Here is a 57,671-nt window from a genome sequence, read left to right on the forward strand (position 1 = left end):
CCGAGATCCGCGTGCTTGACCCGTCTGTTGTTGACTCCGATGGGGTGTGGGCATCCACTGTCCTGGACGCCTGCCCTCCCCTTCACGACGTCAATGCCTACGCCGTGGACGACGAAGACACCGGCGCTGAAGGCAACGACTTCTGGCTGGTGGCCACGGGCTTCACCACGCCGACGACGTTGACCCGGGGGACGCTCCTTGCGTCCACTTCCGGGGACTCCGGGGTGGGTAGCCGCCACGCCGAGGTGAAGCGGTCGCCGTCGTTCTTCAACGAATCCGACTACGAAGTCCAGCAGCACTTCGCCGTGTCCGCCGACGGGACCAAGGTTCCCTACTTCCAGGTGGCGTCCAAGGACTTGGTGTTGGACGGCCAGAACCCCACCCAACTGTCCGGCTATGGCGGCTTCGAGATTTCCCGGACACCCGCATACAGCGGAACCATCGGGCGGGCCTGGCTCGAGCGCCGGACCTCGGGCGCAGCGTCCGACGACGGAGCTGCCGCCCACTCGCGTGGCGGCGTTTACGTGGTTGCCAACATCCGCGGAGGCGGCGAATACGGTCCCTCCTGGCACCGCGCGGCCCTTCAGGAAAACCGACACCGCGCCTACGAGGACTTCGCCGCCGTAGCGAAGGACCTCATCTCGCGTGGCGTCACCAGCCGGCGCCGGCTCGGTTGCGTCGGTGGTTCCAACGGCGGGCTCCTGGTGGGCAACATGCTGACCCAGTACCCCGAATTGTTCGGCGCCGTGTCCTGCGGAGTGCCGCTCCTGGACATGCGCCGCTACACCAAGCTCTCCGCCGGTTACTCCTGGATTGCCGAATACGGCGACCCGGATGTCCCGGCGCAATGGGAGTTCATCCGCACCTTCTCGCCGTACCACTTGCTTCACGACGGCGTGGAATACCCGGAAACCTTCATCTGGACTGCCACCTCGGATGACCGGGTGGGTCCTGTCCAAGCCCGCAAAATGGCAGCGCGCATGCAGGCAATGGGCATCCCGAACGTCTGGTTCCATGAAGCCCTGGAAGGCGGCCACGCGGGAGCCTCCGACAACAGGCAGGCTGCAGCGCTTCAGGCCCGGAGCAACCACTTCCTGTGGCGCTCGCTGGCTGGGAGCCACTGACACCCCGGGCCCCCGGCGCCGGCCCTCGGCCCCGGCCCCCGCTTCGATGGTTCCCTGCTGAGAGTGCCGCGCGCACGGCATGTCTGGCAGGGAACCATCGAAATGGACGGCTTGGCCGGGACGTTTTGCGCTGAACGGCTCGTTCTGCGTATCCTTGGTGGGCTAGCAATAGCAAAGGGAGACGTGCCAGAGCGGCCGAATGGGCTTCACTGCTAATGAAGTGTGGGGCACAACTCCACCGGGGGTTCAAATCCCCCCGTCTCCGCGAATTGGTCCCGGTTTTCGAACCGGGACCTTTTGCGTTTAATTGCGCTTTGCTCCGCCGCTGACCTCGGCCCCGGCGTGACGATGGAGGGTCAGGCTGTCCACTGTGCTGATCAGCATCAGGACCGCCATGGCAATGAACGCCCCCTTGTAGGCCGCCACGTGATCGGCCCCGAACACCTGCGTGGTTTCGAACAGACGCAGAAACAGGGCGCCCACCGCGATGCCTGCTGCCGCCGCCAACTGAACAAGCGTTGCGGAGATGGCATTGGCTGAGGGCAACTGACCGGGGATGATGTCCGCGTACTGCACCGAAGCGTAGGCGGAGAAGCCTATGGAACGGAACGCACCGCTGAACAGCAGCAGCGTGAATATCAACGGCTCGGGTGTTTGGGCATCCAGGAAGGCGCACAACGCGAAGGTCACCGCGGAGGCAAAGGATGCGAAAACGAGTACTGGTTTGAACCCGAAGCGCCTGATCAGAGGCGTGGTGGCCGGTTTGATCCCGATGTTGCCCACGAAAACCGCCGCCACCATCACCCCTGCCTTCAGCGGGTCCCAGCCAAATCCGTCCTGGAACATCAAGGGCAACAAGAACGGGACCGAGCTGATGGTCAGCCGGTAGATAAACCCACCCGTGGAGGTAGCCCTGAAAGTCCTGGTGCCAAAGACGCTGAGGTTGAACAAGGGAACGCTGGCTTTCCTCATCCACCAGACTGCCCCCGCCAAGGACAGCACCCCAGCGGCGACCACCACCACAGCAAGCACATTGGACGCGTGCCCTCCCAAGGTCTCCAGCCCCACCACCAGGGCGCCCACGCCAAGTGTGGTGAGGAGAAGCCCGAACCAGTCGAGGCGGCGCTTGGCGTCAAACGTTGTTCGCGGCACCAACCTGAGTGCTGCAAGGAAGGCGGCAAGGCCCAAAGGGACATTGATGATGAAGATCCAGTGCCATGACAGGAACGTGGTCAGTGCGCCGCCCACCATCGGTGCCAGGACCGGAGCCAGCAGGCCAGGCCAAACCAGATATGCGGTGGCGCGGAGGAGCTCCGATTTGGGGGTGCCCCTCAGGACCACCAGAGTTCCCACGGGAACCATCATGGCTCCGCCCATGCCCTGGGCAACGCGGCTAAGAGTCAGCATGGTCAAGTCCGAGCTGATGGCGCAGAGCAAGGAGGCAACGGTGAATACCGATATCGCCAGACAGAAGATCCTGCGGGCGCCGAACCGCTCGGCAAGCCAACTGCTCAAAGGGATGCCCATGGCCACGGTCACTAAATAGGCGGTCATGGTGATGTTGATGTCCGCTGGCGCCACCCTGAAGTCCGAGGCGATGCTGGGGATAGCAGTGGTAAGGATGGTGCCGTCGAGGAACTCCATGAAGAACGTTGCCGCAACCAACAGGGCCAGGCGCGGCCGCCAGCTGGTTTCGTTTGCCGCTCCGACGTCGGTGTTGGGTTTTGTGCTCATGGCTCCGGTCCAAGATCTGGCTGGTGACCTGCGACGGGGAAGCAGGCGTGTTTGCTCGATCCTATAGACGCAGAGTGGGAGCGATCACAACATGACGTAGTTCTACAGGTGGGGCGAACCCTAGCTGTACTAGCCCGCCTGAGCCAGAGCCAGCGGGAGCACGGCGCTCACGCCGGCTTGGCGCAAGGCACGGGCCGATACGGTCATGGTCCAGCGGCTGTCAACGATGTCGTCTACCAGCAACACGGGCTGCCCTCCCGTACCAGCCAACGCCTGGGCGAGTTCGGGACCCACAACGAGGCGGTCCCACACACCGGCCAACCTGTAGGCGCTGTTGCCGCCACGCGCACCGGTTGGGCCTCCCTGGTGCGGCTGCAACTGGCCCAGGTAAGGCATCCGTCCTATCCCGGCAATTCCCTGTGCCAAGGACTCAACCAGCAGGGGCTTGCTCCTGGACGGGATGCTGACCACTGCCGCGGGCCGCCCGACGCCGCTCCACGGAGTTCCGCCTTCGGCGCCCGACCACTCGCGCAGGACGTGGACGCAGGCCTGCAGCATGGCAGGATCCACGGCGCGGTCCGGAGCCCCAGCGGCGAACAACTCCCTCAACGCACCGCCCCAACCAAGGTCGGTAAGCCTGGCAAGAATCCGCCCCTCGGAGACGCTCTCATCCGGCTTGATCTTTCCCTTGACCGCCACGCCCAGCCGGTCCATTCCGCTGGGCCATTGAAGGCGCGGCTCAACGGCTATGCCCGCGCGCCGAAGAGTTTGACCTGCTGCATCGGCCGCCGAATCCGCCACATCCACGGGGAACCAACGCCCGGCGCAGTTGTCGCAGCGGCCGCAAGCGGCAGCTGTTTCGTCATCCAGGACGGAGGTGATGAACTCCATGCGGCAGCCGGCTGTGTCCTGGTAGATCACCATGGAATCCTGCTCGTCCACCCGGGCCTCGGCGATACGCGCATAGCGCTCGGCGTCGTAGTTCCACGGCATGCCGGTGGATCGCCAACCACCCCCAACACGTTCCACGGCGCCATCAACCGCCAGGACTTTGAGGAGCAACTCCAATGGTGTTCGGCGGAGGTCTACACGGGCTTCCAGGGCGACCGTGGAAAGGGCGGACCCGGCCTCCCCCAGTACGCTCAGCACGGCGCCGGCTTTCTCGGCCGACGGCATGGACGCTGTAGCGAAATACTGCCAGATTTCGCGGTCTTCGGACCCCGGCAGTAGCAGGACATCCGCGTTGGCTGCGCCACGGCCTGCGCGGCCCACCTGTTGGTAATAGGCAACCGGAGAAGACGGAGCACCCAGGTGGATCACGAAACCCAGATCAGGTTTGTCGAAGCCCATGCCCAGTGCTGAAGTGGCCACGAGGGCTTTCACTTTGTTGTCCTTGAGCAGTTGCTCGGCGCGCTCCCGGTCTGAGGGGTCCGTTCGTCCCGTATAGGACAGGACGTTGTGTCCGGCCTCGGCAAGGAGCCGCGCAGTGTCCTCTGCTGCCGAGACAGTGAGCGTGTAGATAATGCCGCTTCCGGGCATGTCAGCAAGATGTGTCAGGAGCCATCCGAGACGGTCCCGGGAGTCGGGCAGCGTCAGGACACCGAGTCGCAGTGATTCGCGGCCCAGCGCGCCACGGATGGTAAGCACCCCCGCTCCCAACTGTTCCTCTATGTCATGAACCACCCTGGAATTGGCGGTGGCCGTGGTGGCCAGGACTGGAACAGAGTCCGGCAATTGGGCAATGAGGTCTGCAATGCGCCGGTAATCAGGGCGGAAGTCGTGTCCCCAGTCCGAAATGCAGTGAGCCTCGTCAATCACCAGGAGGCCGGTCCGACGGATGAGCTCCGGTAGCTGGTTCTCCCTGAAGGAAGGGTTGGTGAGCCGTTCCGGGGAGACGAGTAGGACATCTACCTCGTCCGCGGCCAGCTGGGCCAGCACCGTATCCCATTCCAGGGCGTTCGCGGAGTTGATGGCGACGGCCCGCACCCCGGCCCGGGCTGCTGCGGCCACTTGGTCGCGCATCAGGGCAAGCAAGGGCGAGACAATGAGCGTTGGTCCTGCACCGCGCCGACGCAGCAGCAATGACGCCACGAAGTAAACGGCTGACTTACCCCAACCGGTGCGCTGAACCACCAGAGTCCGGCGGCCAGCGTCCACCAAGGCCTCGATGGCTTCATACTGACCGTCATGGAACTGCGCTTCGGGGTGGTCCACCAGCTCACGAAGGCACGCCAGCGCCTGCTGATGAGTAGGGGATTGCACGGAAACGGCAGCGATTGGAGAGTTGTTGGCCATCGACCCAGTATTCCAGCCGACCCTGACAGCCAGAACCCGGTTGCCCTGCTATGTGGACAAACACTATCCACAGGTCCCGTGTGCAGGTTCAACCCGAACTGCGTTGCCACAGTAGGATTGAGCCCGTGACTAGCGAGCAGAACAAGACATTCGACCTCTCGGCTTCCTTCAAGGCGTACGACGTCCGGGGCATCGTGGGGGAAACCATCACGGCTGAAATCGTCGAGGCCGTCGGCGCTGCCTTTATCGACGTCCTGGGCTTGGAAGGTGAAACGGTACTGGTTGGCGGCGACATGCGCCCCTCCTCCCCTGAGTTCAGCCAAGCCTTTGCCAATGGTGCCGCCACTCGTGGCGCGAACGTTCAGTTGCTGGACCTCATCTCAACCGACGAGCTCTACTACGCTTGCGGGGCCTTGAACGCTGCCGGTGCAACGTTTACCGCCAGTCACAACCCCGCCGCGTACAACGGGATCAAGATGTCCAAGGCCGGCGCCCAGCCCATCTCTTCAGAGAGCGGGCTCAAGGAAATTCAGACCCTTGCTGAGCAGTACCTGAATACCGGCATTATCCCGGCGGCAGCCACCCGCGGCGAGATCGGCGTCCACGACGTCCTTAAGGACTACTCCGAGTACCTGCGGAAGCTCGTTGACCTTTCCGGATCCCGTCCCTTGAAGATCGTGGTGGATGCTGGCAACGGCATGGCCGGCCTCACCACCCCGGCAGTACTCGGCGACAAACTCCTCCCGGCGCTGCCCTTCGAAATCGTTCCCCTGTACTTTGAACTCGATGGCTCGTTCCCGAACCACCCGGCCAACCCCTTGGAGCCGGAAAACCTGCGCGACCTGCAGGCCGCTGTCGTCAAGCACGGAGCGGATATCGGCCTCGCGTTCGACGGCGACGCGGACCGCTGCTTTGTCATTGACGAGAAGGGCGAGCCCGTTTCTCCGTCTGCGATCACCGGCATGGTGGCACGCCGTGAGATCGCCCGCGCACAGGCTGCGGGCGAAGAGACTCCGGTGATCATCCACAACCTCCTCACCTCCAAAGCCGTGCCCGAGCTCGTGGCCAAGGATGGAGGCCGTGCCGTGCGGACCCGCGTTGGACACTCCTTCATCAAGGCTGTCATGGCCGAGGAAGGCGCCGTGTTCGGCGGGGAGCACTCCGCACACTTCTACTTCCGGGATTTCTGGAACGCTGACACCGGCATGCTTGCCGCCATGCACGTCCTCGCCGCCTTGGGTGAGCAAGACGGTCCGCTCTCGGAGCTCGGCCGCCAGTACGAGCCCTACGTCTCTTCCGGTGAGATCAACTCCGAGATCGAGGACAAGGCCGGCGCAGTCGAACGTGTTCGCATCGACTTCCAAACCGAAGACATCGACATCGACCACATGGACGGCAGCACGTTCACAGCCAAGGACGGCAGCTGGTGGTTCAACCTCCGCCCGTCCAACACGGAGCCCTTCCTGCGCCTGAATGCAGAAGCCAAGGATCAGGCAACCATGGAAAAGATCCGCGACCGCGTCCTGGCTCTGGTCCGGGCTTAGGCACCAGCATGAGCGAACAGCCCACCAGCGCAGCCGGCGACGACGAGTCGGTCCAGGACCGCGAACTCCGCGAGACGCTGGGCACAGCATTAGGCACAGCACAGGAGCACATCCAGCAGAACGGTGGTTTCTTTCCGTTCGGCGTCACGCTGTCGAATGATGACGAGCTACGGCTAGTGATGATCGCCCCCGGTGAGCCGGACGAAAACGGCGACGTGGATGCCGGTCAGATGTTGGCCGACATCCAGGGATTGCTGCGCCAGGGCCGTGACGAATTCAAGGCCGTGGCTGTTGTGAGTGACGTCAACCTGCCGGATCATGGATCTGATGGCATTCATGGTGCAGCCGAGCACAGGGACGGGGAAGTCCGCGCGGCAATAATTCCGTACGTTCCCACAGTGGACGGTTTTGCTTTTAGCGCCATGGAGCCAGATACCCACGAACCATCCATTTGGGTGGACTAGACCTTACCCGTGAGCTGATCCCATGAAAATCAACGCCTTCGCAGATGTCAGCCTTCGCGCCATCATGGTGTTGGCCGCGGCCCCTGAGGGCACACTGCTGACCACCCAAGCGGTGGCCGATGCCGTGGGAACGCCGTACAACCATGTCAGCAAGGCTATGGTTCGCTTGCGTGCACTGGGTTATATCGACGTTGAACGGGGACGGTTGGGCGGCTCCCGGCTCAATGAATCAGGGCGGAGGGCCACAGTCGGCGAAGTCCTTCGGCATTTGGACAGCCGGCAGGATCCGGCGGAGTGCCAATCCCCCACCAAGAATTGCCCGCTTATCAATGAGTGCGGCCTGCGGCATGCGATGAACCGGGCCAGGGAAGCGTTCTATACGGAGCTGGATTCCGTGGTCATTGCTTCCCTCCCCCATGCCCGCCAGATGATCCCGGTGTTCCAGTCCATCGGATTGCGCCCGGAGTTCAGGACACCGGCGACGCAACCGTAGCTGGTAACGGGGCTCGTAAGCCCCTTTCCCGTAGGTCCCGCTTCGGCCTGCCCGAGCGGTAAGAATCCAGTTTGCACAACTCTTCTACGCAGTGTAGAACTTGAGATATAAATATACGCATTCCAAATGCTTATATACCCTCGGGTTACCGGCCCCTACACCAGGAGAACCATGCTCTCGGAAAAGTCCCGCCCCATCATCGAAGCTACTTTGCCCTTGGTAGGCTCACGGATTGGCACGATCACCGTCGATTTCTACAATCGGCTCTTTGCATCACACCCCCAATTGCTCGATGGACTCTTCAGCCGATCCAACCAGCGCTCAGGAGATCAGCAGCGGGCACTCGCCGGAAGCATCGCGGCCTTCGCGACCCACCTCATCAATAACCCGGACACACTCCCCGAAAAGGTACTTTCCCGGATTGCCCACAAGCACGCGTCCTTGGGGATCACGGAGGATCAGTACGGAGTGGTCTACGAGCACCTCTTCGCAGCCATCGCCGCGGACTTGTCCGAGGTCATCACTCCGGAAATTGCGGAAGCATGGACAGAGGTCTACTGGCTCATGGCAGATGCCCTGATCAAGCTTGAAAAGGATCTCTACGCCGCTCAGGCAAATGACAAAATGTGGATGCCCTGGCGCGTGACCAGCAAGGAGCCTGCGGGCACGGATGCCATGACGTTCACCCTGGAACCGGCCGACCAAACTCCGGCGACGGCGGCAAAACCTGGTCAGTACGTCAGCGTCAAGGTCCAACTTCCCGACGGCCTCCGCCAAGTGCGCCAATATTCACTGTCCGGTGACACAGGCACCCGCAGGGTCTTCACCACCAAGCTGAACGACGGCGGTGAGGTATCCACCGCCCTGCACACCGGCGTCGAACCTGGCGACGTCCTTGAGATCTCCAACCCATACGGCGAAATCACCCTCAAAGAAGGAGATAGCCCGGTCATTCTGGCGTCGGCGGGCATTGGCTGCACCCCCACGGCGTCAATCCTGCGGGCTCTCGCGCAAACAGGCACCGACCGGCAGGTCCTGGTCCTTCATGCTGAGAAAACTATGGAGAACTGGGCACTCAGCGGCCAGATGAAGGCTGACGCCGCCACCATCAACGCTGATCTGAAACTCTGGCTCGAAACACCGCACGCCTCGGCCGCCCAGGGTTTCATGTCACTGCGCGAAGTGGACATGCCCGCCGATGCTTCGCTTTATCTTTGCGGACCGCTCCCCTTCATGAAGAAGATCCGCGACGAAGCGATCGACGCCGGGATTCCGGCCACACGCATTCATTACGAAGTGTTTGGTCCGGACGTTTGGCTCGCCAGCTAAGCCACACGGCCTAAGCTCCAGCACGGCTTTAGCTGACAGCACGACTTTGGCTGACAGCACGACGGCGGCCCGCCACCTTTCATACGAAAGGTGACGGGCCGTCGTCGTTCACTTAAGAACGCCGTTGTTCCTAAGAGGTCTAGCCCAGACGGGTCTTGAGACCGTCCAGCTCGGACTGGAGTGCCGCCGGGAGGGATTCGCCGAAGTTAGCGAACCATTCCTCGATGGACGCCAGCTCGGTTGCCCACTCTTCGGGGTCGACGCGAACAGCAGACTCGACCTCAGCCGGGGTCATGTCCAGGCCCTCGAGATCGATGGATTCGCCGGTCGGCACGAAGCCGATAGGGGTCTCCACGGCGTCGGCCTTACCTTCGAGGCGCTCGATGGCCCACTTGAGCACACGGGCGTTGTCTCCGAAGCCAGGCCAGGCGAAGCCGCCTTCAGCCGTGCGACGGAACCAGTTGACCAGGAAGATCTTGGGCAGCCGCTCCGGGTTAGCCTTGGCAGACAGGTTCACCCAGTGGTTCAGGTAGTCACCTGCGTCGTAGCCGATGAACGGCAGCATGGCCATGGGGTCGCGGCGGACCACACCAACGGCACCCGCGGCAGCAGCCGTGGTTTCGGAGGACAGGGTGGATCCCATGAAAATGCCGTTGGACCAGTTGCGGGCCTCGGTGACTAGCGGAATGGTGGTCTTGCGGCGGCCGCCGAACAGGATCGCGGACAGCTCCACGCCTTCGGGGCTGAAGTACTCTTCGGCCAGCATGTCGATCTGGTCAATCGGCGTGCAGAATCGGGAGTTCGGGTGGGCGGCAGGCTTGTCCGAGTCCGGAGTCCAGGACTCACCGCGCCAGTCGGTCAGGTGTGCCGGAGTTTCCTCGGTCATACCTTCCCACCAGACGCCACCGTCGTCAGTCAGGGCCACGTTGGTGAAGATGCTGTTGCCCTTGGCGATGGCACGCATGGCGTTGGGGTTGGTGCCCCAGCCAGTGCCGGGAGCGACGCCGAACAGGCCGGCCTCGGGGTTGACGGCGCGGAGCTCACCTTCCTTGCCGAAGCGCATCCAGGTGATGTCGTCACCCAGGGTCTCAACCTTCCAGCCCTTGATGGTGGGGTCGAGCAACGCGAGGTTGGTCTTGCCACAAGCGGACGGGAAGGCAGCGGAGATGTAGTAGGTCTTCTGCTCCGGGGAGGTCAGCTTGAGGATGAGCATGTGCTCGGCCAGCCAGCCTTCGTCGCGGGCCATCACCGAGGCGATGCGCAGCGCGTAGCACTTCTTACCCAGCAGGGCGTTTCCGCCGTAGCCCGATCCGAAGGACCAGATGGAGCGCTCTTCCGGGAAGTGCACAATCCACTTGTCGGTGTTGCACGGCCATGCAACGTCTTCCTGGCCGGCTTCCAGCGGGGCGCCCAGTGAGTGGAGGGCAGGTACGAAGAAAGCGTCGGTCTGCGTGATGCGATCCAGGACGTCCGTACCGATTCGGGCCATGATGCGCATGGAGGCAACAACGTAGGCGGAGTCGGTGATCTCGACGCCAAACTTCGGGTCCTCGGCATCCAGGTGGCCCATGACGAACGGAATGACGTACATGGTGCGGCCGCGCATGGAGCCGGCGAACAGTCCGCGCAGCTTCTGCTTCATTTCGGCCGGGGCCATCCAGTTGTTGGTGAAGCCTGCATCGCGCTCGTTCTCGGAGCAGATGAAGGTTTGCTCTTCCACACGGGCAACGTCAGCGGGGTCGGAGAACGCCGCGAAGGAATTCGGGAACGTTTCCGGGTTCAGACGCTTCAGCGTGCCGGCCTCGACCAGTTCGTCGGTGAGCTTCTTGTTTTCTGCTTCGCTGCCATCAACCCAGTGGATGCGGTCCGGCTGAGTCAGCTCGGCAACTTCCTCAACCCAGGCCAGAAGGCGTGCATGCGTAGTAGGTGCCTTCTCAAGCAGCGGCAGTCGCGCCAGATCGCCCATTGCGGTTCCCTTCCTCGGGTTCAGTGGTGTGTCCTAAACGATAGGGGCCGCGGACCAGACCAATCCGCTGTCAGACATCGGACATCCACAGAGGCGTAGGGCGAAAACCGCTAGAAATCAGGGTTTGAGGATCGAGAAGGCTAGAATTAAGTGACGAAGGTCACCTAGACCGGTCTAGTTGCGCAGATTACAGCTTTTCGATTTGGAACTTCACATGAACTTCTGTAAAGTTTATTGAGGTTCGAGGGGGTCAGAGAAACAGACCGCCGAAAATCATACGAAATGCGCCCATAGCTCAGCTGGATAGAGCGTCTGTCTACGGAACAGAAGGTCAGGGGTTCGAATCCCTTTGGGCGCACAGATGAAGACCCGCACCGGTTCGCCTGTGCGGGTCTTTTTTTATGCCCGGCTGACCTCAGTAAGCGGCCGCTGACCCGAACGCAGAAACAGCAAGGGCCGCCGTCGTACTTTTCAAAGAAGTACGACGGCGGCCCTTGCGGTTAAGTCCGTTAGTCGCCCACCGCTTCACTGATGCGGCGACGGATGCCATCGAAGTGGCGATTGAGCAGTTCGGACGCCGAGACTTTGTCCCCGGCTGCGACCGCGGCGTAGATGCTGCGGTGCATGGCGGCAGTTTTCGCCAGGTCCTCATTGCCCGGTCCGATCTCCACGTGGATCTTCCGGTACACCTTCCAGAAGACGCCCATCAGGTTGATCAGGAGCTCGTTGTTGAGGGGTTCAAACAGACGGCGGTGGAACTCAGCGTCCGCGGCAACAAAATTCTCGCCGGCGGCAGCGAGTTCTTCCATCTGCTTCACGGCTTCTTCGATGGAGGCGAGCTGCTCTTTGGTCATGACATCCATGGAGGAGCCAATCAGCCCGGATTCCAGGGCTTGGCGCACGTCCACCAGCTGCAGGGCTTCAAGGCCTTGGTGTCGGAGTGAAAGGCGCCCTCGGAAGGTCAGCCCGTCGGCCAGGGCATCGAAGTTACTCGGCGCCACGAACATGCCGAAGCCATGACGGATTTCAATGACACCAAGCGCCTGAAGAACTTTGAGGGATTCGCGGAGCGTATTACGCCCTACGCCGAGTGCTCCGGAAAGCTCGCTCTCCGTGGGCAATGGATCGCCCGCCTCGAGCTCACGCTCAAGGATCAATTCCATAATGTCCGACTGCAAAGCACGCAGCCGGGCCTGTGCACTGAACCGCGCTTGCGGAACTACACCGGAAGTTGTCATGGCGCTCTCCTTGCCAATGCGCCACCCTATGAGAAGGCGGTGCGGTGTTAATATTGAGGCGAGCTTAGTGCCCACCGCAGAATGACTTACTCGCAGCATACAATATCGGATGTCCCACCTCCCCGATAGCTGTGCTACCGAATTCCTCCCTGAGAATTCCCTTCCGCACCGGCCGCAGCCGGAAATCCCCCACTTGACGTTCCGTTGTGACCGCCCTTACAGTTTCCATACGAGCATCGGACGTCCTACATCCGATAACCCACGAAACGCGAATGGTGAGGCACCCTATGAGCAAGACGATCCACAGCCTGCCGCTGGTCAATGACGCCAGCCGCCGGAACTTCCTGAAGCTAAGCGGCGCAGTTGGTGCAGCAGCCGCCTTCACGGCAACCCTTTCTGCGTGCGGCGGCGCTGCCAGCACCACCACGGGCACCACCACCAACACGGCTGCGGTCAACAAGGACCTCATCATCGAGGCAGGCATCTCCTACGCACTCTCCACGGGTTTTGACCCGCTGAGCTCCTCCGGCGCCACCCCTATGGCCGCCAACCTGCACATCTTCGAAGGCCTCATCGAACTGCACCCCGCCACGCGTCAGCCGTACAACGCTTTGGCTGCCGCAGACCCCAAGAAGGTCAACGACACCACCTACCAGGTGACCATTCGCGAGGGTGCCAAGTTCCACGATGGATCCCCCGTCACCACCGAGGACGTCGCTTTCTCCTTCACCCGCGTGATGGATCCGGCCAACAAGTCCCTGTTCTCGCAGTTCATTCCCTTCATCCAGGACGTCAAGCCGATGGACGAGAAGACGGTTGAGTTCACCCTGAAGTACGCCTTCCCCGGCTTCGGGCCCCGCATCTCGGTAGTCAAGATTGTGCCCAAGGCGCTGGCCACCGACCTGAAAGCCTTCGATGCCAAGCCAGTGGGCTCCGGCCCCTACAAGCTCGTTTCGGCGGTCAAGGACGACAAGATCGTGTTCGAAGCATTCGCTGATTACAACGGCCCCAAGCCGGCATTGGCCAAGGGGATGAACTGGTTGTTGCTCTCAGATGCCGCCGCCCGTGTCACCGCTGTGCAGTCCGGACGCGTCCAGGCGATCGAAGACGTACCCTACCTGGACGTTGACGGGCTGAAGTCCAAGGTCAAGGTGGAGTCCGTCCAGTCCTTCGGCCTGCTGTTCCTCATGTTCAACTGCGCCAAGGCACCGTTCGACAACAAGCTGGTCCGTCAGGCCCTGCACTACGGCATGGACAAGGAAGCCATCATTAAGAAGGCCCTGTTCGGCAACGCCAAGGCTGCCACGTCCTACTTCCAGGAAGGCCATCCGGATTACGTCAAGGCCAAGAACGTCTACGGCTTCGATACGTCCAAGGCTGAGGAACTCCTGAAGCAGGCCGGCGTCACCAGTCTCGAATTCGAACTCCTCACAACGGACACCGCCTGGGTGAAGGATGTTGCGCCGCTGATCCTCGAATCCTGGAACAAGATCCCTGGAGTCAAGGTCACCGTCAAGAGCCTCCAGTCCGGCGCTTTGTACAGCGACCGCGTTGGCAAGGGTGATTTCTCCGTGGTCGCAGCTCCCGGCGATCCCTCCGTTTTCGGTAACGACGCGGACCTCCTCTTGAGCTGGTTCTACTCGGGTGCAACATGGATGGACAAGCGCGCCTTCTGGACCACGCCGGAGCGTACCAAGCTGCAGGAGCTCATGAACAAGGGCTCGCAGGCTTCAGGTGAGGAAGCCAAGAAGATCGTGAGTGAAATCGTGGACATGGTTTCGGACGAAGTTCCCCTGTACCCGGTCTTCCACCGCCAATTGCCCAGCGCATGGGATGAAAAGAAGCTCAACGGCTTCCAGCCCCTGCCCACCACCGGCTTGTCCTTCGTCGACGTCGGACGCACAGCCTAAGCAACCCTTCGCGTTGTGAGGCCCGCTCTGCAGGGTTTAACCCCCAAAAACCCTGCAGAGCGGGCCTCCCAACCAGATCAACCGGAGAATACATTGGTCACCATATTGCGTTTGCTAGGCCGCAGACTTGCAGCATTGCCATTGATGATCCTGGGCATTACGTTGCTCGTCTTCCTCGTCCTGCAGGCCGCTCCCGGCGATCAGGCAAGCTCCGCCCTCGGCGATGGCGCCAGCGAAGAAGCCAAGCAGCAGTACCGCCAGGACAATGGCCTGAACGACCCCCTGGTCCTGCAGTACTTCCGATTCCTCGGCAAGCTCCTGCAGTTCGACCTCGGGGTCACCACACCACCGGCCAAGTCGGTGGCGTCCATGATCGCCTCGGCGTTCCCTCTGACCCTTCAACTCACCTTCCTTGGCGTCCTCATTGCGATCGTGCTCTCCCTGGCCTTCGGCATCATGGGCGCCCTGTACCGCGACAAATGGCAGGACCAGCTGGTCCGCGTCTTCTCCATCGCCGCGATCGCCACGCCGTCATTCTGGCTCGGCATCCTGCTCATCCAGTGGTTCGCTCTGGGCGAGAACCCGATGTTCCCCTCAGGCGGAATTGCGACGCCGGAATCCGGCTTTGGCGGTTGGCTCAACTCGATGGCCCTCCCGGCACTCGCGCTTGGTATTCCTGTGTCAGCGTCCCTGATCCGCGTGGTCCGCACCTCGATGGTTGAAGAACTGGACCGCGACTACGTCCGCACCGCCATCGGCAACGGTGTCCCCTACCGCGAGGTGGTCTCCAAGAACGTCCTCCGCAACGCGCTCGTCACCCCGGTGACCGTGCTGGGACTTCGCGTCGGCTACTTGCTGGGCGGCGCCGTCGTGATTGAAATGATTTTCGCCCTGCCCGGCATGGGCCAACTGATCCTCAACGGCATCACCAACCTGGACGTCAACCTTGTCCAGGGCGTGGTGCTCACCATCTCGGTCACCTTTGTTCTGGTGAACATTGTGGTGGACCTCCTTTACCTGCTCATCAACCCCCGAATCAGGACGGTATAGCTCATGCGCAGCAAGCTCGCAGAACGGCTAAGTGCCCCGGGCATTCGTTTCAAGGCCCTGCCCTGGGGCTCCCGTATCGCCCTGCTCTTCCTCATCATGATTGTCCTGGCAGCAATTTTCGCGCCGGTCATCGCACCGCACGATCCTCTGGAGACGTTCATTCCGGCCACGCCGCCGGGTGTCGAGCACTTCTTCGGCACCGACCGCCTTGGCCGTGACATCTTCTCCCGCCTCCTGTTCGGCGCGCAGTCGTCGCTGATGATCGGCCTCGGCGCGGTTGCCCTGGCCATCCTTGCCGGTGCACTCCTCGGTTCCTTCGCGGCCACCTCCAGCAAGTCCGTGAACGAGATCATCATGCGGCTCATGGACATCCTCATGGCATTCCCCGGCATCGCCCTGGCAGCCGTGCTGTTGGCAGCGTTCGGCAACTCGGTGCCCACCATCATCATCGCGATCGCCATCATCTACACGCCGCAGCTGGCCCGCGTGGTCCGCGCCAACGTCCTGGCCCAGTACGGCGAAGACTACGTCCGCGCCGAGCGCGTGATCGGAGCCGGCCGCTTCTACATCCTGGTCAAGCACATCGTCCGCAACACCGCCGCCCCCGTGCTGGTCTTCGCCACGGTCATGGTGGCCGACGCCATCATCCTCGAAGCCTCGCTGTCCTTCCTGGGCGCCGGCGTACAGGACCCCGCTCCTTCCTGGGGCAACGTGATCTCCTATGGCCGCAACCTGGTCCTGTCCGGCGGCTGGTGGGCCACCACCTTCGCCGGCCTCACCATCCTCTTGACCGTGCTCTCCCTAAACATCCTGGCCGAGGGCCTCACCGACGCCATGGTGAATCCGAAGCTCCGCCGCGCACCGGTAGTAAAGGACGACGACGGATCCTCCGCAGCCGTTGCTGTAGATGCCGAGGTTGCCACCTCCGTTGCCCAGCCCTCCGTGGTTGAGGAACACGAGCTCGACGGCGTCCGTGCGGCTTCCGCTGACGGCGTCACTTCCGGGGCCAGCTCCTCAGCCGTCCTCACCGACGTGAAGCTGGCCGCCGCCAACCCGCACCTCCTGCTGGATCGCGAACTGGAACTCCTGGCAGCCATTGAAGCCAAGCGCACGGACCGTCTTCCCCAGGTATCCCCGGAAGCGCGCAACGTGCTGGAAGTGAAGAACCTGTCCATCCGCTTCCCGGGCCGCTTCGGCGACATCGCGATCGTGGACAACGTCTCCTTCACGGTCCGCGAGGGCGAGACCATGGGCCTGGTAGGCGAGTCCGGCTGTGGCAAGTCCATCACCTCCCTGGCCGTGATGGGACTGCTGCCCAAGACCGCCCAGGTCACCGGCTCCATCATGTTCGACGGCAAGGAACTCCTGGACGCCAAGACCCAACACAGCAATCCCAAAGCCTACGAGGGCCTCCGCGGCGAGCAGATCGCCATGGTGTACCAGGACGCCCTGAGCTCCCTGAATCCGTCCATGAAGATCAAGGACCAGTTGGAACAACTCACCAAACGCGGTGGGCGCAAAACTCCTGCCGAGCTCTTGGAAATGGTGAAACTGGATCCCGTCCGGACCCTCGCCAGCTACCCGCATGAGCTCTCCGGCGGCCAGCGCCAACGCGTGCTGATCGCCATGGCGCTGTCCCGTTCGCCCAAGATCGTTGTTGCCGATGAGCCCACCACCGCCCTGGACGTCACTGTCCAGAAGCAGGTTGTGGACCTTCTCAACGAACTGCGTGAACAACTCGGCTTCGCCATGGTTTTCGTCAGCCACGACCTCGCCCTGGTGGCCTCGCTGGCACACCGCATCACGGTGATGTACGCCGGCCAGGTGGTGGAATCCGCACAGGCTTCCGAGCTTCTTCAGAATCCCAAGCACGAGTACACCCGTGGCCTCCTCGGTGCGGTGCTGTCCATCGAGGCCGACGCTGTTCGCCTCCACCAGATCCCCGGTACTGTTCCGTCCCCGCGGGACTTCGCCACGGGCGACCGCTTCGCGGCCCGCTCACTGCGACCCGACGCCGATCCCCACCAGAAATTGGTCCTCACCGCTGTTTCTTCCGTTGGCTCCGGCAACGGCGGCGATGCCGACCACTACTGGGCGAGCCATTTGAAGGAGGACGCGAAATGAGTGAATCAACCGGCAAACCGGTCATCGAGCTCAAGGACGTCAAGGTCTACCACCACGCACGGACCGGTGGCCTGTTCCGTCCAAACATCGTCAAAGCTGTTGACGGCGTGGACTTCACCATCAGCCGCGGCGAAACCGTAGGCATCGTCGGTGAGTCCGGCTGCGGCAAGTCCACGCTCGCTTCAGTGCTCGTAGGACTCCAGCCGCCGACGTCGGGCAAGGTTTTGTTCCACGGAAAGCCGGCCATCAAGCGGAACGCGGCCATGCGCAAGCAGTTTGGCCGCTCCGTCTCCGTGGTCTTCCAGGACCCGGCGACGGCACTGAACCCCCGCATGACCATCCAGGACATCCTCACTGATCCCCTTCAGATTCATGGGATCGGCAACGCTGCTTCCCGCGCCGCCAAGGTCAAGGAACTCTTGGCCCTGGTTGGCTTGCCGCAATCGGCAGCCGAAGTGACGCCGTCGCAGGTTTCCGGCGGTCAGCGCCAGCGCGTGGCGATCGCCCGCGCGTTGGCTTTGGACCCGGACATCATCGTGGCGGACGAGCCGACGTCGGCGCTGGACGTCTCCGTCCGTGCGCAGGTCCTGAACCTGCTGTCTGATCTGAAAACCCAGCTGAACCTGGGCATGGTGTTCATCTCGCACGACATCCAGACCGTCCGCTATGTCTCGGACCGTATCTGCGTCATGTACTTCGGCAAGATCGTCGAACAAGGCTCAGCCGCGCAGGTCTTCGACAACCCGAGCAACGACTACACCAAGAAGCTGCTGGGCGCAGCGCCCAGCCTGCTTCACATCTAGTTTTTCCCCTCACAAGCTACAAACAACGGAGAATTCTGTGTCCACTCAGTTCCAGGGCGTCATCCCCCCGGTCATCACCCCCCGCCACGCAGACGGCAGCATCGACACCGCGTCGCTGAAAAACGTCACCAAGCACCTGATCGACGGCGGTGTGTCCGGCCTCTTCGTCCTGGGCTCCTCCGGCGAAGTCCCCTACCTCACCAACGATGAGCGTGAGCTGGTGGTCTCCACCATCGCCGACGCCAACGCCGGAGCAGTCCCGCTGATCGTGGGCGCCAACGAGCAGACCACCCACCGCGTGATCGAGGAAGCCCGCAAGGTGGTTGACCTCGGCGCTGACGCGATCGTGGTCACGTCCATGTACTACGCCATCGGCAACGCCGCGGAGACCGAAACGCACTTCCGCAGCATCCACGCCGCCATCGAGAAGCCCATCTTCGCCTACGACGTTCCGGTCCGCACGCACTTCAAACTGCCCACCGACCTTTTGGTCCGCCTCGGCCGCGACGGTGTCATTGCCGGCGTCAAGGACTCCTCCGGCGACGACGTTTCCTTCCGCCAGCTGCTCCTCGCAGCCAAGGACATCCCCAACTTCGACATCTTCACCGGTCACGAGGTTGTGGTGGACGGTGCGCTCCTGGGCGGCGCGCAGGGTGTTGTTCCCGGCCTCGGCAACGTTGATCCGGCCGGGTACCGCCGCCTGTTCGACGCTGCACAAGCCGGCGACTGGGCTGGTGCGGCCCGTGAACAGGACCGCCTGGCCGACGTCTTCGAGATCGTCTACGCCCCCAACGGACGCGTGTCCGGCGGAGCCGCTGGTCTGGGTGCGTTCAAGACCGCGCTGCAGGTGATGGGCGTGATCGAGTCCAACACCATGAGCTCGCCGATGCTGTCCTTGAACGATTCCGAGACTGCCGCGATCCGCGAAATTCTGGAACGCAACGGGCTGGTCTAAGCTTCCATGACGGCTTCCATGACCCACGTGATCGGCGTTGACCTCGGCGGCACCAAAACCGCCGCCGGGGTTGTCTCCTCTTCTGGCGAGGTGTTGATGTCGGACACCATTCCGACGTCGAACCGGGCCGGTGGCGAAGCGATCCTCGATGCCACCGCTGCGCTGATCACGGGTTTGGTGGAGCGCGCTGCCGACGCCGGAATGTCAGTTTCCGGCGTCGGCGTCGGCTCCGCTGGGGTCATTGACGCTGTTGCTGGGACCGTGGTGTCTGCGACCGACGCGATTCAAGGCTGGGCAGGGACTTCGCTTGTTTCGGGGCTTTCATCCCGTCTTTCGCTTCCAGCCACCTCCGTGCGGGCCGTCAATGACGTTCACGCCCATGCCCTCGGTGAGGCCTGGCTGGGCGCCGCCGCCGGATCCTCAAGTTCGCTCATGGTGGCGTTCGGAACCGGCGTGGGCGGGAGCTTCGTGCTGGATGGTTCACCTGTTCTAGGGCACCGCTTTGTGGGCGGGCATGTGGGGCACTTCGCCTCGCCTTTGGCGGTTTCCGACGGTCTTCCGTTGCCTTGTGTTTGCGGTTCGGCCGGGCATGTCGAGGCCATAGCTTCAGGCCCCGCGATGTATGAGGCCTTCCTGCGGTTTGGCGGTTCTTCCAGTGAGGTTTTGGACACTCGTGGCGTGTTCGCTCTGGCCGCTTCAGCTCACGACGGCGGTGCTGGCGCTGCCACCGCTGGTGACCGCACCGCCGCCTTGCGCGCCATTGACGTCGGCGCTTCCGCCGCTGGCCAGGCCGTGGGCGGGCTCATCAACATCCTTGACCCTGAAACCGTGGTGATCTCCGGTGGGTTGGCCGACGCCGGCGAACTCTGGTGGAAGCCCATGGAGACGGCGCTACGCAGAGAACTGCTGACACCACTGGTTTCTGTGCCCGTTGTTCGGGCACGCCTCGGCAACACCGCTGCCATTGTTGGCGCCGCGAAACTCGTTCTTAAGTAGTCCGTAAGTAAAGGCAGACACCATGATTCTCACCCCCGAAAGCCTCGAAGCTCTCCGCTCTCAGTTGATCGTCTCCTGCCAGGCCTACCCCGGCGAGCCCATGCGCGATCCCCGCACCACTGCCCAAGTAGCGGCCTCCGCCGTCATCGGTGGCGCTGCGGCGATCCGCGTCCAAGGTTTGGCCGACGTGCAGTTCGCTCGTGCCGCCGTCGAGGTCCCTGTTATTGGTCTTTGGAAAGACGGCCATGACGGCGTTTTCATCACCCCCACCCTTCGCCATGCCTTGGCCGTTGCCAATGCGGGGGCTCATGTGGTGGCGATCGATGGAACGCGCCGGGCCCGTCCGGATGGGTTGTCCTTGGCCGCCACTGTTGCCGGTATCAATGCAGAATCCCATGCGCTGGTGATGGCCGATTGTGGTTCGTTCGATGACGCAGTGGCGGCGGTCGAAGCGGGTGCGGACCTCATTGGCACCACGTTGTCCGGCTACACCGGCGAGCGCGCCAAGACTGACGGTCCGGACCTGGAGCTTCTGGAGCAGATCGCGTCTGCGGACCTGGGCAAGCCACTCATCGCGGAGGGCCGCATTCACACCCCGGCCCACGCCCGCCAAGCCCTCGACGCGGGTGCCTTTGCCGTGGTTGTTGGTACCGCGATCACCCACCCGGCGTCGATTACGGGCTGGTTCAAGGGCGCGATGCACGCGTAGCCCTGCAAACCCCACGCAAACCCTGCAGAACGGGCCTCACAACGCGCGGGGAGCGGTTGTAGGCTTTCCCCATGACTGCCGAGAGCTCCCGGGAATTCGATGTAATCGTGATCGGCGCGGGCGCCGTTGGAGAAAACGTGGCGGACCGTGTGGTCCGTGGCGGGCTGACGGCGGTGATCATCGAGAGCGAGCTAGTGGGCGGAGAGTGTTCCTACTGGGCTTGCATCCCTTCCAAGGCGCTCCTCCGTCCGGGTAACGTGCTCCACGCCGCCCAAGTGGTGCCCGGAGCCAAAGAGGCGATCACTGGAACCGTGGATGCCGGGGCTGCCCTTAAGCACAGGGACTGGTTCACCAATAATTGGCAGGACGGCAGCCAGGTTGAATGGTTGGACAGCGCCGGGATCGAGTTGATCCGTGGCAGGGGCCGAATTACTGGCCCCCGCGAGGTCCAGGTGGATGGACTCGATGGCAACAGTTACGCGCTCAAAGCCCACCATGCCGTGGTGGTTGCAACGGGGTCAACTCCCACCATCCCGGACATTGACGGCCTGAGCGACGTACCTTTCTGGACTACCCGCGGCGCCACGGCGGCCAAGGAAGCCCCAAAGCGCTTTGTGGTCCTGGGTGGTGGTGTGGCAGGGGTGGAGATGGCGCAGGCGTTCGCGCGCCTCGGCTCGGACGTCACCCTCATCGCCCGCGGTCGACTACTGAGCAGCTATCCGGAGGAAGCCGCCAACCTGGTGCTGGCCGGGCTTCGCGCCGACGGGGTGGCTGTTCATGTCCACACCGACGTGGAGAAAACGGAGGAGAACGACGACGGCTCCGTGACAGTCGCGTTCGACGGCAAATCACTCACGGCCGATAAAGTCCTGGTTGCCTCCGGGCGGCACCCCGCCCTGGCCAATCTGGGCCTGGAAAATGTTGGCGTTGAAGCACAGGACGGCAAACCCCTTCGACTCACAACGGATGCCAGCGGCTTGGTGGAAGGCCCTGCCAGCGATGGCACCAGCGGACTGTGGCTTTACGCCGCCGGGGACGCGGCTGGCAAGGTGCTCCTGACCCATCAGGGTAAATATGAGGCGCGCGCAACCGGTGACGCAATCGTCGCAAGGGCTAGCGGCAAACTCGTCGGGACACCCAAACCGTGGAGCCCGTGGGCCCACACGGCAAACGACCACGCAGTTCCGAGCGTGGTGTTTACAGATCCTGAGGTTGCCTCGGTTGGCCCGAGCCTGGAACAGGCTCTGCTGCAGGGCAAGAATGTCACGGGCGTGGAACTCCCTATCAACGTCTCCGGCTCGCAGTTGCACTCCCCCGACTACAAAGGCTGGGCCCAGATAGTGGTTGATGAGGACAGGAAGGTCATCCTGGGAGCTACTTTCGTGGGTCCGGGCGTTGCGGAACTCCTTCATTCCGCAACCATTGCGATCGTGGGCGAGGTGCCGTTGGACCGGCTGTGGCATGCCGTTCCTTCCTACCCCACCATCAGCGAGGTTTGGCTGCGGCTCCTGGAAAAGTACGGGCTCTAAATTTCTATTTGAACTGACCAGTCAGTTTAGTTAGACTTTCAGCAGACACCATTTCTGCGAAAGGCTTCATTGTGCTGTCCGTACAGCAACTTCAGATCAACGGCCGCCGGGACGATCTCCTCCCGGCAACGTCACTTCAAGTCCGCCGCGGCGAACTCCTGCTCGTGGCCGGAGAGGGCCAGGACCAGCGGACAGCTTTGGCGTTGGCTTTGAGCGGCCGCATGAAGCCAAGCAACGGCGTCCTCAGCTGGGACACCACCACCAAGACCAAGAAGATCCGCCTCGCCAGCGCTTTGGTGGACTCCCCCGGCGTCAACGAACCCGAGCAACACCTCAGCGTCCGCGACCTCGTCACCGAGGACCTCTCCCTGATCCCCCGGCGATACCGCGGCGCACTGCTGAGTAAACCGTGGCTGAAGGTCAACAGCTTCGAGGACATCGCCGGACTCTGGATAGAACAAATTCCCGCCGGCCGCCGGCTGGAACTCCTCACTGCACTGGCCTTGGCTGATCCAGCCACGGACCTCCTGGTAGTGGACTCCCCTGACCGCCACAGTGCCGATCCCGCGGCTTGGTTGCCCCGGCTTCAGGCATTGGCGTCCGACGCCGGGCGGCCGCTTGCCGTCGTCGCCGTCGTGGGTGCCCTCCCGGAGACCTGGACCGGAGCCGCGGCGGTGATCGGAAACTCAGTGACGCATCCCCCTGAACCGGAGGCGGAACCCACGCCCGCCGCACCGCAGGCCACCCGGCCCGAGCCGGCAACCGCCGTCGAACCCCAAACAGCGGACGAACCCAAGGCCAAGCACGCGGCCGAACCGGCACCCGAAACATCCGCAGCCCTCAAACCCGCTGCCCACACTGAATCCGAAAACCTTCAAAGGACTGCAAAGTGACTGTTCTGCGGCTGGCCCGCTCCGAACTCAAGCGCATGACCGGCGGGCTCCTGCCCAAGCTGACCATCCTCGCCCTGACCATGGTCCCGTTGCTGTACGGTGCCGTGTACCTTTACGCGAATTGGGATCCGTACGGCAACCTGAACCAGATCGACGCCGCCTTGGTGGTTGAAGACACGGGTGCCACCTCAAAAGACGGCACGGAACTCCAGGCCGGCAAAAAGGTGGCAGACAGCCTGATTGAGGGCCACGTTTTCAACTGGAAGCAGGTGTCCAGCGCTGAGGATGCAGATGCTGGCGTTCGCACGGGTGAGTACGCCTTCGCCCTGCGCATCCCCAAGGATTTCTCCTCCAACTTGGTCTCCCCCGGGAGTTTCGACGCCGCCAACCAGGCCATGCTGCACGTGACCACCAACGATGCCAACAACTACTTGCTGAGCACCATCGTGGACAAGCTCACCACGGCAGTGCATTCAACGGTGGCCAAGGAAGTGGGCGAGGAAACCGCCAATCAGCTCCTCACGGGCTTCGGCACCATCCATGCGTCCATCGTGAAGGCCGCCGACGGCGCCACGGAGCTGGCCACGGGCGTTGGCAAACTAAGTGACGGCGCCGCGACACTGCACACCGGCACCACCCAGCTGGTTACCGGCGCGGACCAACTCGTGGCCGGGCAGACCCAGTTGCGCGATGGAGCCGTGCAGCTGAACACCGGTGCCGGCCAGCTCAGTTCCGGCCTCACGGAGCTCAGGAACAAGACCGCTACCCTTCCAGCTGATTCGCAGAAACTCGCTGATGGCGCCGCCCAAGTAGCCGCCGGAAACGCCGAGCTGAACGCGAAAGTCCAGGACGTCGTCGGGCAGCTTGAAGCGGCAGACCAGGGCCTCCGCACCCGCGTGGTGGAATCGAACGCGCGGCTGGTGGCGGCCGGTGTGCTGACGCAGGAGCAGGCCGACAAGGTGTTGGCCGACTTTGACTCCGCAGCAGCGTCGGGCCCCGTCACCGATGCAAAAGCAAAGATTTCCGGTGACGCTGCCAAAATCCAGCAGCTCTCCGACGGTTCAGCCGCTGTGAGCGCAGGCGCAGCCAAGCTCGCCGCCGCCACACCAGCGCTGACCGACGCGATCTCGAAGGCCGCAGACGGAGCCGGGCAGCTGAACGCGGGCGCATCAACGTTGGCCGCCGGGCAGCAGACCGCCTTGGACGGCGCTGCCAAGCTCGACGACGGTGCCCACCAACTGGACGACGGTGCAGGCCAGCTCGCCAGCGGCGCAGTGACCGCATCCGATGGGTCACATACCCTGGCCACCGAGCTTGCGAAGGGCGCAGGAGACATCCCCAACCCCAACGATGAGCAAAAGAACAGTGTGTCCAAGGTGATCGCGGACCCGGTGGCCGTGGACAACGTGTCCCAGGCCAAGGCCGGATCCTATGGCGCCGGGCTGGCACCCTTCTTCCTGACCCTGGCCCTCTGGATCGGCGTGTTCATGCTGGTCCAGGCCATGCGGCCCATCACCCAACGGGCCTTGGCCTCGAACGCCCCCGCCTGGAAAATCGCCGTCGGAGGCTGGCTGCCGTTCTTCGTCGTCTCGGTGCTGCAAGCCACCATCCTCACCCTGGTGGTTGACCTCGGCCTGGGCCTCAACCCCGCGCATCCCATCGGAATGTGGCTGTTCATGCTGGCGGCCGTAATGGCGTTCAGCGCGATCATTCAGGGCATCGTGGCGCTCATGGGAACTCCCGGAAAGTTCGTGGTTCTAATCCTGTTGGTGCTGCAGCTCGTTTCCTCGGGCGGAACGTTCCCGTGGCAGACCACCCCCATGCCGCTCCATGTTGTGCATGAGGTCCTGCCCATGGGATACGTGGTCACCGGCATGCGACACCTGATCTACGGTGGTGAGCTCAGCATGATCTGGCCCACCGTACTGGGTCTGCTTGGATACACTTTGCTGGGAGCGGCACTGTCAACGCTCGCCGTCCGCAAGCACAAGATGTGGACCCTCAAGACGCTGAAGCCGGAGATTGCAGTATGAGCACCACCGAGCCGGTCCCTTCCGCCGCCGATTCCCAGGGAGGCGAACCAGGCCCTGCCGGGAAAAAACTACGTCCCGGCCGCACCAACGCCACCAAGCAGCGCCTGTTCGAGGCCTCCATGGAGCTGATCGGCGAGCGCGGCGCTGCGGGGGTCACCGTGGATGAGATCGCGGCCGCTGCGGGGGTGTCCAAGGGAACGGTCTATTACAACTTTGGCAGCAAATCCGATCTGATCGCACAGTTGCTGCGGCACGGTGTGGACATCATGCTGGTCCGGCTGCAGGACGTTCGGGGCAACAGCAACGACCCCCTGGAGTCCATGACCAACATGGTGGGGCAGGCCATGGAGTTCATGGACGACTACCCCTCCTTCGCCCGGCTGTGGGTCAGCGAAAACTGGCGCACTCCCGGGGAGTGGAGTGCCGTGTTTGCCGAGCTCCGGGCTGAACTTCTGGCCGTGATTGGCTCGGCTGTGGAGAGCGTTGCGGCGGGCTACAAGGTGGACGAATCGATTGCACGGGGTTCTTTGGAGGCGGCGATCTTCGGTGCCATCTTCGTGGTGGGCCTGGACCGGCAGACGTACAACCCGGAACGCACCCGCGAGCAAAGCGTTGCGGCCGTGATGACCATCATGCACGGGTACGTCATCAAGTAACGCTGCCTCTCCTGGCGTTGTGAGGCCCGCTCTGCAGGCCTAAACCCGCGCGAACCCTGCAGAGGAGGCCTCGCAACGGTACGCAATTGGAATCTGAAGCGGCGTGGCGTGGCCACTTGGTCGGCGATGATTAACCTCATGCGTCACATGGGGAACAGCGGGAAGCTTGCGGTGGTGTCCGCGTTCGTCTCGCTCGGGCTGTTAGTGCTGGCCGCAGTAGTGCTGGAGGAACTGGTGTTGTACCTGTTCCTGGGCTCCGTGCTGATCTGCTACCTGGCGTCCCTGATCCAAGTGTTCAACCGCCGACGCTATCTGGTGATCCTGCTCGGCGCAGTGGGCACCAGCTTGTTCATCGGGTGCAGCATTGCGTTCTTGCGGATGTGGGGCATCGCATTTATCCAGGACGCCGCTGCGCTGGGCAGTGCTCCCGCCGGCGGTGCTCAAGCCGGCGGTGCTCCAGCCGGCAGTGGTGCACTGGGCGGCCCGGCCATCCCGGCCAGCACCCAGGACTCGGACATCTATTTCTACTTGGCCGTGGCAGCCGGCATCGGAACGCTGGCGGTGCTGTTCCTCGGAGCAGTGGTGCCGTCGTTTGGTTCGCGGGCTGCGGCGCCTCACAAACGCCCCTCGACGCCGGTGAAGCGAACCCCGGCGCCCCGCAAACCAGCCTCCCGTCCGGCCACACCTGCCAAACGTCCGGCTGGTTCGTCCCCAAGGCCACCCACTGCAACCAAGGCTCCTGCAGTCAAGCGCCCCGCACCGCGTACGCCAACAACGTCAGCCAAGCGGCCGGCGTCGAGCGCTTCTGCCCAGCGCAAGCCGGCCCCGAAGCGCTAACGCACCTCCGAACGTGCGTTGCAGGGCCCGCTCTGCTTGCTTACGCGGGATCTATAGGCGCAGAGCGGGCCTCACAACGGGAGTTTCCGGGCGGATTTTGCGTCCGGCACCCAGGACGGCGGTGGCAACGCCCAGGAGGAGGATCAGCCCGCCGAGGATCTCGGTCAGTGTTGGAATCTCGTTCAAAACAAGCCACGCGGCCGTCATCCCCACCACAGGGACCAACAGCGTGAAAGGCACGACGTCGGAACTCGGGTACAGCGACAACAGCCGGTTCCAGATGCCGTAGCCAATCAGGGACGCGAACACGGCCGTATAGATGGCACTCAGGATGGTAGCGGGCTGCAGGTCGGTGAGAGTGGCCCACACGATGCCCGGTCCGTCCACCAGCAGCGACAAACCAGCCAACGGGACCGGCACCACGGCACCGGACCACACCACCAGGCCCAACCCGGAGGCGGCTTTGGAATGCCGGGCCACCACGTTGCCGACCGCCCAGGACAACGCCGCGGCCAGGACAATCATGAGCGGAAGCACCGGCGCCACGGCGCTGCGCCCCACCGCCACTACTGCCAAGCCTGCGATGCCCAGAGCCACGCCCGCCAATTGGCGGCGGCTCGGCTTCTCACCGAGGAACCTCGCCGCCAGCAAAATGGTGAACAGAACCTGCGCCTGAAGTACCAAGGACGCCAAACCTGCGGGCATCCCCAAGGCCATGCCCAAGTACAGGAGGCCGAATTGGCCGGCACTCATGAAGAGCCCGACGCCGACAATCGCCTTCCAGCCCACGTCCGGTTTGCGGATGAACAGGATGAAGGGAAAGACCACCAGCAGGAAGCGCATGGCGACGAAGAGCAGCGGCGGGACTTCCCTGCCGTTGGTGTGCAGGCCGAGGTCTATCGCGACGAAGTTGATGCCCCACAGGACAGCAACTACCACGGCAAGGGCGGAGTGGCGAAGGTTCACACGTACACTCTGGCCTTCTTTTGGTTGAAGCACCAGCGTTGAATTCAACATGGAACAGCGTAGATTTGCTTCATGATCGACATTTCCTCCCTGAGGGCCTTGGTGGCCGTGGAACAGCACGGCTCAGTTGTGGCGGCGTCGGACGTCATGGGTTTCAGCCCTTCAGCCATTTCGCAGCAAATCAAGAAACTTGAGAAGCAGACCGGCGTCACCGTGCTGGAACGCAATGGCCGCGGGGTGCTTCTCACGGAACGCGGCCTGGCTTTGGCGGGCTATGGCAGGCGGATCATGGGCGAGCTCGAAGAACTCCAGGCCACACTGCTGGCCGATCCCGCGAAACCTTCAGGCCTCCTGAGGCTCGTTGCGTTTTCCACAGCCTGCCGAGGCCTGGTGGGACCGATGCTGGGGCGCATGGCCACCGCCCACTCCGCGTTGGACATCACCGTGCTGGCCGAGGATCCCCGCGAGGCTGTACAAAGAGTGGCATCAGGCGAAGCGGAACTCGCGGTTGTCCATAACTGGAACTCGGTGCCCTTGGTGATCCCGGAGAACCTGGTGCTTGAGGACCTCTGCATCGACCAAGCCGATGTCCTCGTCAACAGCACCCACCCACTTTCCGGAAGTGCCGCCGTCGAGCGTGAAGACCTACTCAACGAAACCTGGATCAGCACCCCGGCAGGAGCCATCTGCAACGAAGCATTGCTGCAGATCTTTGCCGGGCTGGGCAAGGTCCCCGATATCCGCGTTTACGATCCCGATTTCTCCACCCACATCGCCATGGTGGAACAAGGCGTGGCCGTGGCACTCGTTCCGAGGCTCGGCAGGCCACCGCTTCCCGCCGGCGTGGTTGCCATCCCGGTGATCAACCCAGTGCAGCAACGGTCCGTGGGCGTGGTGTACCGGAAGACGATGACCGCCAGCCCCAACATCCGAACCGCGGTGCGAATGCTTCGCGAAGTCGCGGGCGGACTTCCCCTGCCACAGGGGTGACCAGGAGCGATCACGGCCACACAGTGGGCACGGCGAAGGCGTAGCGGCTATTTCGCAGGACCTACTTGCGGGGAACCGCGAAGTGCGTGAGCCGGGCGTCCTGCCCGTCCAGCTCAGCCCACGATTTTTCCGTTTCCATCACCGTCAACGCACTGGTTGGGTACCTGGTGGCGGCATCCATATAGGCGTCGTGGTCAGAGTCGCGCGACGCCAAGTGCATAGCCAGATCCTGGACTCCAGGCATATGCGAGATCACCATCAGTGTGGTCACAGTGTCCGGGACGTGGTTGATGACCGTCAACATGCGGTTGGCCGAGGCGGAGTACAGGCCGTCCTCAAGTTTGGGCGTCGGTGCTTTGTCGCCCAGTTCGTCGCACACCCAGGTGCAGGTCTGGCGGGTTCTTAATGCTGACGAGCACAGAATGAAGTCAGGCACCACGCCCTGCTGGAGCAACCATTTGCCGGCCAGCGGAGCCTCCCGGTGCCCGCGCTCCTCCAAGGGGCGCTCATGATCAGGCACGCCGGTAGGCCAATCAGCCTTGGCATGCCGCATGATCACCAGGCGCTTAATGTGATGGTCACTCATAACCCAACCCTATCCGCCGCAGGCCCCCGTGGCTTCCTGACCTTCTTTGGGAAAAGAACAGCCCTTGGTCAACCTGATGTGGTTGACCAAGGGCTGTTGGCAGATCAATGAGGGTCAGGACCGCACGCAGCGCCGGCGCCCGCCGAGGCCAGTACTCTCCTGGGCTGCGTGGTGCTTAGATCGAGTATTCCGGAGCGGCCCAAACAATAACTTCGGGGTGCTCGTAGAAACGGTAGCCCTGGCCGCGGACCGTGCGGACCGTGTTGGCGAGGCGGCCGAGCTTGGAGCGGAGACGCCGGATGTGGACGTCGATGGTGCGCTCGTTGGGTACCTCTTCGGCGTTGCGCCACAGTCCCTCAAGCAGTTCGTCGCGGCCCACGGTGCGGGTGCCGTTTTCGACGAGGTAGTTGAGGAGTTCGAATTCCTTGAACGTCAGGTTCAGCGATTCGCCATCCAGGTGCACTTCGCGGCGGGCGAGGTCAATCAGCACGCCGGACGGACGGGATTCCTGCTGCGGCGCCGGACGGGCAGCTTCGGTGCGCTGGCGTGCGGCAACAGTGGGGTCACCGAACGTGGAACGCACGACGTCGAGGGCTGACCCGGGTGCCCCGGCGGGGGCCACTGCGACGGCGGCATAGCTTTCCGCGCCGGTCACGAGGGACTGGGCGTAGGCCCGGATTTCCTGGGCGAGCTTGGCGATGGATGTTCCTGCAGCGGCAGCAGTTTCTTCGTCAATTCCCATGTACAGGACAAATCCGCGGGCCACGTTGTCGTTGGCGACGGGGCGGAGTTTGTCCGACTGGGCAATCACAGGAGTGGGTGCAGTCATGGGTGCCGGCTCGGCCGTGGGGACTGCGCGCAACTGGCCGTAGGAGTTGGGGTTGTAGCCCTGGGGCACATAGCCGGGGGCCTGCTGCCCGGCGCCTTGGGGAGCCGGAGAGTAGCCGGGGCGGCTGCCGAAGCCGGGGCGAAGCCCTGCGTTTGACGCTGCCTTGTTGGCGTTACGGACGGAGATGTGGACGTATCCAGATGCAACTGACATGGAGTGCTTACCTCAAAAGTGAATAGCCGTCATCGCGGCTTCGAATGCTGATTGTCCCCGCAATGAGTTTGGGGAGGGGCGCCCAACGCTGGGCTAGGGGGCGAATGCCTGAAACTTCTTGGGGTGGAAAGTTAGGCTTGCATTCGACAACAGCGGTCATCATGGCCAGCGGGTTCGCTGGGCCAGGTTGCTGCGGCTGCAGGTGCTGTTGAGTTCTTGTTCACATTGGAAGTGTGCAACGTAACAATGGCAACACGCAAGTAACAAAGCGTCGAACCGTCCACATTTTGAGACGTTGAGGTCTATTGTGCCGTAAATCACAATTCAGCCGGGCCTATAAATGAATGGCATTTCATTCGACCCCAACAGGGATTATTCGCCATCAAGTGAATTTTCTTCGGTGAACAGGGCCAGAATGACGCGTCGGTTCCCGCGAACGGGCATGCCGCGGAATCTCACGATCTGAAACAGTTGTTGTCCAATCACACTAAATGGCAGTTCAACAAATTTCCCGAAAAAATCTGCTACAAGCTGTAGAAACAGCTCTCTCGCTAGTGTTGGGTTCACAGCGTCCTCACAGGACCGGCAAAGCGCTGGCTAACCAGCAGAACGGAGAGTTGTCCCATGGCCTCCTCGCACTCCATGACCAACAACCTTCCCCAACTTTCCCATCCGGACGGCTCCGCCATCCGCGCCCTTGTGGTGGACGATGAACCCAGCCTCGCCGAGCTCATGAGCATGGGACTTCGAATGGCGGGCTGGTCCGTGGCCGTGGCCGGGGACGGACCCGGGGCCGTAAAGCTGGCCAAGGACTTTCGCCCTGACGTGCTGGTCCTGGACGTCATGCTGCCCGGCTTCGACGGCGTGGAGGTCCTCAATCGCATCCGCACCTTCGCCCCGGAAGTTCCCGCACTGTTCCTCACCGCCAAGGACGCCGTGCAGGATCGGATCGTTGGGCTCGCCGCCGGAGGGGACGACTACGTCACCAAGCCCTTCAGCATGGAAGAGGTCCTCCTACGCCTCCACCGTCTGGTCCAGCGTTCCGGGGTGGCGGCCATGGACACTGCCGAGCTTGTGGTGGGAGATCTCACGCTGAACGTGGACACCCGCGAAGTCACCCGGGCAGGCGAGGACATCCCGCTCACAGCCACCCAGTTTGAACTTTTGCGCTACCTCATGGAAAACCCCAAACGGGTGGTCAGCAAAGCCCAGATTCTGGACCGGGTGTGGGACTACGACTTCGGTGGCCAGGCCAACATCGTGGAACTCTACATCTCCTACCTACGCAAGAAGATCGAAGCCAACCATCCGCCCATGATCCACACCATCCGTGGCGCCGGGTACGTCATCAAGCCAGCGGACTAAGCGTTGAGCACACTGTCAGGAGTGGCCAAAAGCTCCCGTATTCCCGGAAATCCACAGCGCAGCTGGCTGAACCCGTCCACCTGGCACCTGCGGACACGCCTGGTCCTGGTGGCCATGGCGCTCCTGGTGGCCATCTGCGGAGCCGTGGGCATTGTCAGCTACGCGTCCATGGACATGGTCTTCAACAGGCAGCTCGATAGGCAATTGGAGCAAGCGTCCAGCCGCGCGACCGACTTCGGCAGGCCGCCGTCGAACTTTCCCACGAACCCCTCCGGAAGGCCTGACCCGCTGGAGGCGCGCGGCCAGGCCGCGGGAACGCTCAACGCGAGGATCGACGGCTCAACCGTGAGGAGTTCGGGGCTCATCGACGCCCAAGGCAACCGCGTTTCACTTTCCGCAGCCGATGAGCAGGTCCTGTTGTCGCTCCCCAAGGACAACGTGCCGGTGGATCGATCCCTGTCCAATGGTGACTACCGGCTGGTGGCAGTGGACACCTACGGTGATGTGATCGTGACGGGGCTGCCCTTGGCGGACAAGCAAAGCGCCGAGGCCTCGCTGGTGTGGACCATGGTGTTGGTTTCGTTGGGCGGATTGGTACTGATCGGCCTCGCCGGAACAGTAATCATCCGGCGGACCATGCGGCCGCTTGAGCAGCTCTCCGAGGTTGCCACCAAGGTTTCGCGCCTGCCCCTCGACGCCGGGGAGGTGGCACTTGCGGTACGCGTACCGCCGTCGGCCGCTCATCCCGGAACGGAAGTTGGAAGCGTTGGCCATGCTCTGAACCAGATGCTGGAGAACGTCGCCAGTGCGTTGGAAGCACGGCAGGAAAGCGAAACCAAGGTGCGTCAGTTCGTCGCTGATGCCTCACACGAACTCCGCACACCGCTCACCGCGATCCGAGGCTACACGGAGTTGCTGAGGATGACCGAGACCTTCACCGACGATGGCCGCAAGTCGCTGGCAAGGGTCCAAAGCCAATCCGAGCGAATGACCACGTTGGTGGAGGACCTTCTTCTGCTGGCGCGCCTGGACGAGGGCCAGCCCGTGAAAGTCGAGGACGTTGACCTGACCCAGTTGGTGATCGAAACCGTCAGCGATGAGAAGGTCATGGCGCCGGATCACATCTGGCACCTCCAGCTCCCCGATGAACCTGTGACGGTTCGCGGCGATGTAACGCAATTGCACCAGGTGCTTGCCAACCTGCTGTCCAACGCGCGCAAACACACCGATCCCGGCACCACCGTGGTGACAGGCGTCATGCTCTCTGCTGATGGCAGCGCAGTGGTAACAGTCACGGACAACGGCCCGGGCATTCCGGTCGATTTCCAAGGCCGGATCTTCTCCCGTTTTGCCCGCGCTGATGCCGCGAGATCGGGTTCTGAAGGCACCTCGGGACTGGGCCTTTCCATTGTGGATTCGATTGTTGCCGCCCATGGTGGCACCGTGGAGGTGACGTCCAGGCCCGGGCGCACTGAGTTCGCGCTGCGACTTCCCACGGTAAGCACCGGAGAAAGTCAGGCACGCCGGCAAGGCGACTCACCGGCGTCGTGATCTCTGTTACCTAAATGTGACTTCTGAAGAAACCTCCTGTACCGTCGAAAGGGTGGGTTTCCCCAAGGACCCACATCCGGGATGCGCCGAGCTCTGCCACTTCCCGGAGTCCGTTCTTCTTTGAGGCAGAGACGGGGGACCCACAGTCTCCGGGCCTGGCAATGTGCCGCCCTAGGGGTGAAGCCGCAGCGTGACGCGCGGCCGGATGACCTCATCCGAACCCGACAGCTAACTCCGCAGGCGCTGAGAGGTCACACAACATGTCTGAATTTAACGATCAGACGCGCCCTTCTGCGCGTCACCGCGACGAACACAACGCACCGCTCACCAAGTCGCAGTCCGTCCTCAAGAACGCTGCCCGCCAGGGTAAGTCCGGCCACCGCATGTCAGTCGTAGCCGGCGTTGTTGCAGCCGCACTGGGTGTTGCATCGCTCGGAACCGCCGCAAACGCCGCGTTGACTCTCCCTGAGGCGAGCCGCGTTGCCGGGACCCAGGCTGCTGCCCAGGTCAGCGCCAACAAGTCAGCTGAAATCTCCGCTTCCTTGGATGCTGCCGCCGCCAAGGGCGCAGCTGACCGGGCTGCCGCGGACAAGGCAGCTGCTGAGAAGGCCGCTGCCGACAAGGCTGCCGCTGACCAGGCCGCTGCTGAGAAGGCTGCCGCTGACGCTGCAGCCAAGCAAGCCGCCGACGCCGCTGCCGCCCAAGCCGCAGCTGAGAAGGCTGCCGCTGACGCTGCAGCCAAGCAAGCCGCCGACGCCGCTGCTGCCGCCGCCGCTGCGGAAGCTGCAGCTGCCGCAGCCGCCCCGAAAGCCGTGGACGACCCCGCCGCCGCCAAGGCCTACGCCGCCAGCATCCTGGGCAACTACGGCTGGAGCGCAGCTGAGATGACCGCACTGAACACCCTGTGGGAGAAGGAATCCAACTGGAGGACAACTGCCACCAACGCTTCCAGCGGCGCGTATGGCATTGTCCAGTCCCTCCCGGCCGGCAAGATGGCCTCCGCTGGTGCTGACTGGCAGACCAACTACCAGACCCAGATCAAGTGGGGCCTGAACTACATCAAGGAGCGCTACGGATCCCCGTCCGCCGCTCTGGGCTTCCACTTGGCCAACAACTGGTACTAGCCAGACCGCTTCATTGCCGCGCCCGTTCCCGCCGTCCGCCCCAGTACCCACTGGAGCGGATGGCGGGAACGGGTGCGGCTTTTGCTGTTTCACAGGCGCCACCCGTGGTTCACAGGCGCTGCCCATGGTTCACAGGCGCCACCCGTGGTTCACAGCGCGGTCACAGCCTCCGCCTAAAGCCCACATAATCGGCCGTTGCATGCTGGACATATGACGCTCACAGCTCCCCGGCCAGCACTGCATAGGACGGTGCAAGGCCCTCCCGCCAGCACACCCGCGCTGGCTCCCGTCCTGGACATCGCCATACCCGTGTTCAACCAGGAAGTCCGCCTGGAAGAAGACGTTCGCAGGCTACACGGGCACCTTGCAGACACTCTTCCGCACACCTTCCGGATCACTGTGGTGGACAACGCCAGCACGGACGGCACCCTGCGGATCGCCGAACGCCTGGCGAGGGAATTCCCCGAGCTTATGGTGGTCCGTCTTGATCGAAGGGGCCGCGGAAACTCCCTCCGTAAGATCTGGTTGTCCTCCGCGTCACCGCTGCTTGCCTATATAGACCTGGACCTGTCCTTCGACCTTTCGGCCGTGGCTCCTCTTCTGGCCCCGCTGATGTCGGGCCACTCAGACCTCGCTGTCGGCACGCGTCTGGCAAAGGCTTCGCACGGGACATTTAGCCACCACCGTGACGTCATTGCACGCGCCTACAATTTTCTGTTGCGCGTCCTGACGGGAGCGCGCTTCTCCGATGCTGAGTGCGGGTTCAAAGCCATTCGTGCCGACGTCGCCCGCCAGCTGCTCCCCTACACCCGCGATGAAGCATGGTTTTTCGACACCGAACTGCTGATCATCGCTGACCGCTCCGCTCTGCGCATTCATGAGGTGCCGGTGGACTGGAGCGACAATCCCGACTCAAGTGTCGACGTCGTACGTACCCTTTTGACCGACCTCAAAGGGTTGGCGGGGCTGACCCGCAAACTGCGCCGCGGGACAATTCCCGTCGCCGGGCTTCGCGCCGAACTGGGCCGGGGCCCTCACCGGCACTGAACTTTCCGAAGAGCGCTACGCCTCCGGTTCGGCTTCCACCGCGCCCCGTACGGCCGCGATGGACGCGGCCACATCACCAGCGTCCGTGGTCCAGTTGCTCACAGAGATCCGCAGGATCTCACGTCCTCGCCATGACGAACCGGACATCCACACCGCGCCCTCGGCCATGAGCCGCTGGGTGATGCGGTGCGTGCGATCGTCACTGCCGAAACTCACGGAGACCTGCGTGAACACGACGTCGTTAAGCACTTCCACTCCCGGGATCGCGGATAGTCCTTCAGCCAAAGCACGGGCATTTGCCGCAAGACGGTCCACCATGGAAATCACGCCGTCCCGGCCCAGCTGCCTCAGTGCCGCCCACACCGGAATGCCGCGGGCGCGGCGGGACATCTCCGGAACTTTCTCGAAAGGGTCCCCCGGTCCGGCATCAGTGGCTATCAGGTAACTGGTGTGAACACTGAAAGCACGCCTCAAGGCTTCCGGGCGGGCCACGATTGCCAGGCCACAGTCGTAGGGGACGTTCAGGGTTTTGTGTGCGTCCGTTGCCCAGGAGTCGGCGTCCTCAACACCGGCCAGCCGGGTACGCAGCGTTGGGCTCACAGCCGCCCACAAACCAAAGGCGCCGTCCACATGTACCCATGCACCGCGATCGTGGGCCACGGCTATGGCCTCCTCCATGGGATCAAACGCACCGGAGTGGAGGTTGCCGGCCTGCAGGCAAACCAAGGATGGCCCCGGCTGCTGATCCATGGCATCGGCCAAGGCATCGGGAAATATCCTGCCCTCGGAGTCGGCGTCTACCGGAACGCATGCGCCCAAGCCCAGGTACCGCAACGCGAGATCGACGGCCGCGTGCCGTTCCCGTCCTGCAAAGGTTGTGATGCGCGGTGCCCCGTTGAGGCCGAGTGCTTCGAGGTCCCAGCCCGCCTCGTCCATTAAGTACTGGCGGCCAGCCGCCAGCCCCACAAAATTGGCGGTGGTGGCGCCAGTGGTGAATCCGACGTCGGCGGTGGCGGGCAGGTGCAGGAGGTCCAAAAGCCAGGCGGCGGCAGATTCTTCAATCGCGGCGGCGGCGGGGGTGGCGAACCGGAGCCCGGTGTTCTGGTCCCAGGCGGAGACGAGCCAATCGGCGGCCATGGCAGCAGGGAGGGTTCCGCCCATCACCCACCCAAAGAATCGACCGGACTGGATCGCCATGAGCCCGGGCTCAGCCAGTGCGGCGAGCTCATCAATGACCTCTGCGGCATCGGTGGCTCCGTCCGGGAGACGCGGCAGGATGCTCCCGGCCACCTGATCGGCATCCGAGGAAGGACGGACAGAACGGGTAGGGACAGACGCAAGCCAGTCACCGGCGTGGACCATAGCCCGCTCCAATGCAGCACCGTACGCCTCCGGCATCGCAGACATGCGCACAGCCTACGCCCGGTTCACTGCGCCGAACAGACCGGGCAGAAAACCTTAGAGCGTTAGCGTCAGGAGGTGCCCGCCGTCGTCGTCCTTGACCGCTGTGACCGTCACTGCGGTGTAGTCCGGGATCCGCCACATGCCCGGTTCCAGGTCCGCATCGTGCCTGGCAGCGGCCTTGCCCACCACAACGGTCCGCATTCCCGCGGCACGGGCGGCCGCAATACCGGCAGGCGCGTCTTCGAAAACCACGACGTCGGCCGGGTCGGCTCCCAGGAGCGCCGCCGCCTTAAGGTACCCCTCCGGGTGCGGCTTACCGCGGGTGACTGACTCGGCGGTGACCGCGGTGGACGGCATGGCGAGCCCGGCCGCCTCCATGCGGATCCCGGCAAGGATGCTGTCGGCGGAGGTGACAAGCGCGATCGCTTCATCGGGCAGCGCGGCCAGCACGGCTGCCGCGCCGGGGAGGGCGATCACGCCATCCGTCCGGGACCGTTCCATCTCGCCAAGCTCAGCGGTCAAAGCTTCAAAGTCAGCACCGGCGGGCGCGTACCGGCGCACGGTGTCGCCGGCTTGGACGCCGTGGGAGGTGCGGAGGATCTCGTCGAAATCCAAGCCGTAGCGGTCGGCGAACTCGGACCACACCTGCTCCACGATCGCTGTTGAATCAACCAGTGTGCCGTCCATGTCAAAGAGGATGGCGCGGGCGGTCAACGTAGACGTCTCAGCGGGGAGAGCGGGTTCGGCAGGATGGCTCATGGTTCCATCCTGCCGCACGCTGTCTGCCACCCGGCGAAGTGTGACTTAGCCGTTGGGCCTCTGAGGCAGGTACTGCACCGCCCACTGGTTGCCGTCAGGGTCCGCGAAGTAGACAAAGTGGCCCCAATCCTGGACGTCGACGTCGCTAACATCCACACCGTTGGCCTTGAGGTGATCATGCGCCTTATTGATGTCAGCCACTACCACTTGCAGATTGGGCGCCGAGCCTGGAGGGGCGTCGGTGAGGCCCTCACCGATAGCGATGGAGCACGCAGAACCCGGAGGCGTCAGCTGAACGAAGCGGATGCCATCAGTGGGACGCTCATCGAAGTCGGCATTGAAACCAACCTTGTTTACGTAGAAATCCTTCGCGCGGTCGACGTCGGAGACAGGTACAAATACCAGTTCAAGTTTCCAGTCCATGCGCCACAGGCTAACCAAGCCCGACGAAAACCGGTAGGGGGCTCCCTTAGCCCGCCACGCCGTAGAGGCGGTCGCCGGCGTCGCCCAGGCCGGGCACAATGTACGACTTCTCGTTGAGCTTCTCGTCAATGGAAGCCAGAACTACCTTCACGTTGGCGTCTGCGAGCTCTTCTTCCAGCTTTGCCAGTCCTTCCGGAGCAGCCAGCAGGCAGATGCAGGTGACGTCCGAGGCGCCGCGCTTGAAGAGGAACTTGATGGCCTCGCGCAAGGTGCCGCCAGTTGCGAGCATAGGGTCCAGGACAAAGATCTGGCGGCCGGTGAGGTCCTCGGGGAGGCGCTCGGCGTACGTGATGATGTCCAGCGTTTCCTCGTCCCGGGCCATGCCCAGGAAGCCCACTTCAGCGGTGGGGACCAGCTTGGTCATGCCCTCCAGCATGCCGAGGCCTGCGCGCAGGATGGGGACCACCAGCGGCGTGGGCTTGGTGAAAGCCGTGCCAATGGTGGTGGTGACGGGGGTTTCAATCTCCACTGGCTGAGTCTTGACCTCGCGGGTGGCTTCATAGGCCAGGAGGGTGACGAGTTCTTCAGTGAGCTGCCGGAAGACCGGTGAAGGAGTGTTCTTATCCCGCAGAACGGTGAGCTTGTGAGCGACCAGCGGGTGGTCCACGACGAGTGTGCGCATCCCCCAAAACTATCATTGAGACATGAGCGCCACCGAGCCGTATCACGCAGATCACCTGGCCTGGATGGGCCTTGCCCTGGACGAGGCCCGGTTGGCGTTGAAAACTGACGACGTCCCCATTGGCGCCGTGGTGTTGGGGCCCGACGGCGGCGTGCTGGGTTCTGGCCGCAACGAACGGGAGGCTCATGGAGACCCGACCGCCCACGCTGAGGTGGTGGCCATCCGCGAAGCTGCCGCTGCGCTGCGTCAGCGCGCTCACGATGCGGGCAGCTCGGGCGACGGCTGGCGGCTTGAGGATTGCACCTTGGTGGTCACCCTTGAGCCGTGCGCCATGTGTGCCGGCGCTATTGTTCTGGCCCGGATTCCGCGCGTGGTGTTCGGGGCGTGGGACGAGAAAGCCGGAGCCGTAGGGTCTGTTTTCGATATCCTTCGCGAGCGCCGCCTCAACCACTGGGTAGAGGTGTACGCGGGTGTTCGCGAGGAGGAATGCGCGGGCCTGCTCAAGGACTTTTTCGCTTCACACCGGTTGCCCTAGCTCGTAGTGCGTTGGAGGGCTTCAGCGTTGGAGGGCCTCAAGGACGGTGGCTGCGGTGGTGTCCCAGCCTTGGAGGTGGTCCCGGGCTCGGAGTGCGCTGTTGCGCCAACGCTCTTGGAGTGCGGGGTTGGCGAGCCAGTTCCTGAGGGTGTTGGTGAGCAGGCCGGTTTCCTGCAGATCCAGCGCCGCGCCCGCCCCTGTGTCACCCAGGGCTTCCTCTGCTCCTGTCCCCTGCCGCACAAGCACGGGGATGCCATGAGCCAACGACTCCGACACCGCCATTCCATAGCTTTCGGAGCGTGAAATAAGGACACTGAGGTCAGCCCTGCGCCACTGATCTTCAAGAGCCTCGCCGGTCAACTCTCCGGTGACGCTGATGCGGTCTTGGAGCACGTGATGCTCGACGGCGTCCCTCACCTCGGCTGCGTACCTCGGGTCAGCGTCGTTGGAGCCGATGAGGGCTGCTGTCCACGGTTCGTCACGTATCTCGCTCAGCGCCTCCACCAAGAGTGTCTGGCTCTTATTGGGCAGCAATGCTGCGACGGCGACGATATGCGGTGGCTGCGAACCCTTGGCGGGGTCTGCTTTGTCGGCCCCGGGCGTAGCGATGACGATGTCCTGTTGCCCATGCTTGGTTCGCAGTTCCGCTGCGGCATGGGCGCTGGGGCAGATGATTCCCGTGGCGGCAGCCAACGCCTTGGCCTCACGCTCGGGGTGGTCCGCCAACGCCATGTGGGACAGGATCCACACAGGGGTCCCTTTACCTACGGCACCACCGATCGCCTCTGGTGCCCCACTCGCTACCAGCCCGTCGGCGATCACTGTTGTGCCGCCGTCGAGCATGTCAGCAAAACGTTGCCGGTCCGCGAGGCTGCCAACCGGCCAGTCGCCGTCGACCGTTACAGTCTCTATTTCCGCGCCCAAAGCGGACAGGTGCCCGGCGAGCTTGGCGTTGTACTTGTTGCCGCCGGAGCCGTGCCGGACGTTCCCCGGGACCAGGAAGCGGATGCGCACTTACTTGACCGGGTTACTTGACCGGGAGCTCCAGCGAATAGCCCGCCCAAGCATCAGGGTTTTCGCGGAGGACCACGTCAATGCCGGTGAGTGCCGGACCATCCGCGGTGTCCTGGATTTGGGTGGCCATGGCGTCGGCGATGTGCTTCGCGAGCGATTCGGTGGTGGAGAGTTTGCCCTTGAAGGCGGGGTGCTCGTCCAGGTTCTTGTAGTTCAGGTCCGCGAGCACCTCCTCAAGGATGCCGCCGGCGGCACCGATGTCCAGGACGATTGCGTCGTCATTGAGATTGGGACGGCGGAAGGTGACCTCGGCCACGAACGTGGCGCCGTGGAGACCCTGGGCCGGGCCGAAGGCTTCGCGGGGAAGGCTGTGGGCGATCATGAAGTGGCGTCGGACGGTCAAGCTGAACATCTATTTATCCTCCGGGTGGGGGTAGGCGACCACGTGGCAGAAACCGCCGGGCCGTTCGAACAGTTGTGTCAGTGTGGTGGGCAGGTTCCGGAACAAGCATTCACTGGTCAGGAAAGTGTCGAAGAGCGGATCCGTCAGCTCGATTGCAGCTTGCTCGAGGCGTTGTGCGTTGCTTCGCCGGTGCCTCCTGGGCAGGGCCACGGCGCCCACCTGGCTGGAGCGGATGTTCAGCCTGCGGGCGTGGAAATCCTCGCCGAGCGGCAGGGTGACTTCCTTGTCCGCAAACCACGAAAGTTCGATCACGTCCGAATCATCGCCGGCCAATTGCAGGCTCAGCTTGAGACCTTCGTTGGAGGCGGAGCAATGGAAGACGATGTCGTTGTCGCTTTTTGCATTCACTGGTTCGACGAAGTCGACGTTGATGGTTTCTGCCAGCTTCCGCTTCTCCGGATCCGCATCCACCAACTGCAGGCGGCCCAACGGATACTTCCGCAGGAGCGTCGCCAGGACGCCACCCACCAAACCACCACCGACGACGGCGACACGGTCGCCCAGCCTCGGCCCGGCTTCCCACAGCGCGTTGATGGCCACCTCAACAATGCCCGTGAGAACGGCGCGTTTCGCAGGGACTTCATCGGGGATGGCTGTCAGTTGGTCTGCAGGGATGACGTAGAGGTCCTGGTGTGGGTGCAGGGTGAAGACCGTTTTCCCCCGCCATTCCTCCGGTCCTTCTTCCACAATCCCGACGTTCAGGTAGCCGTACTTCACCGGGCCCGGGAAGTCGCCTTCCTGGTGCGGGGCCTGCATCAGGTCAGCTACCCGCTCCGGGACGCGGCCCTCGTGGACCACGCGCTCCGTACCTCGGCTGACACCTGAGTACAGGGTCCTGACGAGGGCTTCGCCTTCTTGGGGTTTGGCGATGGTCTCGGAGCGCAGTTCGCCGTCGCCCGTCTCGGTGACCCAGTAGGCGTGAGCTTCGTGTTCGTGTTCTAGTTCGTGTTCCCGCGAAATCGTCATGGTACTTACGAATCTATCGGTGAGGCGCTGCGGACGGAAGTTGGCCCTGTTTTTACTCGTTCTTCCCGTTGGTCCGCGAGGCCTCGTTTTGGGGAACCGGCCTCAACTCCGGTACCCTATTTCAGTTGGTGACGTGTCCGAGCGGCCGAAGGTGCAACACTCGAAATGTTGTTTGGTGTAAAAGCCAACGTGGGTTCAAATCCCACCGTCACCGCCACTGAGAAAGGCCCTGCTTCCCTGTTTTTATGAGGGATGCGGGGCCTTTTGCTTAGTCCGGGTTGGGGCCGGTGGCACACCGCGTCTTGACGCGTTTTGCCTTCACCCAGACAGCGGGCGCAAGCAGGCCAAGCGCAAGAGTCTTCCTCTGCAAAAGATCGAAGCACACCTTCTTCTTGACAGTACGCATCCGGCTCAATCGAGACCATCGCCTGCTCCAAAACCACAGCGTTTTCGGCCGTGTCAGAAGGAACGCAGCGGTTTCCGTGAAGTAGCCTACGATGCATGGGGCGCATATGGAGCTACGTGTGGCGCATCGCCGTCGCTCTGCTGGCTCTGTGGCTAGTCGGGCTGAAGGCGGCTCAACAGGTAAAGTGGATCGGTCCTGACCCCTGGCTAGAGTTCGTTCTAGTCGTCGGAGCCGGAGTTCTAGTCTTCGCGGACAATATCCATGCAGTGGTCCAGTTGTATAAACGGCCGGGCGAGGAGAAGCGCCGCCGCAAGATCGAGAAAACTCTTCTCGCTTGTGTCAGAGCGCTTGGGGAAAATTCGGTCGCGCTCGATACATTCAGCCTGGGTGCATCCGTTTATGTTTACCGACGCCGCGGGTGGTTCAGCAGCAATCGACCCATGAAACGCATCCGGCGATACCGTCTCACCGAGTACCCCCAAGAGTCCATCATCAGCTGGTCAGATTCTAAGGGCGTCGTGGGCAAGGCCGCACGCTCAGGGCTTCCACAACATGCGGACTGGACAAAGGTGTCGCCCCGTTGGAACACAACCGAGACATCGGCCGTTGAAGCCTATAACCATTTGAGCCAAGATGACCGGTGGGGGTTTACGTTTGACGAATTCAGGCAGGTTGCTTCGAAATACGTCGAAGCACTCGCCGTTCCAATTTTAAACCAAAACGGGGGGAAGGTTCTCGGAGTACTCAGTATTGATGTTCCCTTCCAGGGAGGTGGGCAGGAATACTCATGCTCTCTGGACTCAGACGCTGCAAAGCGCATTGCCACGGTTTGCGCCATGGGCTTGAGGGAAGTCATAGACGGCGGTTAGCTATATCATGAAACATGGAAGAAAGTAGGCTCGAATGAATCACTCGTGGGCACGTCGGCATTCTTCTACCCTTGAACCTGAGGATCGTTTCATCCAGATCCTTCGTCAGATGGATCCGGGTGGGGAGATGACCGAGGAGATCAACCGTGTTGAGATCGAAGTCAAAAAAGCCCGCAAGACCACCAAACCGCGCTCGTCAAAAAAGAAGTACAGGTTGGGCGCTCCCAAGAGCGGCAAATAGAGTCCCTCGTTTCTTTCGGAGCGCTTGCTAGCTATAGGTTTCGAACCGTTGCGCGCAACCTCGCGCTCTTACTGGTTCGCCATGGACCTGCACAGGCCCTTGGAGGCAACAATGGCCGGGACCACTAACAAGACAGGCAAAAGCACCGACTATGCGTTCGTCACTGAATGGCGAGTAGCGGGAACACGCGAGGAAGTAGTCAACGTCCTGGGCGACGCCGCAGCTCTCAAGCAGTGGTGGCCCTCCGTCTATCTCACCGTGACACCAGTAGCCCAAGGCGGCCCGGATGGCGTGGGCGCCAGCTTCGATCTCCACACGAAAGGCTGGCTCCCCTACACGCTCAAGTGGCGGCTCACAGTTACCGAACCCGTAACCCTCGATGGCTTCGCGCTTACGGCTGAAGGGGACCTCAACGGCACCGGCCGCTGGACCTTCGTGACCGACGGACCCGAAGTGGTTATCACCTACGACTGGCGTGTCAGTGCATACAAACCTTTGCTTCGCCGCCTGAGTTGGCTCCTCAAACCGGCATTCTCCGCCAACCACCACTGGGCCATGGCTCGCGGTGAGGAAAGCCTGAAACTGGAGCTACGCCGTCGGCGTTCATCTGCGGGCTCAGCAAGCGTGCCGGAGCCGCCGAAGCCAACGTTCGTTCGGTGGGCTCAGCGCTAGGTTGACGTTCCTTCCCGGTTGCCTCAGCTCGCACCTCAGACAGCCCCCGGAATTCCAGGAGTCCAGACATAGCAAGCACCGGAAAAGCGGGAGCAACTGGGGAGGAGCGCAGCAACGCGTCCACATACGCACCCATCCGGGTCCTGCCCGGCACCGAACTCCCGATAGAATCAAGTCGCCGATAATCAGAGCAGCCACAGATAAGGGAGGACCCGTGCGCACATCACAGCCCCGGGCACCCTTTCATGCGTTGCGTTCAGGCGCCATCTCGCTGATTGTGGTTCTTCTTGCTGCAGGGGCCCACATCGTAGGTGGCGGAGAACTTCCCACAGCACCGGTCCTCCTGGCGCTCGTTGCGCTGACGGCCCTGGCTGCCACGCTGGCCACCCGGTTCAAGCTGAATCTCGTCACCATGGCCGGAATCTTGGGCGCAGGACAGTTGGCGCTTCACGAGGCTTTCACCGCCTTGGGCCCAATATCGGCAAACGTGCAGGAAACAAAGCACCACCTCGGCACTGAACCTTTGAGCGCCGGGCTGGACATCGCAGCTACACATACCCATGAGCTCGGCACAGCATTCGGCACCATGATGTTTGTAGCCCACGTCGTGGCCACCATCGCTTCTGCCGTGGTCCTGGCCAAGGGTGAGGATGCCTTGTGGCAACTCGCCGCCTGGCTGCGGCCGTTGCTCTCCCTGCCCACCTTGGTGTTCAGGCCCGACGCCGGCGCCTCGCCTGTCGCAGTTGGCGCACCCGATGTCTTCATCCCCCGCCCTTGGCGGAACCTTAGGCAAGATAGCCGCCGCGGCCCGCCCGCCGTCGTCGTACTTCCTTAGTTCCGCCCGGCACCTTCTGCGCACAACAAATCACGCGCTGCAACAGCACAGCCTTTGCATGGTGACGGGCCTCAAACCCGTACCCGGCGCCGCTTCAATCGGCGCACACGAAAGGCACTTCCCATGAAATCCTCGATTCGTCGCACCCTTTCCGCAACCGCCGTCGCCGGTGGAACCGCTGCCCTGATGATGGCCGGTCTGGCCGGAGCATCCGCCCACGTCGGCGCCGACCCCAACAAGACCGCAGCTAACTCGTACGCGCTGGTGACCTTTGGAATCCCCCACGGTTGCGACACGTCCGGCACCACCAAAGTGGCCATTTCACTCCCTGAGGAACTGAACGACGCCCAGCCCACGGTCAACCCCAACTGGACCGTGGAGAAGGTTACCGAGACGCTCGCTGAGCCCAAGAAACTGGACGACGGCACCACCATCACCAAGCGGACAAGCCAGATCGTTTACACGGCGAAGGCCCCGTTGGATCCGCACCTGCGCGACGCCCTTGTTTTGTCGGTCAAACTGCCGGACGCAGCGGGCAAGACCATCTACTTCCCCACGCTGCAGACCTGCGAGACAGGCCAAACAGACTGGTCCGAGATCGCCAAGGAGGGCCAAGACCCGCACGATCTCAAGGCTCCGGCACCGTCGGTCACCATCACGGCAGCCGATGCCGCAGGCGACCACCACGCTGCAGAAGCCGTGTCCACCGAGCAGGCCGCCGCTGTAACTGACGACGGCTCGCAGGCGCGTAGCTGGGCCGGCCTGATCGCCGGCATCGCTGGCTTGGGTCTGGGCGGCGCTGCGTTCTTGCGTAGCCGCTCCGCCAAGCCGGCCGTGGCCAAAGCCGACACCAAGTAGTTGACGACGGTTTGGCGCCCGGAAGATCACAATCCGGGCGCCAATCCGCGCTCCCAGCCGTGGCTGAATTGACTCGGATCAGGGCCGGGGCAAGGCTGGTGCCCATGTGGACTCAGCGCATCAAAACCGGACTTGTGACGACGACGGCAGCCGCTGCGCTGCTCCTTCTTGCTGCTTGCGGGCCAAGCCCCAGCCCATCGGCAACCAGCAGTGCCCCTCCATCTTCCTCGGCGCCAACTACCTCGACTCCGTCGGCCACTGCAACGTCAAGCCCGCCTTCGGCAACGGCCACGCCGTCACCCTCAGAGACATCTACGTCCGCGGCACCAGCAGCAGCCGGGCTGTGCAAGGCGGGATCCCTCACCGCCGCAACGGACGCCACCGGCGGCGGCGCCGCGGGCAGCGTTTATGAGAAATTGATCCTGACCAACTCCGGCGGCACCCCCTGCATTCTGGAGGGCTTCGCCGGCGTCTCCATGACTGCCGACGCCAACGGCGAACCGATCGGCGAGCCGGCAACCCGGGAAACCACCACCCCGGTCACCAAGATCGAACTGGCTCCGGGCAAGTCGGCGTGGGCGGAAATCCGGTACACGCAGGCCGGTAATTACGGCGACTGCACCAAGGTCGCCGCAGCGGGCTTCCGCATCTACCCGCCGAACGACACGGCGTCACTGTTCATCCCGGAGCCGCACGATGCGTGCAGCAACACCGGCATCAAGCTCCTGACCATCACCGCTTTCCAGGCAGTCTGACCGTCTCCCCACGGCTCTGGCTTATTCTGTCGGAGCCGTGGGGCATGATGGAGTGATGCAGGAGCCGCAGGCGTCGGATGGCGCCATCAGCCGTTTCAGCCAGGCAACCAGGGAATGGTTCCTCGGCGCTTTTTCCGAGCCCACACCCGCGCAGGATGGTGCGTGGAACGCGATCTCCTCAGGCTCCCATGCCCTGGTTGTGGCCCCAACGGGTTCCGGCAAGACCCTTGCTGCTTTCCTTTGGGCGCTCGATCGCCTGCATGCCACGCCCAGCGACACACTACCGGGCCTGGAGACCGTCCCGGCCAACGGCAAGGGCCGGGCCAAGCGCCCGAAAACCAAGACGCGCGTCCTCTATATCTCGCCACTGAAGGCGCTGGGCGTGGATGTGGAGCGCAACCTCCGCGCACCCCTGATCGGCATCACGCAAACTGCCAAACGCTTAGGGCTACCAGCACCCTTGGTGACGGTGGGCGTCCGTTCAGGAGATACGACGGCGGCGGATCGTCGCACGCTGTTGACCAACCCGCCGGACATCCTCATCACCACCCCGGAGTCCCTGTTTCTCATGCTGACGTCCCGTGCCCGGGAAACGCTCAGCGAAGTGGACACCATCATCATCGATGAGGTGCACGCCGTAGCCGGCACCAAGCGTGGCGCACACCTGGCAGTTTCCTTGGAACGGCTGGATGCCCTGCTTCCGAAGCCTGCGCAGCGCATCGGGCTATCGGCAACCGTTCAGCCCCGTGAGTTGGTGGCACAGTTCCTGGCCGGCCAAGCCCCCGTGGAGATCGTCGCCCCACCGTCCAAGAAGAACTGGAACCTCACGGTCACCGTACCTGTGGAGGACATGTCCGATCTGCAGGGCGCTGCCGGAGCATTCGACTCCGGGCCGGCGTCGGGGTTGCAGCCGCAGGCGTCCATCTGGCCGCATGTGGAGGAACAGATCGTGGATCTGGTCCTGTCCAAACAATCCACCATCGTGTTCGCCAATTCCCGTCGGCTCTCTGAGCGCCTCACAGCCCGGCTCAATGAGATCTACGCCGAGCGCCAGTTGATGGCGGTGGGTGGCAGCGAGTGGGCCGCCCCCGAATCCGACCCGGGAATCCCGGCCTCCACAGCTACCCCGGCACACATGATGGCTCAGGCCGGAAGCACTACTGGCGCCGATCCTGTGCTTGCCCGCGCACACCACGGCTCCGTATCCAAGGACCAGCGGGCCATGATCGAGGACGACCTCAAGTCCGGCAGGCTCCGCTGCGTGGTGGCAACATCGTCGCTGGAACTCGGCATCGATATGGGCGCCGTGGACTTGGTGGTCCAAGTTGAATCTCCCCCATCGGTAGCCAGCGGTCTGCAACGCGTCGGGCGTGCTGGACACCAGGTTGGTGAGATCTCAGAGGGAGTCCTCTTCCCCAAACACCGGGCCGACCTCCTCCACACCAGCGTCACCGTTGAGCGAATGCTCGCCGGGCAGATTGAACGCCTGAGTATCCCGGCCAACCCCTTGGATATCCTGGCCCAGCAAACGGTGGCTGCCACCGCCCTGGGAAGCATCGACGTTGAGGACTGGTTCAGCACTGTCCGCCGATCAGCGCCTTTTGCGAGCCTGCCACGCTCGGCCTTCGAGGCCACCTTGGACCTCCTGGCCGGCAAGTACCCGTCGGACGAATTCGCGGAGCTAAGGCCCCGCATCATCTGGGACCGGCATGCCGGGACCATTGAGGGCAGGCCCGGAGCCCAGCGCCTGGCTGTCACATCGGGCGGAACCATCCCCGACCGCGGGCTGTTTGGTGTGTACATCATTGGGACGGAAGTCGAGGGCTCGGCCTCCCCCGCCACCGCGGACGGCAGTGAACCCACCGCTTCAGCCCGTGCGGCCAAGGGCGGACGCCGCGTTGGTGAGCTCGACGAAGAGATGGTCTACGAATCACGGGTAGGAGATGTCTTCGCCCTCGGTGCCACCAGTTGGAAGATTGAGGACATCACCCACGATCGTGTGCTGGTCTCCCCTGCGTTCGGCCAACCCGGCAAGCTTCCCTTCTGGAAGGGCGATTCCCTGGGCAGGCCCGTAGATCTTGGCCGCGCGCTAGGTGCCTTCATCCGGGAACTCTCTGCCGCAGACGAAGCCCCGGCCATGGAACGCTGCCAGGCCAGCGGATTGGATGCCTACGCCGCAAGCAACCTGATCCAGTACCTCAGGGAGCAAAAGGAAGCCACAGAGATAGTCCCGAGCGACCGAACTTTGGTGGTGGAGCGCTTCCACGACGAACTCGGCGACTGGCGTGTAGTCCTCCACAGCCCATTCGGCATGCCCGTTCACGCCCCATGGGCACTTGCTGTGGGCCAACGCCTGCATCAGCGCTACGGCCTGGACGGATCGGCCATGGCCGCCGACGACGGAATCGTACTGCGGGTACCCATGATGGAAGATGAGCCGCCCGGCGCTGAGCTTTTTCTCTTCGACCCGGAGGAACTCGAACAAATCGTCACCACGGAGGTGGGCGGCAGCGCACTATTCGCCTCACGGTTCCGTGAGTGTGCGGCCCGCGCTTTGCTCCTGCCCCGCCAAAACCCGGCCAAGCGTCAGCCTCTGTGGCAGCAACGCCAGCGCTCAGCCCAGTTGCTGGATGTCGCTAAGAAGTACCCTTCCTTCCCCATAGTGCTCGAAGCCGTCCGCGAATGTTTGCAGGACGTTTACGATCTACCCGCCCTCAAAGACATTGCGGCGTCCGTGGAGCGCAGGGAACTTAGAATCGTGGAGACCACCACCCAGCAGCCCTCCCCGTTCGCGAAGTCCCTGCTGTTTGGGTACGTGGCGCAGTTCCTCTACGAGGGCGACTCCCCCTTGGCCGAACGCCGGGCTGCCGCTCTGGCCCTGGACTCCACGCTCCTCAACGAACTCCTGGGTCGCGTGGAACTGCGCGAACTCCTGGACGCCGCAGTCATCGACAAAACCGAGATGGAATTGCAGCGCCTTGCACCGGACCGGCGGGTTCGTGGCATGGAGGGCGTGGCGGATCTCCTGCGGCTGCTGGGCCCGCTCACCGTTGAGGAAGTCGCAGAGCGACTGGAGGGTACCCAACCACCAGAATCGACCCCGCAGCCTGAAACACGAGCGCTGTCCGTGGATGACCCACAGCCTGAGGACGCACAGCTCGAGGACGCACAGCTCGCAGCGGAGGCTTCCGTGATCACGCCATCCGGCAGTATCGTCGACGCCCGGTCCCACCTCACGGCACTGCAGAAAGCCAACCGCGCACTCAAGGTAACCATCGGCGGCGTCGAGCGTTTTGCTGCCATTGAGGACTCGGCGCGGCTCCGTGACGCAATCGGCGTTCCGCTGCCCATGGGTGTGCCGCTCGCCTTCATTGAGCCTGTCCACGATCCTTTGGGCGATCTCGTTTCCCGGTACGCGCGCACCCATGGTCCCTTCACTGCCTCAGAAGCTGCGGCCAGGCTTGGGCTTGGCGTCGCGGTGGTCAATACGGCCTTGAAACGGCTCGCTGACGACGGTCGAGTGGTGGAAGGCGAGTTCCGGCCCCACGCGGTCGCGGAGCAGCCTGCAGAACGAGCCGACTCAGAACTCATGACCGTGGACGCCCCTCCGTCCAGTGAATGGTGCGATGCCGAGGTCCTGCGGAAGCTCCGGCGTCGTTCACTCGCTGCGCTCCGGGCCGAGGTGGAGCCCGTGGACACGGCCGCCTATGGTCGTTTCCTGCCGGCCTGGCAGAACGTGACCGCGCCAGGCAAGTCCCGAAGCCAGGCCTTGCGGGGGCTGGACGGCATCATCACGGCAGTGGACCAACTCTCCGGTGTGCCCATCCCGGCATCCGCGTGGGAACCCCTGGTCCTGGCGAGCAGGGTGGCGGACTACAAACCGGCCATGCTGGACGAACTCATGGCAGCCGGCGAACTCCTCTGGTCCGGGGCAGGATCCCTCCCGGGGAACGACGGCTGGATCAGCCTCCATGTGGCCGACTCCGCAGAGCTGACGCTCAACCCCGATCCTGAATTCGAACCCGGCGACGCCCAGCAGCGGCTCTTGGAACACTTCAGCGCAGGTGGTGGCTACTTCTTCCGGCAGCTCACAGACGTGGCCGGTGGCATGGATGCGGTGTTGAGCGATGACGCCGTGGTCTCTGCCCTCTGGGACCTCGTCTGGGCCGGCCGCGTGACAGGCGATACCTTCGCTCCGGTGCGGGCCATGATCGCCGGCGGGAAAACTGCGCACCGGCAAGTGGCCAAGGCGCCCAGGGCCCGGGCGCCACGCATGAGCAGGCTGGGCCGTTCCCATGGGACAGGATTGCTGGGTTCTCCGGGGCTAACAGGTGGGCGTTACGGCTCCGTATCAGGCGGAATTGCGCCTGCCCCGCCCTCGGCTGTGGGCCGCTGGTCAGCGCTTCCTGCCCCCGAACTGGACCCCACCATCCACGCGCGCGGAACCGCTGAGCTTCTGCTGGACCGATACGGCGTAGTCACCCGGGGTTCGGTCATGGCAGAGAACATCATTGGCGGATTCGGGCTCATGTATAAAGTCCTGGCCCGCCTCGAAGAAGCCGGGCGTTGCCGCCGCGGTTACTTCATCGAACATTTGGGCGCCGCCCAGTTCGCCGTTCCTGCCACGGTGGACCGCCTCAGGTCCTTCACCGAGGACGCGCGCATCTCCAAAGCCGAGCCATCTGCCCTTGCCCTCGCCGCGACCGATCCCGCCAACCCCTACGGCGCTGCCCTTCCGTGGCCTGCGCTTTCCGTCGACGCCGGTTCCGGTCACCGTCCCGGGCGCAAGGCCGGAGCGCTGGTAGTGATGGTGGACGGCGCGTTGGTCCTTTACGTCGAACGCGGCGGTAAGACTCTGCTCACCTTCAGCCATGACGAGGACGTGCTGGCCGTCGCCGCCGAGGCCCTGGTGGGTGTGGTGCGCCGCGGTGCCGTGGACAAACTCTTCATGGAGAAGGTCAACGGCCACGACCTCCTGGAAACTCCGATCGCCGTTGCTCTCGCCGCCGCGGGGGCCTACTCCACTCCGAAGGGACTCCGGATCCGTGCCTGAAGGCGATTCCATTTGGCGGGCTGCCTCACGCCTGAACGAAGCGTTGGCGGGGAAGACCATCAAGGCCTCAGACTTCCGCGTGCCCCGATTCGCCACCCTGAACCTGGCCGGATGGACCATGACCGAGGTTGTCCCCAGGGGCAAACACCTCCTCATGCGCCTGACCGGACCTGTTGACGAGGAACCCGGCGCCAGCAGGAAACCCCGGGCCCTTACCATCCATTCCCACCTCAAAATGGAGGGCAACTGGATGATCTATCCGCCCGGTGGCCGTTGGACGAAGCCCGGCCACACTGCACGGTGTGTGCTCCGCACGGACACCGCAGATGCGGTCGGGTTCTCACTGGGCATCCTGGAAGTGGTGCCCACAGCGGAGGAAGAGAAGATCGTCGGGCACCTCGGGCCGGATCTGCTCGGTCCCGACTGGGACGAGGAAGAAGCATTGCGCAGACTTCGTGCCGAACCGGACGTCACCGTGGGATTTGCGCTGCTGGACCAGCGGAAACTTGCAGGCATCGGCAATATCTACCGGTGCGAATCGTGCTACTTATCCGGCATTCATCCTGCCCTGCCGGTGGGAGAAGTTCCTGACCTTCCCAAGACCGTCAGGGACGCCAAACGCCTTCTCGGCGAAAATCTGGGCCCCGGGCGGCGGACCACCCTTGGTCCGCGCGCACTCCGTCCCGGGTATTGGGTATACGGCAGGGAACGCCAACCCTGCAGGCGCTGCGGCACCACAATACGTCGCGGCCTCCTGGCAGGACCGGACGGTACAGAGGAACGGGACATCTACTTCTGCCCGCACTGCCAGCCGGCGCCGTAGACGGCCCGGCTGCCCAACAACCCAGTGCCCGACAACCGCGCGCCCAACAACCCAGTGCCCGACAACCGCGCGCCCAACAACCCGGTACGCACCACCGGCCGGACCCGGCCACACATCAGCCAGCCAGGTCCGGCCCACAACCGCCGCGACGGCTGCGCACAGTTGCCAGCCCGGCCCGCTACTCCAGGAAGCTCCCCAGCCGCCCCAGCAATAGCCGCCGGACCCCGCAAAGTTGCGCGCCGCCGTCGGACGCTTTTATTACACCATTCGCCACCACTTTTGGTTCGCGGTACCGGCGCAATCCCACAGCTGCAGCGTCGCACCGTTGGCTGAATTCCAGTCAACTACGTCAACGCATTTGTTGGCCTGAGGATTCACCAAATCCCCGGAAGAATTCAGGACGAATTGTTGCGCTGCACCGCCGTTGCAGCCGGTGAGCTGGATTCTGGCACCGTTTGCCGTTGATCCCCAGGCAACATCCATGCATTTGCCCAGCGAGCGGATGGTTCCGTTGGCGGCAAAGGTCCATTGCTCCGAAGCGGAGGTATCGCAATCCCGGAGTTCCAACGGGGCACCATCGGCTGCTTGGCGGCCGGCTACATCAAGGCACTTTTCGGAGTAGCCCTGGATTCGGGTGCTGGACGCAGAAAGTGCAGGAATTGAAGCGAGGTCATACACACGGACGTAATCGACCAACATGGACTGTGGGAACACCGTGCCCGTGTCCGGTGCTCCCGGCCAATCGCCGCCCACGGCAAGGTTGAGGAGCACAAAGAAGTTGTGGTCGAACACCCACGGTCCGGCAGTTGAGGCCTTGGTCTTGTGTGAGTAGGCCGCTCCGTCGATGTACCACGTGATGGACTCGGGGCCCCAGTCCACAGTAAACGTGTGGAATCCATCGCCCAGGGCCTTGGCGCCGGGCAATGTGTAGCTGGCGTTGGTGGCGTTTGGCCCTGAGTAACCGGGCCTGTGGATACTTCCCCACACCGTTCCGGGTTCCTTGCCAACGTTTTCCATGACGTCCAGCTCACCGCTGGCAGGCCAGCCGTCGGTGAATACGTTCTCTCCGAGCATCCAGAAGGCAGGCCACATGCCTTGCCCCTTGGGCAGTTTGAGCCGGGCTTCGAACCGGCCTTGTGTCCGGCTGAACTTGCCAGCGGTGGTCAGCCGGGCGGACGTGTACTGGCACGTCCCGTAGTGGCACTGATATCCGGCGGGGTTTTCCTTAAGGGCGGTGATGGCCATGTTTCCCTGTCCATCGGCTGCAGCGTTGCTTGTGTTGTTGGTGTAGTACTGCAGTTCGCCGTTGCCCCATCCGGATCCTCCGGTGTCGTGAGTCCATTTGCCTGCGTCGGGTGCCGTGCCGGCGGGTCCGTTGAATTCGTCGCTCCAGACCAGTGTCCCGGGGGCGGGCATACCAGCCGATGCAAGTGCAGAAGGCTCCGGGGCTATGAGGGTAGCTGCGATGGTCAGGCCAGCGACGAGCATCGTCAGGGGCATGAGTCTTCGCTTCATGAAGCCACTTTGTAGGGCCATCACCGTGCCGCGCAAGCTTTTTCGATGCGACACGCAAAACGTCACAGCCAGGAAATAATCAACGCGAGTTTACTTATCAGTGCCGTAACGGGGATGAAATGTGTGCGGGAGAAAGTGGAATCAGGAACCAACTGGCTTGAGATGAATTCCCTCAAGCGGGTTGGCAAAAGGACATTCCGTTCGCAGCCGAATTCCTTCCCTTGAGCATCGACGATGCAGCTCCAGGCGCGTCAGCCGTGTCTTCCCAATTTCGCTCTGAGGAGCGTGTGGACATACTGGCGCGCCTTGGCCTTTTCCCCAGCAGTTACCGGAGGCTAAAGATGGGCATTTACAGACAAATACTGGTAAGGATCCTTGCAGTTCTGGTGGTTTCCTTTGGAGTGATCTACATCAGTTGGCGCTGGTCGAGCACTGTGGCCTGGGATGCTTGGTGGATCTCGCTGCCTCTCGTGGTCGCGGAGACTTACAGCCTCGGCGAATCGGCACTTTACGCCGTGACCATGTGGAACGCACGACGACGTCCACCTCCCCCGCCTGCCCTGCCGGGCAGATCGGTGGACGTATTCATCGCAACCTACAACGAACCACTGGACCTGGTGATGAAGACGGCCGTTGCGGCCAGGGACATGGAGTACCCCCACGAAACGTGGATTCTTGACGACGGAGATAGGGCCGAATTTGCTGAAGCAGCCCGGCAGATCGGCGTCGGGTACATCACCCGTGGTCCCGAGTGGGATGGGCGGCAGCGCTTCGCAAAGGCGGGCAACGTCAACAACGCCCTGTCCCTGACAACGGGCGAGTTCGTGGCCATCTTTGACGCAGACCAAGTCCCTGAGCCGCGTTTCCTGGGCCGCGTCCTCGGGTATTTCGACGCCGAAGAAGTGGCCTTTGTCCAGACGCCGCAGCACTTTTGGAATGTTCCGGAGCGGGACCCCTTGGGAAGCCAGGCGGAACTCTTCTACGGACCCATCCAGCAGGGCAAGGACGGCTGGGACGCAGCGTTCTTCTGCGGTTCCAACGCTGTCCTTCGCCGGGAAGCCCTCATGGCGCTGGGTCTGACCCGTTACACCCGGACAGCCACGGAGCAGACGTGGCGTGCCTTGCGCAGGGGCCGGTCCAGGCTTCAGGATCTTCACGGGGAACTGGGCAGGCGCCATCCCGCCGCCATGCCGGTCGCGGAACAGGCGTTGGAGGCAGTGGCCCGCGCGGAGCATCAGGTGCGCAGGGGCGATGTCCTTGCTGAGATCACTTTTGAGCTCCGCGTGGCCTTCCATGCTGCCGCGTTGGCGGTGCCCGATGCGATGGACGATGTGGTGCCGGAACTGGACGCGGTCCTGGAATCCGTGGATGTTGCGCACACGGACCAGGCCTTGGCCATCCACCCCATGGATACCACCACCATTACCGAGGACATGGCAACGGCCATGCACCTTCACGCGATGGGGTGGGGCAGTGTTTACCACCACGAGATCCTGGTCCACGGACTGGCCCCCGAGGACGTGTCCACCATGCTGTCGCAGCGGCATCGATGGGCAGCAGGCACCATGCAGGTGTTCTTCAGTGACAATCCGGTCTTGCTTCGGGGCCTCACCGTGGCCCAACGGCTCATGTATCTGGGCACTATGACGAGTTATCTCAATGGCTTCGCCGCTCTGAGCTACATCGCGGCGCCTGTGGTGTTCCTGGTGGCTGGGACCTACCCGCTGACTGCCAGCCCGGTGGTGTTCTTCTGCCTCTTCCTCCCCTTTTTTGTGACCTGCCAGCTGCTTTTCCAAGTAGCTGGCAATGGTTCCAAGGGACTGTGGCGCGGCCAGCAATGGTCCTTCGCACTGTTTCCCACCTGGATAGCGGCCACGTGTTCCGGTGCGGCGGCGGTCTTCCTTGGCAAGCACCTCACGTTCTCGGTGACGGCCAAGAGCAAGCAGGCTGCAGGACGCGGTTTTCAGCACGTCAGGCTGCAACTGGCAGCCATGGCGTTGCTCGTTGTGTCCTCGCTCATCGGCATTGCCCGGGTGGCATTCGGGGACGCGCCACTGTATCCCACCCTCATCACGCTTGCCTGGGTTGCTTTGGACCTGGCGCTTTTGAGCGTGGTGATCGGCGCTGCAAGGTATCGGGGACCCAGCGAACAGCTGGAGGAACCCGTGTCCACCCCGAAGGAGCTCGCCAGCGTCCTTGGGACTACCTCCGAACATAAAAACTGACAGCAATCACACGCCGTTCCATCCCCCAGCAAGGAGCGACTCCCATGTCCATGATTTCCCCTGCCCCAATGACCATCTCCTCTGCCCGGCAGCCAGTAGATCTGATGAGCCTGGATCTGACCGTTACCGGCGATTTGGACGCCACTGCCGTTCTCGACGTTCGCCAAGCGTCCGCCAAGGCCGCCGCGGACGGCCCCATCCTGGTCCTTCTCGATATCGCCGCGGTGACTTCGGTGGGAGCATCCGGCGTCGTAGGGCTCCTTGAGGTACTGCACCTGCTGCGCTCACGCGGCGGCGATCTGCGCCTCTTCGGGGACTCCAGCGCTCTGACGGAAACCCGCCTCCAGGACCATCTGGGTCACGTGGCCCGCATCTACGCAAACCGCCAGGAAGCGGTCGACGGCGGCGCGGCCCTTATGCGGCCGCGCGGGCTTACGCCGCGGTTCAGTTGGCGCACCCTCTTCGGGCGCCGGCGCCGTTCCCTTGGATGGGGCTGACCATGGCGCAGGCTCCTCCAGCTTTCACCGGGCATCCGAACCGAAATCGTCGGCGGGCCAGCCTGCTCATCCCCTTGGTGGTGACTGCCCTGGCTGCCACGGGTTTGGGTTTCGCGTCCAAGGAGGTGGTGCCTGTGGTCCAGGCTCTGTCCCTTTGCCGGGCCGGCGACGCATCCACCCTGATCCCCCAAGATGGCGTGCTCCTTGGCGTCAACCTGGATTGGGACTCCGAGACCCTGGCCGAACACCGCGCAAACCTTGGCCACGATCCCGCGGTGGTGGTGCAGTTCTCGGATATCCCCTACGACGACGAAACGTGGGCACACACCACCAACGCCGTCACCCAGGTCCGCGCAACCGGGGGCGTGTTGCTCCTGACACTCGAACCGCACGGCGGCTTGGAAACCATGAGCGATGAGGTGATCGCCAAGCTGGCCACGGACCTACGGGACATCAACGATCAGGGGACGCCCGTCGTCGTACGTTTTGCGCACGAGATGAACGGTTCCTGGTATTCCTGGGGCCAGCAGCCACTGCGCTATGTGGAGGTCTTCCGCAAAGTGGCTGCCGCCGTGCACTCACAGGCACCGGGTACGTCCATGATGTGGGCGCCGAACTACGGCGGCGGCTATCCGTTTACGGGCGGCCAGTTCGCGGCACGTCCGGGTACTCCGGATTTCGCTGCCCTGGACACAGACCATGATGGCGCGCTCACCATGGCCGATGACACTTACGCGCCCTACTATCCGGGGGACGACGCCGTGGATTGGGTTGGAGTTTCGCTGTATCACTGGGGCAATCAGCGGCCTTGGGGTAACAACGACATCTCCGAGCCGGGCAAGTTCCTGGCCATGCTGACCGGCACGTACAGCGGCACCGCCGGTGACGACAGTCCCGTCCCGGATTTCTATCAGGTGTACGGGGTGGACCACAACAAGCCGGTGGCCATTCCGGAGACGGCGGCCATCTTCACACCAGCGCGTGGCGGTGCATCCGAGTTGGACGTCAAACAGGCGTGGTGGCGTCAGGTCTTCTCCGCCGAAACCCACCAGAAATACCCCCAGCTGAAGATGATCAACTGGTTCGAGTGGAAGAAGTACGAGATCGAAATTAACGACGACGTCGACTGGCGCAGTGCGGGATCGCCCGCCATCCGCGATGCGCTGGCACAGGACCTGCCGGACTGGTTGCGGTACGGCGAGGACCTGGAGGCGTGCCGTTAGTGACTGAGCGAAAAGCCCTACGCGGCAGGCGCGGCCTCCACGGCTTCCGTGGGGGCCGTTGCCTTTGCCCGCTCCGGAACCATGAACTTCGGCAGCAGAA

Annotated in this window: 50 protein-coding genes, 3 tRNA genes and 1 riboswitch (2 of these 54 cut by a window edge); of the genes, 37 read left to right on the forward strand and 16 right to left on the reverse strand. The window is 63.1% G+C overall.

Annotation, left to right across the window (positions count from 1 at the left end):
• Positions 1–1,124 carry the 3' portion of a prolyl oligopeptidase family serine peptidase gene (locus HAV21_RS20045; protein ID WP_166842885.1) on the forward strand. 1,105 nt of this gene lie to the left of the window's left edge, so 1,124 of the gene's 2,229 nt are visible here — the last part of the coding sequence; its start codon lies off the left edge, out of view; its stop codon occupies positions 1,122–1,124.
• 177 nt (positions 1,125–1,301) lie between these two features.
• Positions 1,302–1,389 (forward strand) — tRNA-Ser (locus HAV21_RS20050).
• Positions 1,390–1,427: 38 nt separating this feature from the next.
• Here the strand turns inward: HAV21_RS20050 and HAV21_RS20055 are convergent.
• Both HAV21_RS20055 and HAV21_RS20060 read right to left on the reverse strand, forming a co-directional pair.
• Positions 1,428–2,858: an MFS transporter gene (locus tag HAV21_RS20055; RefSeq protein WP_166842886.1), complete on the reverse strand. Its 1,431-nt coding sequence runs from the start codon at positions 2,856–2,858 to the stop codon at positions 1,428–1,430.
• A 129-nt stretch (positions 2,859–2,987) separates the two neighbouring features.
• Positions 2,988–5,153: a RecQ family ATP-dependent DNA helicase gene (locus HAV21_RS20060; protein ID WP_166842887.1), complete on the reverse strand. Its 2,166-nt coding sequence runs from the start codon at positions 5,151–5,153 to the stop codon at positions 2,988–2,990.
• A gap of 125 nt (positions 5,154–5,278) precedes the next feature.
• On the opposite strand from HAV21_RS20060, the gene HAV21_RS20065 reads away from it, so the two are divergent.
• The 4 genes from HAV21_RS20065 to HAV21_RS20080 all read left to right on the forward strand — a co-directional run bounded on the left by HAV21_RS20065 (position 5,279) and on the right by HAV21_RS20080 (position 8,983).
• Positions 5,279–6,697 (forward strand): phosphomannomutase/phosphoglucomutase, encoded by a 1,419-nt coding sequence (locus tag HAV21_RS20065; RefSeq protein WP_142936598.1) that lies wholly within the window; start codon positions 5,279–5,281, stop codon positions 6,695–6,697.
• Positions 6,698–6,705: 8 nt separating this feature from the next.
• Complete coding sequence (locus HAV21_RS20070) at positions 6,706–7,161, forward strand: hypothetical protein (protein ID WP_142936599.1); 456 nt, start codon at positions 6,706–6,708, stop codon at positions 7,159–7,161.
• Between the two features lie 22 nt (positions 7,162–7,183).
• A complete protein-coding gene (locus HAV21_RS20075) occupies positions 7,184–7,654 on the forward strand; it encodes an Rrf2 family transcriptional regulator (RefSeq protein ID WP_142936600.1) in 471 nt (156 codons plus the stop codon).
• A gap of 171 nt (positions 7,655–7,825) precedes the next feature.
• The gene (locus HAV21_RS20080) at positions 7,826–8,983 is read left to right on the forward strand and encodes a globin domain-containing protein (RefSeq protein WP_166842888.1); all 1,158 of its coding nucleotides are present in this window, start codon (positions 7,826–7,828) and stop codon (positions 8,981–8,983) included.
• A gap of 139 nt (positions 8,984–9,122) precedes the next feature.
• Here the strand turns inward: HAV21_RS20080 and HAV21_RS20085 are convergent, their stop codons facing one another.
• Positions 9,123–10,949 (reverse strand): phosphoenolpyruvate carboxykinase (GTP), encoded by a 1,827-nt coding sequence (locus HAV21_RS20085; RefSeq protein WP_142936602.1) that lies wholly within the window; start codon positions 10,947–10,949, stop codon positions 9,123–9,125.
• Positions 10,950–11,233: 284 nt separating this feature from the next.
• Between HAV21_RS20085 and HAV21_RS20090 the strand changes: the two genes are divergently transcribed.
• Positions 11,234–11,307 (forward strand) — tRNA-Arg (locus tag HAV21_RS20090).
• Positions 11,308–11,458: 151 nt separating this feature from the next.
• Here HAV21_RS20090 and HAV21_RS20095 read toward each other — a convergent pair.
• The gene (locus HAV21_RS20095; protein ID WP_142936603.1) at positions 11,459–12,187 is read right to left on the reverse strand and encodes a FadR/GntR family transcriptional regulator; all 729 of its coding nucleotides are present in this window, start codon (positions 12,185–12,187) and stop codon (positions 11,459–11,461) included.
• Positions 12,188–12,459: 272 nt separating this feature from the next.
• Here HAV21_RS20095 and HAV21_RS20100 point away from each other — a divergent pair, with 272 nt between their 5' ends.
• The 12 genes from HAV21_RS20100 (at position 12,460) to HAV21_RS20155 (ending at position 26,682) form a co-directional block, all read left to right on the forward strand.
• Complete coding sequence (locus HAV21_RS20100; protein ID WP_166842889.1) at positions 12,460–14,097, forward strand: ABC transporter substrate-binding protein; 1,638 nt, start codon at positions 12,460–12,462, stop codon at positions 14,095–14,097.
• Positions 14,098–14,190: 93 nt separating this feature from the next.
• A complete protein-coding gene (locus HAV21_RS20105; protein ID WP_165450133.1) occupies positions 14,191–15,147 on the forward strand; it encodes an ABC transporter permease in 957 nt (318 codons plus the stop codon).
• 3 nt (positions 15,148–15,150) lie between these two features.
• Positions 15,151–17,271 (forward strand): dipeptide/oligopeptide/nickel ABC transporter permease/ATP-binding protein, encoded by a 2,121-nt coding sequence (locus tag HAV21_RS20110; protein ID WP_166842890.1) that lies wholly within the window; start codon positions 15,151–15,153, stop codon positions 17,269–17,271.
• On the forward strand, positions 17,268–18,074 hold the full coding sequence (locus HAV21_RS20115; protein ID WP_142936606.1) for an ATP-binding cassette domain-containing protein: 807 nt from the start codon (positions 17,268–17,270) through the stop codon (positions 18,072–18,074). The genes HAV21_RS20110 and HAV21_RS20115 overlap by 4 nt, the downstream gene beginning before the upstream one ends.
• 37 nt (positions 18,075–18,111) lie before the next feature.
• Complete coding sequence (locus HAV21_RS20120) at positions 18,112–19,029, forward strand: dihydrodipicolinate synthase family protein (RefSeq protein WP_166842891.1); 918 nt, start codon at positions 18,112–18,114, stop codon at positions 19,027–19,029.
• A gap of 18 nt (positions 19,030–19,047) precedes the next feature.
• On the forward strand, positions 19,048–20,025 hold the full coding sequence (locus tag HAV21_RS20125; protein ID WP_166842927.1) for an ROK family protein: 978 nt from the start codon (positions 19,048–19,050) through the stop codon (positions 20,023–20,025).
• A 22-nt stretch (positions 20,026–20,047) separates the two neighbouring features.
• The gene (locus HAV21_RS20130) at positions 20,048–20,734 is read left to right on the forward strand and encodes an N-acetylmannosamine-6-phosphate 2-epimerase (protein WP_166842892.1); all 687 of its coding nucleotides are present in this window, start codon (positions 20,048–20,050) and stop codon (positions 20,732–20,734) included.
• 71 nt (positions 20,735–20,805) lie between these two features.
• Positions 20,806–22,263 carry an NAD(P)/FAD-dependent oxidoreductase gene (locus HAV21_RS20135; protein ID WP_166842893.1) on the forward strand — a complete coding sequence of 486 codons (1,458 nt, stop codon included), beginning with the start codon at positions 20,806–20,808 and terminating at the stop codon, positions 22,261–22,263.
• A gap of 71 nt (positions 22,264–22,334) precedes the next feature.
• Positions 22,335–23,156, forward strand: coding sequence for an ABC transporter ATP-binding protein (locus HAV21_RS20140; protein WP_166842894.1), 822 nt, complete (start codon positions 22,335–22,337; stop codon positions 23,154–23,156).
• Complete coding sequence (locus HAV21_RS20145; protein WP_166842895.1) at positions 23,153–25,189, forward strand: YhgE/Pip domain-containing protein; 2,037 nt, start codon at positions 23,153–23,155, stop codon at positions 25,187–25,189. The genes HAV21_RS20140 and HAV21_RS20145 overlap by 4 nt, the downstream gene beginning before the upstream one ends.
• Positions 25,186–25,845 (forward strand): TetR/AcrR family transcriptional regulator, encoded by a 660-nt coding sequence (locus HAV21_RS20150; RefSeq protein ID WP_142936612.1) that lies wholly within the window; start codon positions 25,186–25,188, stop codon positions 25,843–25,845. The genes HAV21_RS20145 and HAV21_RS20150 overlap by 4 nt, the downstream gene beginning before the upstream one ends.
• A gap of 138 nt (positions 25,846–25,983) precedes the next feature.
• Positions 25,984–26,682: a hypothetical protein gene (locus HAV21_RS20155; protein WP_243753399.1), complete on the forward strand. Its 699-nt coding sequence runs from the start codon at positions 25,984–25,986 to the stop codon at positions 26,680–26,682.
• 51 nt (positions 26,683–26,733) lie between these two features.
• Here HAV21_RS20155 and HAV21_RS20160 read toward each other — a convergent pair whose 3' ends face one another.
• Positions 26,734–27,699 (reverse strand): EamA family transporter, encoded by a 966-nt coding sequence (locus HAV21_RS20160; protein WP_166842897.1) that lies wholly within the window; start codon positions 27,697–27,699, stop codon positions 26,734–26,736.
• Positions 27,700–27,720: 21 nt separating this feature from the next.
• Between HAV21_RS20160 and HAV21_RS20165 the strand changes: the two genes are divergently transcribed.
• Positions 27,721–28,638 carry a LysR family transcriptional regulator gene (locus HAV21_RS20165; RefSeq protein ID WP_166842898.1) on the forward strand — a complete coding sequence of 306 codons (918 nt, stop codon included), beginning with the start codon at positions 27,721–27,723 and terminating at the stop codon, positions 28,636–28,638.
• Positions 28,639–28,699: 61 nt separating this feature from the next.
• Here HAV21_RS20165 and HAV21_RS20170 read toward each other — a convergent pair whose 3' ends face one another.
• Together HAV21_RS20170 and HAV21_RS20175 are read right to left on the reverse strand one after the other, a co-directional pair.
• Positions 28,700–29,224: a histidine phosphatase family protein gene (locus tag HAV21_RS20170; RefSeq protein WP_142936616.1), complete on the reverse strand. Its 525-nt coding sequence runs from the start codon at positions 29,222–29,224 to the stop codon at positions 28,700–28,702.
• Between the two features lie 175 nt (positions 29,225–29,399).
• On the reverse strand, positions 29,400–30,266 hold the full coding sequence (locus tag HAV21_RS20175) for a winged helix-turn-helix domain-containing protein (RefSeq protein WP_142936617.1): 867 nt from the start codon (positions 30,264–30,266) through the stop codon (positions 29,400–29,402).
• A 624-nt stretch (positions 30,267–30,890) separates the two neighbouring features.
• Between HAV21_RS20175 and HAV21_RS20180 the strand changes: the two genes are divergently transcribed.
• From HAV21_RS20180 to HAV21_RS20195, 4 genes are all read left to right on the forward strand, one after another.
• Positions 30,891–31,631 (forward strand): response regulator transcription factor, encoded by a 741-nt coding sequence (locus HAV21_RS20180; protein WP_166842899.1) that lies wholly within the window; start codon positions 30,891–30,893, stop codon positions 31,629–31,631.
• Between the two features lie 21 nt (positions 31,632–31,652).
• Positions 31,653–33,182 (forward strand): HAMP domain-containing sensor histidine kinase, encoded by a 1,530-nt coding sequence (locus HAV21_RS20185; protein WP_166842900.1) that lies wholly within the window; start codon positions 31,653–31,655, stop codon positions 33,180–33,182.
• A gap of 74 nt (positions 33,183–33,256) precedes the next feature.
• Positions 33,257–33,437: riboswitch (cyclic di-AMP (ydaO/yuaA leader) on the forward strand.
• 5 nt (positions 33,438–33,442) lie between these two features.
• A complete protein-coding gene (locus tag HAV21_RS20190; RefSeq protein WP_166842901.1) occupies positions 33,443–34,306 on the forward strand; it encodes a hypothetical protein in 864 nt (287 codons plus the stop codon).
• 210 nt (positions 34,307–34,516) lie between these two features.
• Positions 34,517–35,353 (forward strand): glycosyltransferase, encoded by an 837-nt coding sequence (locus tag HAV21_RS20195; protein ID WP_166842902.1) that lies wholly within the window; start codon positions 34,517–34,519, stop codon positions 35,351–35,353.
• Positions 35,354–35,368: 15 nt separating this feature from the next.
• On the opposite strand, the gene HAV21_RS20200 is transcribed toward HAV21_RS20195, so the two are convergent.
• The 4 genes from HAV21_RS20200 to upp are packed head-to-tail and all read right to left on the reverse strand — an operon-like array spanning position 35,369 to position 38,621.
• The gene (locus HAV21_RS20200; RefSeq protein WP_166842903.1) at positions 35,369–36,760 is read right to left on the reverse strand and encodes an aminotransferase class V-fold PLP-dependent enzyme; all 1,392 of its coding nucleotides are present in this window, start codon (positions 36,758–36,760) and stop codon (positions 35,369–35,371) included.
• A gap of 51 nt (positions 36,761–36,811) precedes the next feature.
• Entirely contained in the window at positions 36,812–37,516 is a 705-nt protein-coding gene (locus HAV21_RS20205; protein WP_166842904.1) for an HAD-IA family hydrolase, read from the reverse strand.
• Positions 37,517–37,561: 45 nt separating this feature from the next.
• A complete protein-coding gene (locus HAV21_RS20210) occupies positions 37,562–37,939 on the reverse strand; it encodes a glyoxalase superfamily protein (RefSeq protein WP_142936624.1) in 378 nt (125 codons plus the stop codon).
• Positions 37,940–37,985: 46 nt separating this feature from the next.
• Positions 37,986–38,621: a uracil phosphoribosyltransferase gene (gene upp, locus HAV21_RS20215; RefSeq protein WP_142936625.1), complete on the reverse strand. Its 636-nt coding sequence runs from the start codon at positions 38,619–38,621 to the stop codon at positions 37,986–37,988.
• 22 nt (positions 38,622–38,643) lie between these two features.
• Between upp and HAV21_RS20220 the strand changes: the two genes are divergently transcribed.
• Entirely contained in the window at positions 38,644–39,156 is a 513-nt protein-coding gene (locus HAV21_RS20220; protein WP_166842905.1) for a nucleoside deaminase, read from the forward strand.
• Positions 39,157–39,177: 21 nt separating this feature from the next.
• Here HAV21_RS20220 and HAV21_RS20225 read toward each other — a convergent pair whose 3' ends face one another.
• The 3 genes from HAV21_RS20225 to HAV21_RS20235 form a co-directional block, all read right to left on the reverse strand.
• Positions 39,178–39,999, reverse strand: coding sequence for a glycosyltransferase family 4 protein (locus HAV21_RS20225; protein ID WP_166842928.1), 822 nt, complete (start codon positions 39,997–39,999; stop codon positions 39,178–39,180).
• Positions 40,000–40,183: 184 nt separating this feature from the next.
• Positions 40,184–40,582, reverse strand: a complete 399-nt coding sequence (locus tag HAV21_RS20230) for a 6-carboxytetrahydropterin synthase (RefSeq protein ID WP_166842906.1) — start codon at positions 40,580–40,582, stop codon at positions 40,184–40,186.
• Positions 40,583–41,599, reverse strand: coding sequence for a zinc-binding alcohol dehydrogenase (locus HAV21_RS20235; protein WP_166842907.1), 1,017 nt, complete (start codon positions 41,597–41,599; stop codon positions 40,583–40,585).
• A 127-nt stretch (positions 41,600–41,726) separates the two neighbouring features.
• Here HAV21_RS20235 and HAV21_RS20240 point away from each other — a divergent pair.
• The 9 genes from HAV21_RS20240 to HAV21_RS20280 all read left to right on the forward strand — a co-directional run bounded on the left by HAV21_RS20240 (position 41,727) and on the right by HAV21_RS20280 (position 52,111).
• Positions 41,727–41,816: transfer RNA gene (locus tag HAV21_RS20240), tRNA-Ser, on the forward strand.
• A gap of 284 nt (positions 41,817–42,100) precedes the next feature.
• Positions 42,101–42,874: a hypothetical protein gene (locus HAV21_RS20245; protein ID WP_166842908.1), complete on the forward strand. Its 774-nt coding sequence runs from the start codon at positions 42,101–42,103 to the stop codon at positions 42,872–42,874.
• Between the two features lie 34 nt (positions 42,875–42,908).
• Complete coding sequence (locus HAV21_RS20250; protein WP_166842909.1) at positions 42,909–43,115, forward strand: hypothetical protein; 207 nt, start codon at positions 42,909–42,911, stop codon at positions 43,113–43,115.
• Positions 43,116–43,226: 111 nt separating this feature from the next.
• A complete protein-coding gene (locus tag HAV21_RS20255) occupies positions 43,227–43,787 on the forward strand; it encodes an SRPBCC family protein (RefSeq protein ID WP_166842910.1) in 561 nt (186 codons plus the stop codon).
• Positions 43,788–44,001: 214 nt separating this feature from the next.
• Positions 44,002–44,622, forward strand: coding sequence for a hypothetical protein (locus HAV21_RS20260; RefSeq protein ID WP_166842911.1), 621 nt, complete (start codon positions 44,002–44,004; stop codon positions 44,620–44,622).
• Positions 44,623–44,745: 123 nt separating this feature from the next.
• Positions 44,746–45,480 (forward strand): YcnI family protein, encoded by a 735-nt coding sequence (locus HAV21_RS20265; RefSeq protein ID WP_166842912.1) that lies wholly within the window; start codon positions 44,746–44,748, stop codon positions 45,478–45,480.
• Positions 45,481–45,584: 104 nt separating this feature from the next.
• Positions 45,585–46,235: a DUF4232 domain-containing protein gene (locus HAV21_RS20270; RefSeq protein WP_166842929.1), complete on the forward strand. Its 651-nt coding sequence runs from the start codon at positions 45,585–45,587 to the stop codon at positions 46,233–46,235.
• A gap of 55 nt (positions 46,236–46,290) precedes the next feature.
• Positions 46,291–51,288 (forward strand): DEAD/DEAH box helicase, encoded by a 4,998-nt coding sequence (locus HAV21_RS20275; protein WP_166842913.1) that lies wholly within the window; start codon positions 46,291–46,293, stop codon positions 51,286–51,288.
• The gene (locus tag HAV21_RS20280) at positions 51,281–52,111 is read left to right on the forward strand and encodes a DNA-formamidopyrimidine glycosylase family protein (RefSeq protein ID WP_142936654.1); all 831 of its coding nucleotides are present in this window, start codon (positions 51,281–51,283) and stop codon (positions 52,109–52,111) included. Before HAV21_RS20275 ends, HAV21_RS20280 begins: the two co-directional genes overlap by 8 nt.
• A gap of 258 nt (positions 52,112–52,369) precedes the next feature.
• Here the strand turns inward: HAV21_RS20280 and HAV21_RS20285 are convergent, their stop codons facing one another.
• The gene (locus tag HAV21_RS20285) at positions 52,370–53,626 is read right to left on the reverse strand and encodes a glycoside hydrolase family 16 protein (protein WP_166842914.1); all 1,257 of its coding nucleotides are present in this window, start codon (positions 53,624–53,626) and stop codon (positions 52,370–52,372) included.
• 341 nt (positions 53,627–53,967) lie between these two features.
• On the opposite strand from HAV21_RS20285, the gene HAV21_RS20290 reads away from it, so the two are divergent.
• The 3 genes from HAV21_RS20290 to HAV21_RS20300 are packed head-to-tail and all read left to right on the forward strand — an operon-like array spanning position 53,968 to position 57,571.
• Positions 53,968–55,851: a glycosyltransferase gene (locus HAV21_RS20290; RefSeq protein WP_208097286.1), complete on the forward strand. Its 1,884-nt coding sequence runs from the start codon at positions 53,968–53,970 to the stop codon at positions 55,849–55,851.
• A 44-nt stretch (positions 55,852–55,895) separates the two neighbouring features.
• A complete protein-coding gene (locus HAV21_RS20295) occupies positions 55,896–56,348 on the forward strand; it encodes an STAS domain-containing protein (RefSeq protein ID WP_166842915.1) in 453 nt (150 codons plus the stop codon).
• Positions 56,339–57,571, forward strand: a complete 1,233-nt coding sequence (locus HAV21_RS20300; RefSeq protein ID WP_166842916.1) for a glycosyl hydrolase — start codon at positions 56,339–56,341, stop codon at positions 57,569–57,571. Before HAV21_RS20295 ends, HAV21_RS20300 begins: the two co-directional genes overlap by 10 nt.
• A 17-nt stretch (positions 57,572–57,588) precedes the next feature.
• On the opposite strand, the gene HAV21_RS20305 is transcribed toward HAV21_RS20300, so the two are convergent.
• A protein-coding gene (locus HAV21_RS20305; protein ID WP_166842917.1) for a hypothetical protein crosses the window boundary here: on the reverse strand, positions 57,589–57,671 show its end. The gene runs 547 nt beyond the window's last position; only the last 83 of its 630 coding nucleotides appear in the window; its start codon lies beyond the right edge, outside the window — the gene reads right to left on this strand; it ends in the stop codon at positions 57,589–57,591.

Source organism: Paenarthrobacter sp. MSM-2-10-13, assembly GCF_011605365.1.
In the GTDB taxonomy this organism is placed as follows: Bacteria; Actinomycetota; Actinomycetes; order Actinomycetales; family Micrococcaceae; genus Arthrobacter.

Bases quoted from the DNA above. Each gene is read 5' to 3' on its own strand.
- HAV21_RS20220 (WP_166842905.1), top strand. From the start codon at position 38,644: ATGAGCGCCACCGAGCCGTATCACGCAGATCACCTGGCCTGGATGGGC.
- HAV21_RS20225 (WP_166842928.1), bottom strand. From the start codon at position 39,999: ATGCTCGACGGCGGCACAACAGTGATCGCCGACGGGCTGGTAGCGAGT.
- HAV21_RS20275 (WP_166842913.1), top strand. From the start codon at position 46,291: ATGCAGGAGCCGCAGGCGTCGGATGGCGCCATCAGCCGTTTCAGCCAG.
- HAV21_RS20155 (WP_243753399.1), top strand. From the start codon at position 25,984: ATGCGTCACATGGGGAACAGCGGGAAGCTTGCGGTGGTGTCCGCGTTC.
- HAV21_RS20200 (WP_166842903.1), bottom strand. From the start codon at position 36,760: ATGTCTGCGATGCCGGAGGCGTACGGTGCTGCATTGGAGCGGGCTATG.
- HAV21_RS20245 (WP_166842908.1), top strand. From the start codon at position 42,101: ATGGGGCGCATATGGAGCTACGTGTGGCGCATCGCCGTCGCTCTGCTG.
- HAV21_RS20175 (WP_142936617.1), bottom strand. From the start codon at position 30,266: ATGTCAGTTGCATCTGGATACGTCCACATCTCCGTCCGTAACGCCAAC.
- HAV21_RS20165 (WP_166842898.1), top strand. From the start codon at position 27,721: ATGATCGACATTTCCTCCCTGAGGGCCTTGGTGGCCGTGGAACAGCAC.
- HAV21_RS20055 (WP_166842886.1), bottom strand. From the start codon at position 2,858: ATGAGCACAAAACCCAACACCGACGTCGGAGCGGCAAACGAAACCAGC.
- HAV21_RS20160 (WP_166842897.1), bottom strand. From the start codon at position 27,699: ATGTTGAATTCAACGCTGGTGCTTCAACCAAAAGAAGGCCAGAGTGTA.
- HAV21_RS20235 (WP_166842907.1), bottom strand. From the start codon at position 41,599: ATGACGATTTCGCGGGAACACGAACTAGAACACGAACACGAAGCTCAC.
- HAV21_RS20270 (WP_166842929.1), top strand. From the start codon at position 45,585: ATGTGGACTCAGCGCATCAAAACCGGACTTGTGACGACGACGGCAGCC.
- HAV21_RS20190 (WP_166842901.1), top strand. From the start codon at position 33,443: ATGTCTGAATTTAACGATCAGACGCGCCCTTCTGCGCGTCACCGCGAC.
- HAV21_RS20195 (WP_166842902.1), top strand. From the start codon at position 34,517: ATGACGCTCACAGCTCCCCGGCCAGCACTGCATAGGACGGTGCAAGGC.
- HAV21_RS20075 (WP_142936600.1), top strand. From the start codon at position 7,184: ATGAAAATCAACGCCTTCGCAGATGTCAGCCTTCGCGCCATCATGGTG.
- HAV21_RS20095 (WP_142936603.1), bottom strand. From the start codon at position 12,187: ATGACAACTTCCGGTGTAGTTCCGCAAGCGCGGTTCAGTGCACAGGCC.
- HAV21_RS20070 (WP_142936599.1), top strand. From the start codon at position 6,706: ATGAGCGAACAGCCCACCAGCGCAGCCGGCGACGACGAGTCGGTCCAG.
- HAV21_RS20285 (WP_166842914.1), bottom strand. From the start codon at position 53,626: ATGAAGCGAAGACTCATGCCCCTGACGATGCTCGTCGCTGGCCTGACC.
- HAV21_RS20080 (WP_166842888.1), top strand. From the start codon at position 7,826: ATGCTCTCGGAAAAGTCCCGCCCCATCATCGAAGCTACTTTGCCCTTG.
- HAV21_RS20130 (WP_166842892.1), top strand. From the start codon at position 20,048: ATGATTCTCACCCCCGAAAGCCTCGAAGCTCTCCGCTCTCAGTTGATC.
- HAV21_RS20210 (WP_142936624.1), bottom strand. From the start codon at position 37,939: ATGGACTGGAAACTTGAACTGGTATTTGTACCTGTCTCCGACGTCGAC.
- HAV21_RS20265 (WP_166842912.1), top strand. From the start codon at position 44,746: ATGAAATCCTCGATTCGTCGCACCCTTTCCGCAACCGCCGTCGCCGGT.
- HAV21_RS20230 (WP_166842906.1), bottom strand. From the start codon at position 40,582: ATGTTCAGCTTGACCGTCCGACGCCACTTCATGATCGCCCACAGCCTT.
- HAV21_RS20170 (WP_142936616.1), bottom strand. From the start codon at position 29,224: ATGAGTGACCATCACATTAAGCGCCTGGTGATCATGCGGCATGCCAAG.
- HAV21_RS20100 (WP_166842889.1), top strand. From the start codon at position 12,460: ATGGTGAGGCACCCTATGAGCAAGACGATCCACAGCCTGCCGCTGGTC.
- HAV21_RS20085 (WP_142936602.1), bottom strand. From the start codon at position 10,949: ATGGGCGATCTGGCGCGACTGCCGCTGCTTGAGAAGGCACCTACTACG.
- HAV21_RS20205 (WP_166842904.1), bottom strand. From the start codon at position 37,516: ATGAGCCATCCTGCCGAACCCGCTCTCCCCGCTGAGACGTCTACGTTG.
- HAV21_RS20295 (WP_166842915.1), top strand. From the start codon at position 55,896: ATGTCCATGATTTCCCCTGCCCCAATGACCATCTCCTCTGCCCGGCAG.
- HAV21_RS20250 (WP_166842909.1), top strand. From the start codon at position 42,909: ATGAATCACTCGTGGGCACGTCGGCATTCTTCTACCCTTGAACCTGAG.
- HAV21_RS20060 (WP_166842887.1), bottom strand. From the start codon at position 5,153: ATGGCCAACAACTCTCCAATCGCTGCCGTTTCCGTGCAATCCCCTACT.
- HAV21_RS20115 (WP_142936606.1), top strand. From the start codon at position 17,268: ATGAGTGAATCAACCGGCAAACCGGTCATCGAGCTCAAGGACGTCAAG.
- HAV21_RS20150 (WP_142936612.1), top strand. From the start codon at position 25,186: ATGAGCACCACCGAGCCGGTCCCTTCCGCCGCCGATTCCCAGGGAGGC.
- HAV21_RS20135 (WP_166842893.1), top strand. From the start codon at position 20,806: ATGACTGCCGAGAGCTCCCGGGAATTCGATGTAATCGTGATCGGCGCG.
- HAV21_RS20180 (WP_166842899.1), top strand. From the start codon at position 30,891: ATGGCCTCCTCGCACTCCATGACCAACAACCTTCCCCAACTTTCCCAT.
- upp (WP_142936625.1), bottom strand. From the start codon at position 38,621: ATGCGCACACTCGTCGTGGACCACCCGCTGGTCGCTCACAAGCTCACC.
- HAV21_RS20255 (WP_166842910.1), top strand. From the start codon at position 43,227: ATGGCCGGGACCACTAACAAGACAGGCAAAAGCACCGACTATGCGTTC.
- HAV21_RS20290 (WP_208097286.1), top strand. From the start codon at position 53,968: ATGGGCATTTACAGACAAATACTGGTAAGGATCCTTGCAGTTCTGGTG.
- HAV21_RS20125 (WP_166842927.1), top strand. From the start codon at position 19,048: ATGACCCACGTGATCGGCGTTGACCTCGGCGGCACCAAAACCGCCGCC.
- HAV21_RS20110 (WP_166842890.1), top strand. From the start codon at position 15,151: ATGCGCAGCAAGCTCGCAGAACGGCTAAGTGCCCCGGGCATTCGTTTC.
- HAV21_RS20300 (WP_166842916.1), top strand. From the start codon at position 56,339: ATGGGGCTGACCATGGCGCAGGCTCCTCCAGCTTTCACCGGGCATCCG.